53 protein-coding genes, 1 other RNA gene and 1 pseudogene (2 of these 55 only partly in view) are annotated in these 56420 nt (G+C 60.7%); 35 read left to right on the forward strand and 20 right to left on the reverse strand.

The window, feature by feature from the left end:
• Positions 1–497, reverse strand: the beginning of a protein-coding gene (locus CAF87_RS26825; protein WP_085733664.1) for a penicillin-binding protein activator. It extends 1315 nt beyond the left edge of the window; 497 of the gene's 1812 nt are visible here — the first part of the coding sequence; the start codon lies at positions 495–497; the stop codon falls past the left edge of the window.
• A 177-nt stretch (positions 498–674) separates the two neighbouring features.
• Between CAF87_RS26825 and rsmI the strand changes: the two genes are divergently transcribed.
• The 18 genes from rsmI to lpxC all read left to right on the forward strand — a co-directional run bounded on the left by rsmI (position 675) and on the right by lpxC (position 20228).
• Positions 675–1580: a 16S rRNA (cytidine(1402)-2'-O)-methyltransferase gene (rsmI, locus tag CAF87_RS26830; RefSeq protein ID WP_085733665.1), complete on the forward strand. Its 906-nt coding sequence runs from the start codon at positions 675–677 to the stop codon at positions 1578–1580.
• A gap of 73 nt (positions 1581–1653) precedes the next feature.
• An RNA gene (gene rnpB, locus CAF87_RS26835) (RNase P RNA component class A) lies at positions 1654–2007 on the forward strand.
• Positions 2008–2410: 403 nt separating this feature from the next.
• Positions 2411–2866 (forward strand): division/cell wall cluster transcriptional repressor MraZ, encoded by a 456-nt coding sequence (mraZ, locus tag CAF87_RS26840; RefSeq protein WP_003205355.1) that lies wholly within the window; start codon positions 2411–2413, stop codon positions 2864–2866.
• Positions 2863–3810 (forward strand): 16S rRNA (cytosine(1402)-N(4))-methyltransferase RsmH, encoded by a 948-nt coding sequence (gene rsmH / locus CAF87_RS26845; protein ID WP_085733666.1) that lies wholly within the window; start codon positions 2863–2865, stop codon positions 3808–3810. Before mraZ ends, rsmH begins: the two co-directional genes overlap by 4 nt.
• Positions 3807–4100, forward strand: a complete 294-nt coding sequence (ftsL, locus tag CAF87_RS26850; RefSeq protein ID WP_007956777.1) for a cell division protein FtsL — start codon at positions 3807–3809, stop codon at positions 4098–4100. The genes rsmH and ftsL overlap by 4 nt, the downstream gene beginning before the upstream one ends.
• Entirely contained in the window at positions 4100–5839 is a 1740-nt protein-coding gene (locus CAF87_RS26855) for a penicillin-binding protein 2 (protein ID WP_170929662.1), read from the forward strand. The genes ftsL and CAF87_RS26855 overlap by 1 nt, the downstream gene beginning before the upstream one ends.
• Positions 5839–7302 (forward strand): UDP-N-acetylmuramoyl-L-alanyl-D-glutamate--2,6-diaminopimelate ligase, encoded by a 1464-nt coding sequence (locus CAF87_RS26860; protein WP_085733668.1) that lies wholly within the window; start codon positions 5839–5841, stop codon positions 7300–7302. The genes CAF87_RS26855 and CAF87_RS26860 overlap by 1 nt, the downstream gene beginning before the upstream one ends.
• Positions 7295–8662 carry a UDP-N-acetylmuramoyl-tripeptide--D-alanyl-D-alanine ligase gene (murF, locus tag CAF87_RS26865; protein ID WP_085733669.1) on the forward strand — a complete coding sequence of 456 codons (1368 nt, stop codon included), beginning with the start codon at positions 7295–7297 and terminating at the stop codon, positions 8660–8662. Before CAF87_RS26860 ends, murF begins: the two co-directional genes overlap by 8 nt.
• The gene (gene mraY / locus CAF87_RS26870; protein WP_015096766.1) at positions 8662–9744 is read left to right on the forward strand and encodes a phospho-N-acetylmuramoyl-pentapeptide-transferase; all 1083 of its coding nucleotides are present in this window, start codon (positions 8662–8664) and stop codon (positions 9742–9744) included. The genes murF and mraY overlap by 1 nt, the downstream gene beginning before the upstream one ends.
• A gap of 5 nt (positions 9745–9749) precedes the next feature.
• Complete coding sequence (gene murD / locus CAF87_RS26875; protein ID WP_085733670.1) at positions 9750–11096, forward strand: UDP-N-acetylmuramoyl-L-alanine--D-glutamate ligase; 1347 nt, start codon at positions 9750–9752, stop codon at positions 11094–11096.
• Positions 11093–12310, forward strand: a complete 1218-nt coding sequence (gene ftsW, locus CAF87_RS26880; RefSeq protein WP_085733671.1) for a putative lipid II flippase FtsW — start codon at positions 11093–11095, stop codon at positions 12308–12310. The genes murD and ftsW overlap by 4 nt, the downstream gene beginning before the upstream one ends.
• On the forward strand, positions 12300–13370 hold the full coding sequence (gene murG / locus CAF87_RS26885) for an undecaprenyldiphospho-muramoylpentapeptide beta-N-acetylglucosaminyltransferase (RefSeq protein WP_085709352.1): 1071 nt from the start codon (positions 12300–12302) through the stop codon (positions 13368–13370). Before ftsW ends, murG begins: the two co-directional genes overlap by 11 nt.
• Entirely contained in the window at positions 13363–14823 is a 1461-nt protein-coding gene (gene murC, locus CAF87_RS26890; RefSeq protein WP_085733672.1) for a UDP-N-acetylmuramate--L-alanine ligase, read from the forward strand. Before murG ends, murC begins: the two co-directional genes overlap by 8 nt.
• Complete coding sequence (locus CAF87_RS26895; protein WP_007956758.1) at positions 14820–15794, forward strand: D-alanine--D-alanine ligase; 975 nt, start codon at positions 14820–14822, stop codon at positions 15792–15794. Before murC ends, CAF87_RS26895 begins: the two co-directional genes overlap by 4 nt.
• A gap of 4 nt (positions 15795–15798) precedes the next feature.
• Complete coding sequence (locus tag CAF87_RS26900) at positions 15799–16665, forward strand: cell division protein FtsQ/DivIB (RefSeq protein ID WP_085700832.1); 867 nt, start codon at positions 15799–15801, stop codon at positions 16663–16665.
• Positions 16666–16680: 15 nt separating this feature from the next.
• Positions 16681–17940: a cell division protein FtsA gene (gene ftsA / locus CAF87_RS26905; RefSeq protein ID WP_065261511.1), complete on the forward strand. Its 1260-nt coding sequence runs from the start codon at positions 16681–16683 to the stop codon at positions 17938–17940.
• A 67-nt stretch (positions 17941–18007) separates the two neighbouring features.
• The gene (gene ftsZ / locus CAF87_RS26910) at positions 18008–19204 is read left to right on the forward strand and encodes a cell division protein FtsZ (RefSeq protein ID WP_085709356.1); all 1197 of its coding nucleotides are present in this window, start codon (positions 18008–18010) and stop codon (positions 19202–19204) included.
• 112 nt (positions 19205–19316) lie between these two features.
• Positions 19317–20228 (forward strand): UDP-3-O-acyl-N-acetylglucosamine deacetylase, encoded by a 912-nt coding sequence (gene lpxC, locus CAF87_RS26915; RefSeq protein ID WP_065261513.1) that lies wholly within the window; start codon positions 19317–19319, stop codon positions 20226–20228.
• Positions 20229–20288: 60 nt separating this feature from the next.
• Here lpxC and CAF87_RS26920 read toward each other — a convergent pair whose 3' ends face one another.
• The 7 genes from CAF87_RS26920 to CAF87_RS26950 form a co-directional block, all read right to left on the reverse strand.
• On the reverse strand, positions 20289–21797 hold the full coding sequence (locus CAF87_RS26920; protein WP_085733673.1) for a sensor domain-containing diguanylate cyclase: 1509 nt from the start codon (positions 21795–21797) through the stop codon (positions 20289–20291).
• Positions 21798–21909: 112 nt separating this feature from the next.
• On the reverse strand, positions 21910–23226 hold the full coding sequence (locus CAF87_RS26925; protein WP_085733674.1) for an OprD family porin: 1317 nt from the start codon (positions 23224–23226) through the stop codon (positions 21910–21912).
• A gap of 194 nt (positions 23227–23420) precedes the next feature.
• On the reverse strand, positions 23421–23642 hold the full coding sequence (locus CAF87_RS26930; RefSeq protein ID WP_085733701.1) for a hypothetical protein: 222 nt from the start codon (positions 23640–23642) through the stop codon (positions 23421–23423).
• Between the two features lie 165 nt (positions 23643–23807).
• Positions 23808–25172: a heavy metal sensor histidine kinase gene (locus CAF87_RS26935; protein ID WP_085733675.1), complete on the reverse strand. Its 1365-nt coding sequence runs from the start codon at positions 25170–25172 to the stop codon at positions 23808–23810.
• The gene (locus tag CAF87_RS26940) at positions 25162–25839 is read right to left on the reverse strand and encodes a heavy metal response regulator transcription factor (RefSeq protein WP_053123617.1); all 678 of its coding nucleotides are present in this window, start codon (positions 25837–25839) and stop codon (positions 25162–25164) included. Before CAF87_RS26940 ends, CAF87_RS26935 begins: the two co-directional genes overlap by 11 nt.
• 8 nt (positions 25840–25847) lie before the next feature.
• Complete coding sequence (locus tag CAF87_RS26945) at positions 25848–28949, reverse strand: multidrug efflux RND transporter permease subunit (RefSeq protein ID WP_085733676.1); 3102 nt, start codon at positions 28947–28949, stop codon at positions 25848–25850.
• A complete protein-coding gene (locus tag CAF87_RS26950; RefSeq protein ID WP_085733677.1) occupies positions 28946–30106 on the reverse strand; it encodes an efflux RND transporter periplasmic adaptor subunit in 1161 nt (386 codons plus the stop codon). Before CAF87_RS26950 ends, CAF87_RS26945 begins: the two co-directional genes overlap by 4 nt.
• A 631-nt stretch (positions 30107–30737) precedes the next feature.
• Here CAF87_RS26950 and CAF87_RS26955 point away from each other — a divergent pair.
• The 4 genes and pseudogenes from CAF87_RS26955 (at position 30738) to CAF87_RS26965 (ending at position 33134) form a co-directional block, all read left to right on the forward strand.
• Complete coding sequence (locus CAF87_RS26955; protein ID WP_085733678.1) at positions 30738–31043, forward strand: hypothetical protein; 306 nt, start codon at positions 30738–30740, stop codon at positions 31041–31043.
• 111 nt (positions 31044–31154) lie between these two features.
• On the forward strand, positions 31155–31394 hold the full coding sequence (locus CAF87_RS26960; RefSeq protein WP_085733679.1) for a hypothetical protein: 240 nt from the start codon (positions 31155–31157) through the stop codon (positions 31392–31394).
• A gap of 150 nt (positions 31395–31544) precedes the next feature.
• Positions 31545–31826: pseudogene (locus tag CAF87_RS29825) on the forward strand (PAS domain-containing protein); the annotation flags it as partial.
• 243 nt (positions 31827–32069) lie between these two features.
• Positions 32070–33134 (forward strand): methyl-accepting chemotaxis protein, encoded by a 1065-nt coding sequence (locus CAF87_RS26965; RefSeq protein ID WP_371850999.1) that lies wholly within the window; start codon positions 32070–32072, stop codon positions 33132–33134.
• On the opposite strand, the gene CAF87_RS26970 is transcribed toward CAF87_RS26965, so the two are convergent.
• The 5 genes from CAF87_RS26970 to norR all read right to left on the reverse strand — a co-directional run bounded on the left by CAF87_RS26970 (position 33131) and on the right by norR (position 37412).
• Complete coding sequence (locus tag CAF87_RS26970; protein WP_085733681.1) at positions 33131–33880, reverse strand: YkgJ family cysteine cluster protein; 750 nt, start codon at positions 33878–33880, stop codon at positions 33131–33133. The two genes, CAF87_RS26965 and CAF87_RS26970, sit on opposite strands and share 4 nt — an antisense overlap.
• An 87-nt stretch (positions 33881–33967) precedes the next feature.
• The gene (locus tag CAF87_RS26975) at positions 33968–34285 is read right to left on the reverse strand and encodes a hypothetical protein (RefSeq protein ID WP_085733682.1); all 318 of its coding nucleotides are present in this window, start codon (positions 34283–34285) and stop codon (positions 33968–33970) included.
• A gap of 61 nt (positions 34286–34346) precedes the next feature.
• Positions 34347–34805: a GNAT family N-acetyltransferase gene (locus tag CAF87_RS26980; protein ID WP_085733702.1), complete on the reverse strand. Its 459-nt coding sequence runs from the start codon at positions 34803–34805 to the stop codon at positions 34347–34349.
• 27 nt (positions 34806–34832) lie between these two features.
• Positions 34833–35735, reverse strand: coding sequence for a chemotaxis protein CheV (locus tag CAF87_RS26985; RefSeq protein WP_085733683.1), 903 nt, complete (start codon positions 35733–35735; stop codon positions 34833–34835).
• A gap of 123 nt (positions 35736–35858) precedes the next feature.
• The gene (gene norR / locus CAF87_RS26990) at positions 35859–37412 is read right to left on the reverse strand and encodes a nitric oxide reductase transcriptional regulator NorR (protein WP_085733684.1); all 1554 of its coding nucleotides are present in this window, start codon (positions 37410–37412) and stop codon (positions 35859–35861) included.
• Between the two features lie 163 nt (positions 37413–37575).
• Here norR and hmpA point away from each other — a divergent pair, with 163 nt between their 5' ends.
• The 9 genes from hmpA (at position 37576) to CAF87_RS27040 (ending at position 46357) form a co-directional block, all read left to right on the forward strand.
• Positions 37576–38757 carry an NO-inducible flavohemoprotein gene (hmpA, locus tag CAF87_RS26995; protein ID WP_085733685.1) on the forward strand — a complete coding sequence of 394 codons (1182 nt, stop codon included), beginning with the start codon at positions 37576–37578 and terminating at the stop codon, positions 38755–38757.
• A 156-nt stretch (positions 38758–38913) separates the two neighbouring features.
• Positions 38914–39474 (forward strand): ester cyclase, encoded by a 561-nt coding sequence (locus CAF87_RS27000; protein WP_085733686.1) that lies wholly within the window; start codon positions 38914–38916, stop codon positions 39472–39474.
• 25 nt (positions 39475–39499) lie between these two features.
• Positions 39500–40009, forward strand: coding sequence for a disulfide bond formation protein B (locus CAF87_RS27005; protein ID WP_085709370.1), 510 nt, complete (start codon positions 39500–39502; stop codon positions 40007–40009).
• An 823-nt stretch (positions 40010–40832) separates the two neighbouring features.
• Positions 40833–41774, forward strand: coding sequence for a ubiquinol oxidase subunit II (gene cyoA, locus CAF87_RS27015; protein ID WP_065261342.1), 942 nt, complete (start codon positions 40833–40835; stop codon positions 41772–41774).
• A gap of 3 nt (positions 41775–41777) precedes the next feature.
• A complete protein-coding gene (gene cyoB, locus CAF87_RS27020; protein ID WP_085701769.1) occupies positions 41778–43808 on the forward strand; it encodes a cytochrome o ubiquinol oxidase subunit I in 2031 nt (676 codons plus the stop codon).
• A 3-nt stretch (positions 43809–43811) separates the two neighbouring features.
• Positions 43812–44438 (forward strand): cytochrome o ubiquinol oxidase subunit III, encoded by a 627-nt coding sequence (locus tag CAF87_RS27025; protein ID WP_007956720.1) that lies wholly within the window; start codon positions 43812–43814, stop codon positions 44436–44438.
• Positions 44438–44773 (forward strand): cytochrome o ubiquinol oxidase subunit IV, encoded by a 336-nt coding sequence (gene cyoD / locus CAF87_RS27030; protein WP_085733687.1) that lies wholly within the window; start codon positions 44438–44440, stop codon positions 44771–44773. Before CAF87_RS27025 ends, cyoD begins: the two co-directional genes overlap by 1 nt.
• A 10-nt stretch (positions 44774–44783) precedes the next feature.
• Entirely contained in the window at positions 44784–45671 is an 888-nt protein-coding gene (cyoE, locus tag CAF87_RS27035) for a heme o synthase (protein WP_039765651.1), read from the forward strand.
• 194 nt (positions 45672–45865) lie between these two features.
• Entirely contained in the window at positions 45866–46357 is a 492-nt protein-coding gene (locus CAF87_RS27040; protein ID WP_085709372.1) for a RidA family protein, read from the forward strand.
• A gap of 69 nt (positions 46358–46426) precedes the next feature.
• Here the strand turns inward: CAF87_RS27040 and CAF87_RS27045 are convergent, their stop codons facing one another.
• The 3 genes from CAF87_RS27045 to CAF87_RS27055 all read right to left on the reverse strand — a co-directional run bounded on the left by CAF87_RS27045 (position 46427) and on the right by CAF87_RS27055 (position 49485).
• Positions 46427–47131, reverse strand: coding sequence for a hypothetical protein (locus CAF87_RS27045; RefSeq protein ID WP_085709373.1), 705 nt, complete (start codon positions 47129–47131; stop codon positions 46427–46429).
• 120 nt (positions 47132–47251) lie between these two features.
• Entirely contained in the window at positions 47252–48772 is a 1521-nt protein-coding gene (locus CAF87_RS27050; RefSeq protein WP_085733688.1) for a HAMP domain-containing sensor histidine kinase, read from the reverse strand.
• On the reverse strand, positions 48769–49485 hold the full coding sequence (locus CAF87_RS27055; RefSeq protein WP_085733689.1) for a response regulator transcription factor: 717 nt from the start codon (positions 49483–49485) through the stop codon (positions 48769–48771). Before CAF87_RS27055 ends, CAF87_RS27050 begins: the two co-directional genes overlap by 4 nt.
• Positions 49486–49636: 151 nt before the next feature.
• Here CAF87_RS27055 and msrB point away from each other — a divergent pair, with 151 nt between their 5' ends.
• Genes msrB through msrA form a run of 3 tightly spaced genes read left to right on the forward strand, consistent with a single transcriptional unit; the run spans position 49637 to position 52727 of the window.
• The gene (gene msrB, locus CAF87_RS27060) at positions 49637–50155 is read left to right on the forward strand and encodes a peptide-methionine (R)-S-oxide reductase MsrB (protein ID WP_085733690.1); all 519 of its coding nucleotides are present in this window, start codon (positions 49637–49639) and stop codon (positions 50153–50155) included.
• A 43-nt stretch (positions 50156–50198) separates the two neighbouring features.
• Complete coding sequence (locus CAF87_RS27065) at positions 50199–52007, forward strand: cytochrome c biogenesis protein DipZ (RefSeq protein ID WP_085733691.1); 1809 nt, start codon at positions 50199–50201, stop codon at positions 52005–52007.
• A 15-nt stretch (positions 52008–52022) separates the two neighbouring features.
• The gene (msrA, locus tag CAF87_RS27070; protein ID WP_085733692.1) at positions 52023–52727 is read left to right on the forward strand and encodes a peptide-methionine (S)-S-oxide reductase MsrA; all 705 of its coding nucleotides are present in this window, start codon (positions 52023–52025) and stop codon (positions 52725–52727) included.
• Between the two features lie 18 nt (positions 52728–52745).
• Here msrA and CAF87_RS27075 read toward each other — a convergent pair whose 3' ends face one another.
• The 3 genes from CAF87_RS27075 to CAF87_RS27085 form a co-directional block, all read right to left on the reverse strand.
• A complete protein-coding gene (locus CAF87_RS27075) occupies positions 52746–53261 on the reverse strand; it encodes a DUF6622 family protein (protein WP_085733693.1) in 516 nt (171 codons plus the stop codon).
• Positions 53262–53324: 63 nt separating this feature from the next.
• Positions 53325–53729 carry a GNAT family N-acetyltransferase gene (locus CAF87_RS27080; protein WP_085733694.1) on the reverse strand — a complete coding sequence of 135 codons (405 nt, stop codon included), beginning with the start codon at positions 53727–53729 and terminating at the stop codon, positions 53325–53327.
• Between the two features lie 70 nt (positions 53730–53799).
• The gene (locus tag CAF87_RS27085) at positions 53800–54705 is read right to left on the reverse strand and encodes a LysR family transcriptional regulator (RefSeq protein ID WP_085733695.1); all 906 of its coding nucleotides are present in this window, start codon (positions 54703–54705) and stop codon (positions 53800–53802) included.
• A 102-nt stretch (positions 54706–54807) separates the two neighbouring features.
• On the opposite strand from CAF87_RS27085, the gene CAF87_RS27090 reads away from it, so the two are divergent.
• Positions 54808–55980 (forward strand): aspartate aminotransferase family protein, encoded by a 1173-nt coding sequence (locus CAF87_RS27090; RefSeq protein ID WP_085733696.1) that lies wholly within the window; start codon positions 54808–54810, stop codon positions 55978–55980.
• A 90-nt stretch (positions 55981–56070) separates the two neighbouring features.
• Here the strand turns inward: CAF87_RS27090 and CAF87_RS27095 are convergent, their stop codons facing one another.
• Positions 56071–56420: the final stretch of an alkaline phosphatase D family protein gene (locus CAF87_RS27095; RefSeq protein ID WP_085733697.1), read on the reverse strand. The gene runs 1582 nt beyond the window's last position; the window shows 350 of its 1932 coding nt (coding positions 1583–1932); its start codon lies beyond the right edge, outside the window — the gene reads right to left on this strand; its stop codon occupies positions 56071–56073.

The following is a 56420-nucleotide window of genomic DNA, read 5'->3' on the forward strand; positions in this document are numbered from 1 at the left end:
TCGCCTTCCAGCATCGGTGCGATGAAGATGCGCTCACGAGCGGCAGCCAGTGTCTGGCCGTCGGCTTCAAGGGCGCGGGCGTGAACAGTGCCGGCGCGAACCTGCAACGGAATCGACATTTCGCTCAAGCGCTGCAGGCTTGGATGATTCAGGGCTGCCAGCGCGGCTTTCGGCTGGTTGCGGGTCATGGCCAGTTCAGCGGCCAGGGTGCTGGCGAATGCCTGCTGACCCGGCTGGAGTTGCTCCATCGGCACCTGTTGCAGGATTTGCGCGGACTGTCCGGCATTGCCCTGGCGATAAGCCATGTCCGCCGCACTCAGGCGTAGCAGCGCAGCTTTGTCCGGCGATTTGGCCTGGGCAGCCTGTTCGAGCAGTTGCTCGATGCTGGCATCCGGAGTCCGTGGAAGTTCGCCAAGGCTGGAGGAAGGGGAGCTGGCGCAAGCCGCCAGCAAGGCAGCGAGGCAGAGGGCAGTGAACAGCCGCAGGCAAGCGATCATGTAAGTGTTCCTGATACTCGATCAAATTAGCGTCGAATTGTACCCAAGCGCTGGCCGGGGCGCGATGTTACTGGTGTGAAACCGTCAATTTAGCTGATGTAAATGTTGCGCGACCGCACAATGGTGCGACAAACCATGTCTGCCGCGACCGCATCGTCGGTCGCGCGACGCGCTACAATGGCGGCTTTTACCGATCATGAGGTGTGCGCTTTGACTGCTCCAGGTGCTTTGAATTCCGCTGCGGGCTCGCTTTATGTGGTGGCGACGCCCATCGGCAACCTGGATGACATCAGCGCCCGGGCGTTGAAGATTCTGCGAGAAGTGGCGCTGATTGCCGCCGAAGACACGCGCCACTCACAGCGACTGATGCAGCATTTCGGTATCAGCACGCCGCTTGCGGCCTGCCATGAGCACAACGAACGTGATGAGGGCAGTCGCTTCATCACTCGTCTGTTGGCTGGCGACAATGTGGCGCTGATTTCCGATGCCGGTACGCCGCTGATTTCAGATCCGGGTTATCACTTGGTGCGTCAGGCCCGTGCCGCCGGGATCAATGTGGTGCCGGTGCCGGGTGCCTGTGCATTGATCGCGGCGCTGTCGGCGGCCGGTCTGCCATCCGACCGTTTCATCTTTGAGGGTTTCCTGCCGGCCAAGGCTGTTGGTCGAAAGGCGCGCCTTGAAGCCATCAAGGAAGAACCGCGCACATTGATTTTCTACGAGGCGCCGCATCGTATCCTCGAGTGCCTGCAAGATATGGAGGCCGTGTTCGGTGCTGATCGCCCGGCATTGCTCGCCCGTGAAATCACCAAGACCTTTGAAACACTCAAGGGCCTGCCGCTGGCCGAGTTGCGTGCGTTCGTTGAGGCAGACAGCAATCAGCAACGTGGCGAATGTGTTGTGGTGGTGGCTGGCTACACTGCGCCGGAATCCGAAGACGCTGTCAGCAGCGAGGCAATGCGCGTCCTCAATCTGTTGCTCGAAGAGATGCCGCTCAAGCGTGCCGCGGCTCTGGCGGCGCAAATCACCGGTGAGCGCAAAAACGTGCTGTATCAGGTGGCGCTGGATCAGCAAAAAGGCACGTAACCCGTCGCGCAGACCGGTTTGCGGGCTATTAGCGCTTGTTCTTCGGGCGCTCTGCCGTTAACCTGCGCGGCGGAGAGTCGATCGGACAGTCGCTGCCCTCTATGAAAATTAGGGGGGGGAGGAAAGTCCGGGCTCCATAGGGCGAAGTGCCAGGTAATGCCTGGGAGGCGTGAGCCTACGGAAAGTGCCACAGAAAATAACCGCCTAAGCGCTTCGGCGCCGGTAAGGGTGAAAAGGTGCGGTAAGAGCGCACCGCACGTCTGGCAACAGTTCGTGGCTAGGTAAACCCCACTTGGAGCAAGACCAAATAGGGTCCCAAGGCGTGGCCCGCGCTGGGACCGGGTAGGTTGCTAAAGATGTCCAGTGATGGCCATCGTAGACGAATGACTGTTCAAGACAGAACCCGGCTTACAGATCGACTCTCCACCTTTTTCTTTTCCCTGCTTGAATTAAAGGCGACAGGGCTGTTTATTATCAGCAGGCCTGCTCTGGAAATCCGGCAGCGGCAACCGCAGTAATAGCCATTTCCCACCTTGCTTCAATCAACAGCAGAAGCGCTTTTGTAATACCGAAAAAATCTTACTCTTAACAAATTACTTTAACTTTCGAGCGCAGCTTTCAGTGCTGCATCAAGTTATTGGATAAAAGCATCCGCCGGATTCTCGTTGCTCCTCCTTTTATGCTCCTAAATCTCCGTTCTGTAAGGGTTTTCCTTTGATCCGCGCCTTGACGGTGTGGTGGGCGCATTCCTATAGTGTGCGCAAGTGGCGGAAAGTGGCATGAAGTGGGTTTTTTGAGCTCAAAACGATAAAAATTGGAGAAACGCAGACGTGTTTCGCGGAGCTAACGCTATCAGTCTCGACGCAAAGGGCCGTCTCGCCATGCCGAGCCGGTACCGTGACGAGCTCGTTTCGCGTAGTTCCGGCCAGTTGATCGTGACCATTGATGCCGTTGATCCGTGCCTGTGTGTCTACCCGCTCGATGAGTGGGAAATTATTGAAACCAAATTGCGCGCGCTTCCTTCGCTCCGCGAAGAGAACCGTCGTCTGCAACGTTTATTGATTGGTAACGCCGTCGACCTCGAACTCGACGGCAGTGGTCGTTTTCTGGTGCCGCCGCGCCTGCGCGAATACGCAAAGCTGGACAAGCGCGCGATGCTGGTCGGCCAACTGAACAAGTTCCAACTGTGGGACGAAGATGCCTGGAACGCGGTTTCTGCCGCTGACCTGGCTGCCATACAACAACCGGGCGCCATGCCTGACGAACTGCGTGATCTGATCCTGTGACTATTGATAGCGGCTTTAACCACATCACCGTACTGCTTGACGAAGCCGTCGAGGCTCTCGCCGTACGTCCTGATGGCTGCTATCTGGACGGCACGTTCGGGCGCGGCGGGCACAGTCGGTTGATCCTCAGCAAGCTCGGCCCGGATGGCCGGCTCATCGGATTCGACAAAGATCCACAAGCGATTGCCACCGGGCAAACGCTAGCGGCCGAAGACGGCCGCTTTGTCGTTGTGCAGCGCAGCTTTGCCGAGCTCGGCTCGGTGGTTGCCGAGCTCGGTCTGGCCGGCAAGGTCAGCGGCATTCTGCTCGACCTCGGCGTGTCCTCGCCGCAGCTCGATGACGCCGAGCGCGGCTTCAGCTTCCTCAACGATGGCCCGCTGGACATGCGCATGGATCCGTCCCGTGGCATCAGTGCGGCGGAGTTCGTCAACACTGCGCCGGTAGAAGAAATCGCCCGGGTGTTCAAGGAATATGGCGAAGAGCGTTTCTCCGGCCGCATGGCCCGTGCCGTGGCCGAGCGCCGCGACATCACTCCGTTCGAGCGCACCGCCGATCTGGCCGAAGTGCTGAAAGTCGCCAACCCGGCGTGGGAAAAGGGCAAGAACCCGGCCACCCGTGCATTCCAGGGCCTGCGCATTCACGTCAACAACGAACTGGGCGATCTGGAAGCGGGCCTTGAAGCCGCGCTCGAATGCCTGGAAGTGGGCGGCCGCCTGGTCGTGATCAGCTTCCACTCGCTGGAAGACCGTATCGTCAAATTGTTCATGCGCAAGCTGGTGAAAGGCGAAGCCGACAACCTGCCGCGCAACCTGCCGGTTCGCCACGTCGCGTTCGAACCGAAAATCAAGATCCATGGCAAAGCGCAGACGGCCTCCGACGCCGAACTCAAAGCCAACCCACGTTCCCGTAGCGCCGTCATGCGCGTCGCGGAGAAGCTGCGGTGAGCAAGCTTTTCGCCAAGCCACTGCCCGGCGGCAGCTTTTTCATGCTGCTGCTGTTCATCGGCGTACTCGTGTCGGCCATCGGCGTGTCCTATAGCGCCCACTGGAACCGGCAGTTGCTCAATACCCTTTACAACGAGCTCAGCGTGCGCGACAAGGCGCAGGCCGAGTGGGGGCGCCTGATTCTCGAGCAAAGCACCTGGACCGCCCACAGCCGGATCGAAGTGCTGGCCACCGAACAACTCAAGATGCACATCCCCGGCGCGGCTGACGTGAAGATGGTGGCGCCATGATGAAACTCGAAGGGGCTCTCTTCCCGTGGCGCTTCCGTCTGGTCGTCGGTCTGCTCGGCGTGATGGTGGCGGCGATCTGCTGGCGCATCATCGACCTCCAGGTTATCGACCGTGACTTCCTCAAAGGTCAGGGCGATGCGCGCAGCGTTCGTCATATTCCGATTCCCGCACACCGTGGTCTGATCACTGACCGCAATGGCGAGCCTCTGGCCGTGAGTACGCCGGTGACCACCCTGTGGGCCAACGCCAAGGAAATGCAACTGGCCAAGGAAAAGTGGCCGGCGCTCGCCGCTGCCCTGGGCCAGGATCCGAAAGCCCTGGCCGAGCGTCTTGAGGCCCAGGCGAATAAAGAATTCATTTATCTGGTGCGCGGGCTGACCCCCGAGCAGGGCCAGGCCGTGCTCGACCTGAAAGTGCCGGGCGTCTACGGCATCGAAGAGTTCCGCCGGTTCTATCCGGCCGGTGAAGTCACCGCGCACATGGTCGGGTTCACCGACATCGATGACCACGGTCGTGAAGGCGTCGAACTGGCCTACGACGAATGGCTGGCCGGCGTACCCGGCAAGCGGCAGGTCATCAAGGATCGGCGCGGACGGCTGATCAAGGATGTCCAGGTCACCAAGAACGCCAAGGCCGGCAAGCCCTTGGCGTTGTCCATTGACCTGCGTCTGCAATACCTGGCCAACCGCGAGCTGCGCAACGCGATCATCGAGAATGGCGCCAAGGCCGGCAGTCTGGTGATCATGGACGTGAAGACTGGCGAGATCCTCGCCATGGTCAATCAGCCGACCTACAACCCGAACAACCGTCGCAACCTGCAACCGGCGATGATGCGTAACCGCGCGATGATCGACGTGTTCGAACCGGGTTCGACCATGAAAGCGATCTCGATGAGCGCCGCGATCGAGACTGGGCGCTGGAAACCGAGCGACACCGTCGAGGTGTATCCGGGCTCCCTGCAGATCGGCAAGTACACCATCAAGGACGTATCGAAGACCGAAGGTCCGGTGCTCGACCTGACCGGGATTCTGATCAATTCCAGTAACGTCGGCATGAGCAAGGTCGCGTTCGATATCGGCGGTGAAACCATTTTCCGCCTCGCGCAGAAAGTCGGCCTCGGCCAGGACACCGGCCTCGGCTTCCCGGGCGAGCGTGTCGGCAACCTGCCGAATTACCGCGAGTGGCGCAAGGCTGAAACTGCAACGCTGTCCTACGGCTACGGTGTTTCGGTGACCGCGATCCAGCTGGTGCACGCGTTCTCGGCACTGGCCAACAACGGTCGTCTCGCACCGCTGACCCTGATCAAAACCGACAAGGCGCCGCAGACCACCCAGGTGCTGCCGGAAGCCGTGGCGAAAACCATGCAGGGCATGTTGCAACAAGTGATTGAAGCTCCGCGCGGGGTATTCCGTGCACAGGTTCCGGCCTATCACGTGGCTGGCAAGTCGGGTACGGCGCGCAAGACCTCGGTGGGCACCAAGGGCTATGCCGAAAACTCCTATCGCTCGTTGTTCGCCGGTTTCGGTCCGATGAGCGATCCGCGTTATGCCATCGTCGTGGTGATCGATGAACCGACCAAGGCCGGTTATTTCGGTGGTCTGGTTTCGGCACCGGTGTTCAGCCGTGTGATGTCCGGCACTCTGCGCCTGATGAACATCACCCCGGACAACCTGCCGAATACCCAGCAAGCCAATGCCACCCCGGCTGTTCCGCTGAAAGCCAATGGAGGGCGCGGCTGATGTCTCTTAGTCTGAACAAGATATTCCCCCACGCCGGCCACGATCTGTTGATCCGTGAACTGGCACTCGACAGCCGCAACGTGCGCGCGGGCGACCTGTTCCTCGCAGTGCCGGGTGGCAAGTTCGATGGTCGTGCCCACATTGCCGATGCACTGGCTCGTGGCGCCGCAGCGGTCGCTTATGAAGTGGAAGGCGCCACCGTGCTGCCGATCACTGATGTGCCGCTGATTCCGGTCAAAGGCTTGGCGGCGCAGCTGTCGGATATCGCCGGTCGTTTTTACGGTGAGCCGAGTCATCACCTGAACCTGGTGGGCGTGACCGGTACCAACGGCAAGACCAGCGTGACCCAATTGGTCGCACAGGCGCTGGACCTGCTCGGTCAGCATTGCGGCATCGTCGGCACCCTGGGTTCCGGTTTCTACGGCTCGCTGCAAAGTGGCCTGCACACCACGCCGAACCCGATCGCCATGCAAGCGACCCTGGGCGACCTGAAAAAAGCTGGCGCCAAAGCCGTGGCCATGGAAGTTTCGTCCCATGGTCTGGATCAGGGCCGGGTCACTGCACTGGCGTTCGACGTCGCGGTGATGACCAACCTGTCTCGCGATCATCTCGATTACCACGGCACCATGGAGGCCTATGCAGAAGCGAAGGCCAAGCTGTTTGCCTGGAATGACTTGAAGTGCCGCGTGGTCAATCTGGATGACGATTTCGGCCGGCAACTGGCCGCTGAAAAACGTGAGTCGCGTCTGATCACCTATAGCCTGCTCGACAGCAGCGCCTATCTGTATGTCCGTGAAGCGCAGTTCGACGACCATGGCGTGCGTGCCACGCTGGTGACGCCGCAGGGCGAACATCATCTGCGCAGCACGTTGCTGGGCCGTTTTAACCTGAGCAACGTCCTGGCTGCGGTCGGCGCCTTGCTCGGCCTGGACTACGCCCTCGACGAAATCCTCAAGGTGCTGCCAAAACTCGAAGGGCCGGCCGGACGCATGCAGCGTCTCGGCGGTGGCACCCAGCCGCTGGTGGTGGTCGATTACGCCCACACCCCGGATGCGCTGGAAAAAGTTCTGACCGCTTTGCGCCCGCACGTCAAAGGTCAACTGCTGTGCCTGTTCGGCTGCGGCGGTGATCGCGATCGCGGCAAGCGACCGCTAATGGCCGAAGTGGTCGAGCGTCTGGCCGATCGCGTGCTGGTGACCGATGACAATCCGCGTACTGAAGATCCAGCCGTCATTTTCGATGACATCCGCGCCGGCTTCACGGCTGTGGATAACGTCACATTCGTGGCCGGTCGCGGCCAGGCCATCGCACAACTGATCGCCAGCGCTTCGGCGGATGACGTGATCGTTCTGGCCGGCAAAGGTCACGAGGACTATCAGGAAATCAACGGCGAGCGCCACGCATTCTCTGATCTGGTCGAGGCCGATCATGCCCTGACCGCGTGGGAGGTGGCCCATGCTTAAGGCCCTGAAACTCAGCGAACTGACCAACGCACTCGACGCGCGGCTGATCAGCGCGGACGCCAGCTTCGACGGCGTGAGCATCGACAGCCGCGCCATCAGGGCCGGCCAACTGTTTATCGCCCTGACCGGCCCGCGTTTCGACGGTCATGACTATCTGAATGAAGTCGCCGCAAAAGGCGCCGTTGCTGCATTGGTCGAGCGCGAAGTCGCCGACAGCACGCTGCCGCAATTGTTGGTCAAGGACACCCGCCAGGCCCTCGGTCAACTGGGTGCACTGAACCGTGCCGCGTTCACCAGACCGGTCGCCGCTGTTACCGGCTCCAGCGGCAAGACCACAGTCAAGGAAATGCTCGCGAGCATCCTGCGCACGCGCGGTTCGGTACACGCGACCCGTGGCAACCTGAACAACGACCTCGGCGTACCGCTGACCCTGCTCGAACTCGCCCCGGAACACAGCGCGGCGGTGATTGAGCTGGGCGCCTCGCGTCTGGGTGAAATCGCCTACACCGTAGGGCTGACCAAGCCACACGTGGCGATCCTCAACAACGCCGGGACCGCCCATGTCGGCGAGTTTGGCGGGCCGGAGAAAATCGTCGAAGCCAAGGGTGAAATCATCGAAGGGCTGGCGGCTGATGGCATTGCCGTGCTGAATCTCGATGACAAGGCGTTCGGTATCTGGAAGACCCGCGCTGCCGGTCGCAAGGTGCTGACCTTTGCCCTGAGCAACTCGCAGGCGGATTTCCACGCCAGTGATCTGGCCACCGATGCCCGTGGCTGCCCGGCGTTCAACCTGCACAGTCCTGAAGGTGTGGAACGGGTTCAGTTGAACCTGCTCGGCACCCATAACGTTGCCAATGCCTTGGCCGCCGCTGCTGCCGCTCACGCCTTGGGCGTGTCGCTGTTCGGCATCGCCACCGGGCTTGGCGCAGTACAGCCGGTCAAGGGTCGCACCGTCGCGCAACTGGCGAAAAACGGCATGCGCGTGATCGATGACACTTACAACGCGAACCCCACCTCGATGTGCGCGGCCGTTGATATACTCGCCGGCTTTTCCGGCCGCACCGTCCTGGTGCTCGGGGATATCGGCGAGTTGGGCGACTGGGCGGAGCAGGGGCACCGCGACGTGGGCGAATACGCCCGGGGCAAGGTTTCCGCGCTTTACGCCGTCGGGCCGAACATGGTCCACGCCGTGAACGCATTCGGCCAAGAGGCGCATCACTTCGGCACACAGGCCGAACTGATCCAGGCCCTCGGTGCCGAGCAGGACAAAAACACCACTATTTTGATCAAGGGTTCGCGCAGCGCGGCGATGGAAAACATCGTTGCGGCCCTGTGCGGGTCCAGTCTGGAGAAACATTAATGCTGCTGCTGCTAGCGGAGTATCTGCAACAGTTCTACAAAGGCTTCGCGGTCTTCCAGTACCTGACCCTGCGCGGGATCCTCGGTGTGCTGACCGCGCTGGTCCTGTCGCTGTGCTACGGCCCGTGGATGATCCGCACCCTGCAGAACCGTCAGATCGGCCAATCGGTTCGTAACGATGGTCCGCAATCGCACCTGTCAAAATCCGGTACGCCGACCATGGGCGGCGCACTGATTCTGTCTTCGATCGGCGTCAGCACCCTGTTGTGGGCTGACCTGAGCAACCGTTACGTGTGGGTCGTGTTGCTGGTGACCCTGCTGTTCGGCGCCATCGGCTGGGTTGACGACTACCGCAAGGTGATCGAGAAGAACTCCCGCGGCCTGCCAAGCCGCTGGAAATATTTCTGGCAGTCGGTGTTCGGCCTCGGCGCGGCGATCTTCCTTTATATGACTGCCGCCACTCCGGTGGAAACCACCCTGATCCTGCCGATGCTCAAGGACTACAGCATTCCGCTGGGCGCCGGTTTCATCGTGCTGACCTACTTCGTGATCGTCGGCTCGAGCAACGCGGTCAACCTGACCGACGGCCTCGACGGTCTGGCGATCATGCCGACGGTGATGGTCGGCGGTGGCCTGGGCATCTTCTGCTACCTGTCGGGTAACGTGAAATTCGCTGAATACCTGTTGATCCCGTACGTACCGGGCGCGGGCGAGTTGATCGTGTTCTGCGGCGCGCTGATCGGCGCCGGTCTGGGCTTCCTGTGGTTCAACACCTACCCGGCACAAGTCTTCATGGGTGACGTCGGCGCACTGGCGCTGGGCGCAGCCCTGGGCACCATCGCGGTGATCGTCCGTCAGGAAATCGTCCTGTTCATCATGGGCGGCGTGTTCGTGATGGAAACCCTGTCAGTCGTCATTCAGGTTGCTTCCTTTAAGCTGACCGGTCGCCGTGTGTTCCGCATGGCGCCGATACACCACCACTTTGAACTCAAAGGCTGGCCCGAGCCGCGCGTGATCGTCCGTTTCTGGATCATCACCGTGATTCTCGTGCTGATCGGCCTTGCCACCCTGAAGCTGAGGTAGAACGAGTGTCTCTGATCGCTTCTGACCACTTCCGCATCGTTGTCGGCCTCGGCAAGAGCGGCATGTCCCTGGTTCGCTTCCTGGCGAACCGGGGCGTGGCGTTTGCCGTGGCCGACACGCGGGAAAATCCACCGGAACTGGCCACGCTCCAGCGTGACTATCCGCACGTGGAAGTGCGTTGTGGCGAGCTGGACGTCGAGTTCCTGTGCCGTGCCGACGAGCTCTACGTGAGCCCCGGCCTGGCGCTGGCGACCCCGGCCCTGCAAGCCGCCGCGGCCCGTGGCGTGAAGTTGTCCGGCGACATCGAGCTGTTCGCGCGTAACGCGAAGGCGCCGATTGTGGCCATCAGCGGTTCCAACGCGAAAAGCACTGTCACCACCCTGGTCGGCGAGATGGCGGCTGCGGCCGGCAAACGCGTGGCCGTGGGCGGTAACCTCGGTACGCCGGCGCTGGATCTGCTCAGCGATGACGTCGAGCTGTACGTGATGGAGCTGTCGAGCTTCCAGCTGGAAACCACCGATCAGCTCAACGCCGAAGTGGCGACCGTGCTCAACATCAGTGAAGACCACATGGATCGCTACAGCGGTCTGCCGGCCTATCACCTGGCCAAGCACCGGATCTTCCGTGGCGCCAGGCAGTTCGTGGTGAACCGGCAGGATGCGTTGACCCGGCCGCTGATGGGCGAGGGCCAGCCATGCTGGACCTTCGGCCTGACCACGCCCGATTTCAAGGCGTTCGGTCTGCGCGAAGAGAATGGCGAGAAATACCTGGCCTTCGAATTCCAGAACCTGATGCCGGTGCGTGAACTGAAGATTCGCGGTGCCCACAACCAGTCCAACGCCCTGGCGGCGCTGGCGCTCGGTCATGCGGTCGGTCTGCCGTTCGACGCCATGCTCGCGGCCCTGCGCAACTTCGCCGGCCTCGAGCATCGCTGCCAGTGGGTGCGAGACCTGGACGGCGTTGGCTACTACAACGATTCCAAAGCCACCAACGTTGGTGCCGCGCTGGCTGCCATCGAGGGCCTGGGCGCGGACATCAGCGGCAAGGTCGTGCTGATCGCCGGCGGCGACGGCAAGGGTGCGGAGTTCAAGGATCTGCGTGATCCGGCAGCGGCCCATTGCCGTGCCGTGATCCTGATGGGCCGCGATTCCGACAGGATCGGCGAGGCCATCGGCGATGCGGTGCCGCTGATCCGTGCCACCACACTGATCGACGCTGTCGAAAAATGCCGCACCGCTGCCCAACCGGGTGATGTGGTGCTGCTGTCGCCGGCCTGCGCCAGTTTCGACATGTTCAAGAATTACGAAGACCGTGGTCACCAGTTCGTCCGCGCCGTGGAGGATCTGGCATGAGCCTGCGAAACATCATCAAGCCGTATCCGTCGCCGATCATCACCGGGCGCGGGATCGACCTCGATTTCCCGATGCTCGCCGGTTGCCTGGCGCTGCTCGGCCTGGGCCTGATCATGATTGCTTCGGCATCCACCGAGGTGGGTGCAGTGCAGTCGGGCAGCGCTCTCTACTATATGACCCGTCACCTGATCTACGTGGTGCTGGGCCTGGGCGCGTGCATCGTCACCATGATGATTCCGATCGCCACCTGGCAACGCCTGGGCTGGATGATGCTGATCGGCGCGTTCGGCCTGCTGGTGATGGTGATCGTCCCGGGGATCGGCCGTGAGGTGAACGGTTCGATGCGCTGGATCGGTTTCAGCTTCTTCAACGTTCAGCCGTCCGAGATCGCCAAGGTGTTCGTGGTGATTTACCTCGCCGGTTATCTGGTGCGTCGTCAGAAGGAAGTGCGCGAAAGCTGGATGGGCTTCTTCAAGCCATTCATCGTGCTGCTGCCGATGGCGGGTCTGTTGCTGATGGAGCCGGACTTCGGTGCCACCGTCGTAATGATGGGCGCTGCGGCGGCGATGCTGTTTCTGGGCGGGGTCGGACTGTTCCGGTTCTCGCTGATGGTGGTGCTGGCGGTGGCGGCGGTGGTGTTGCTGATCCAGATGCAACCGTACCGGATGGCGCGTCTGACCAACTTCGCCGACCCGTGGGCCGACCAGTTCGGCGCAGGCTATCAATTGTCCCAGGCCTTGATCGCCTTCGGTCGCGGCGAGTGGCTGGGTGTCGGTCTGGGCAACAGCGTGCAGAAGCAGTTCTACCTGCCGGAAGCCCACACCGACTTCGTGTTCTCGGTACTGGCCGAAGAGCTGGGCGCTGTCGGCTCGCTGTGCACCGTGGCGCTGTTCGTGTTCGTGTGTATTCGCGGCATGTACATCGGTCTGTGGGCCGAGAAAGCCAAACAGTTTTTTGCCGCTTATGTTGCCTACGGCCTGTCGTTCCTGTGGATCGGTCAGTTCCTGATCAACATCGGCGTGAACGTCGGCCTGTTGCCGACCAAGGGCCTGACCTTGCCGTTCCTCAGCTATGGCGGCAGTTCCCTGGTGATCTGCTGCGCCTGCCTTGGCCTGTTGCTGAGGATCGAGTGGGAGAGCCGGACCCACCTGGGCAGTGAAGAGATGGAATTCCATGAGAGCGACTTCGCCGAGGAGCCGAGCCATGGGCGCTAACGTATTGATCATGGCCGGTGGTACCGGCGGCCACGTGTTCCCGGCACTGTCCTGTGCCCGTGAATTCCAGGCGCGCGGCTACACCGTGCACTGGCTCGGCACGCCACGGGGGATCGAGAACGACCTGGTGCCGGCTGCCGGCCTCGAATTGCATCGCATCAACGCCACCGGCCTGCGCGGCAAGGGCAAGCTGTCGCTGCTCAAGGCGCCGTTCATGTTGCTGAAGTCGGTGTGGCAGGCGCGGGCGATCATTCGCCGCCTGCGTCCGGTGTGCGTGGTCGGTTTTGGTGGTTATGTGACCGGCCCCGGCGGCATCGCCGCCAAACTGGCCGGTGTGCCGGTGATCGTTCACGAACAGAACGCCGTGGCCGGCACCGCCAATCGGTTGCTGGTGCCGTTCGCCGCCCGGGTGTGTGAAGCGTTCCCCGACACCTTTACCCTGTCGGACAGCCGCCGTACCACCGGCAACCCGGTGCGCAGCGAGCTGTTCCTCGAAACACCGCGTGCGGCACTGGCCGGACGCAAGGCGCGTTTGCTGATCCTGGGCGGAAGCCTGGGCGCAGAACCGTTGAACAAGTTGCTGCCTGAAGCCCTGTCGCAAGTCGCTGCCGATTTGCGTCCGGAAGTGTTTCATCAGGCCGGCAAAAATCACGATGAAGTGACTGCAGAGCGCTACCGCGCCGCCGGCGTGGACGCGCAGGTGCAGCCTTTCATCAAGGACATGGCTCAGGCCTATGGCTGGGCTGACATCGTGGTGTGCCGTGCAGGCGCATTGACCGTCAGCGAGCTGGCCGCCGCCGGTCTGCCGTCGATGCTGGTGCCTTTGCCCCACGCGATCGACGATCACCAGACCCGCAACGCCGATTATCTGGCCCGCGAAGGCGCTGCCTTCCTGATGCCGCAAAGAACGACTGGTGCCGCGGACCTTGCCGCGCGCCTGACAGAGGTCTTGATGCAACCGCAACGACTCGAAGAAATGGCCCGAGCGGCCCGCCGTCTGGCAAAACCCGAAGCCACCCGCAGCGTGGTCGATACCTGTCTGGAGGTGGCCCATGGTTGAGAATCAGAAAGCCATGCCGCAACCGGAGATGCGCCGCATCCGTCGCATCCACTTCGTCGGGATCGGCGGCGTGGGCATGTGCGGTATCGCTGAAGTGCTGCTGAACCTGGGTTACGCCGTGTCCGGCTCCGACCTCAAGGCTTCGCCGGTCACCGAGCGCCTGGAATCGTTCGGTGCGCAGATCTTCATCGGCCACCGTGCCGAGAACGCCGCAGCCGCCGACGTGCTGGTGGTATCGAGTGCCGTGAACACTTCCAACCCGGAAGTCGCGACCGCGCTGGAACGCCGTATTCCGGTGGTGCCGCGTGCCGAGATGCTCGCCGAGCTGATGCGCTACCGCCACGGCATCGCCGTCGCCGGTACCCATGGCAAAACCACCACCACCAGCCTGATCGCTTCGGTGTTCGCCGCCGGTGGCCTGGACCCGACGTTCGTCATCGGTGGTCGCCTGAACGCCGCGGGCACCAATGCCCAGCTCGGTACCAGCCGCTACCTGATCGCCGAGGCCGACGAGAGCGACGCCAGCTTCCTGCACCTGCAACCGCTGGTGGCCGTGGTCACCAACATCGACGCAGACCACATGGCGACCTACGACGGTGACTTCAACAAACTGAAGAAAACCTTCGTCGAGTTCCTGCACAACCTGCCGTTCTACGGTTTGGCGGTGATGTGCCTGGACGATCCGGTGGTGCGTGAAATCCTGCCGCAGGTGAAGCGTCCGACCGTGACCTACGGCTTCAGCGAAGACGCTGACGTGCGCGCCATTAATGTGCGCCAGCAGGGCATGCAGACCTTCTTCACTGTGCTGCGCCCTGATCGCGAGCCGCTGGATGTGTCCGTGAACATGCCGGGCAACCACAACGTGCTCAATTCCCTCGCGACCATCTGCATCGCTACCGACGAAGGCGTCAGCGATGAAGCCATCGTCCAGGGCCTGTCCGGGTTCCAGGGTGTCGGCCGACGCTTCCAGGTCTACGGCGAACTGCCGGTGGACGGCGGCAACGTGATGCTGGTCGACGACTACGGCCACCACCCGACCGAAGTCGCGGCGGTGATCAAGGCTGTGCGCGGTGGCTGGCCAGAGCGCCGTCTGGTGATGGTCTACCAGCCGCACCGCTACAGCCGCACCCGTGACCTGTACGACGATTTCGTCAATGTACTGGCCGACGCCAACGTGCTGCTGCTGATGGAAGTCTATCCGGCCGGCGAAGAGCCGATCCCGGGGGCCGACAGCCGCAAGCTGTGCAACAGCATCCGTCAGCGCGGTCAGCTGGACCCGATCTACATCGAGCGCGGTGTCGATCTGGCGCCGCTGGTCAAGCCGCTGCTGCGTGCCGGCGACATTCTGCTGTGCCAGGGCGCCGGTGACATCGGCGGCCTCGCACCGAAACTGTTGAAAAGCGAGTTGTTCGCCGGTGCCGTGGCGGCGCCGGTCGAGGGGAAGTTGAAATGACTGCTGCCTACGCCAATCTGTTCTCCACCATTGCCCCGAAAGACTTCGGCCGCGTTGCCGTGCTGTTCGGTGGCTTGAGTGCCGAGCGTGAAGTCTCGCTGAAGTCCGGCAACGCTGTGCTCACTGCGCTGCAAAGCGCCGGTGTGGACGCGTTCGGGATCGACGTCGGCGCAGACATTCTGCAGCGCTTGCTGAGCGAAAAAATCGACCGCGCGTTCATCATCCTCCACGGTCGTGGCGGTGAAGACGGCAGCATGCAAGGCCTGCTTGAAGTGGCCGGCATTCCATACACCGGCAGCGGCATCCTGGCTTCGGCGCTGGCGATGGACAAACTGCGCACCAAGCAGGTCTGGCACACGTTGGGGATTCCGACGCCGCGTCACGCCGTGCTGCGCAGCGAGGCCGATTGTATTTCGGCAGCGACGGAACTGGGCTTCCCTTTGATCGTCAAACCGGCGCATGAAGGTTCAAGTATCGGGATGGCCAAAGTGAGTTCTGCGTCCGAGTTGATCGACGCATGGAAAGCGGCCAGTACCTACGATTCGCAAGTGTTGGTCGAGCAATGGATCCACGGTCCCGAGTTCACCATCGCCACCCTGCGTGACCAGGTGTTGCCTCCTATCGCGCTGGGCACGCCACACACGTTCTACGACTACGACGCCAAGTACATCGCCAACGATACCCAGTATCGCATTCCGTGCGGGCTCGATGCCGCCAAGGAAAAGGAACTCATGGACCTCACGGCGCAAGCCTGCGAGGCGCTGGGTATCGCCGGTTGGGGCCGGGCGGACGTGATGCAGGACGCCGACGGCAAATTCTGGTTCCTGGAAGTCAACACCGCTCCCGGCATGACCGATCACAGCCTGGTACCGATGGCGGCGAAAGCGGCCGGTCTGGATTTCCAGCAACTGGTCCTGGCCATTCTGGCCGCCAGTGTCGATGCCGATGGCAAGAAAGAGGCGCGAGGTTAAGACCATGCAAGGCGCACATCTCAGACATCAGCCACCCGCACCCGGCCGCAAGCCGGTGCCGCGGGGTGCCAGCCGAATGGTGGCCAAAGAGCCGATGTCCGCGCGCCTGCCGAAAGCCAACTTCGGCTTCTTGAAAAGTCTGTTCTGGCCGGTGCTGCTGGTGGCCCTGGGGTTCGGTACTTACGAAGGCGCGCAGCGTTTGTTGCCGTACGCCGACCGGCCGATCACCAAGATCGCCGTGCAGGGCGACCTGAGTTACATCAGCCAGCAGGCGGTGCAGCAGCGGATCGCCCCGTACGTGGCGTCGAGCTTCTTCACCATCGACCTGGCGAGCATGCGCACCGAGCTTGAGCAGATGCCGTGGATCGCCCACGCCGAAGTACGTCGGGTGTGGCCGGATCAGGTGGTGATCCGCCTCGAAGAGCAACTGCCGGTGGCCCGCTGGGGCGACGAGTCGTTGCTCAACAACCAGGGCCAGGCGTTCACGCCCAAGGAACTGGCGAACTACGAACACCTGCCGCAGCTGTTCGGCCCGCAGCGGGCCCAGCAGCAAGTGATGCAGCAATACCAGGTACTGAGCCAGATGCTCCGGCCATTGGGCTTCTCGATTGCGCGGCTCGAGCTGCGTGAACGTGGCAGCTGGTTCCTGACCACCGGTGCCGGCAGTTCCGGTCCCGGGATCGAACTGCTGCTGGGACGCGGCAACCTGGTGGAAAGGATGCGCCGCTTCATTGCCATCTACGACAAGACGCTTAAAGACCAGATTACGAACATTGCGCGCATCGATCTGCGCTACGCCAACGGCCTCGCTGTTGGCTGGCGGGAACCAGTAGCGCCGACGACAGCCCAACCCGCTGTCGCAAAGAATTAAGAAGAGGCAGGACCCATGGCAAACGTGCAAAGCGGCAAAATGATCGTCGGTCTCGATATCGGCACCTCCAAGGTGGTGGCGCTGGTCGGCGAGGTTGCGGACGACGGCACGCTCGATATCGTCGGGATCGGCACCCATCCGTCCCGCGGCCTGAAAAAAGGCGTGGTGGTCAACATCGAGTCCACCGTGCAGTCGATCCAGCGCGCGATCGAGGAAGCCCAGTTGATGGCGGGCTGCCGCATTCACTCGGCATTCGTCGGCGTGGCGGGCAATCACATCCGCAGCCTGAACTCCCACGGCATCGTCGCGATCCGCGACCGCGAAGTCAGCTCCGCTGACCTGGAGCGCGTACTCGACGCCGCCCAGGCCGTGGCGATCCCGGCCGACCAGCGTGTGTTGCACACCCTGCCGCAGGATTACGTGATCGATAACCAGGAAGGCGTGCGCGAGCCGCTGGGCATGTCCGGCGTGCGTCTGGAAGCCAAGGTTCACGTGGTCACCTGCGCCGTCAACGCTGCACAGAACATTGAAAAATGCGTGCGTCGCTGCGGTCTGGAAATCGACGACATCATTCTTGAACAACTGGCCTCGGCCTACTCGGTCCTGACCGACGACGAAAAAGAGCTGGGCGTTTGCCTGGTCGACATCGGCGGCGGCACCACCGACATCGCGATCTTCACCGAAGGCGCCATCCGCCACACGGCGGTGATCCCGATCGCGGGCGACCAGGTGACCAACGACATCGCCATGGCGTTGCGCACTCCGACCCAGTACGCCGAAGAAATCAAGATCCGTTACGCCTGCGCCCTGGCCAAACTGGCCGGTGCCGGCGAGACCATCAAAGTGCCGAGCGTCGGCGATCGTCCGCCGCGCGAACTGTCCCGTCAGGCCCTGGCCGAAGTGGTCGAGCCGCGTTACGACGAACTGTTCACCCTGATCCAGGCTGAGCTGCGTCGCAGCGGCTACGAAGACCTGATCCCGGCCGGCATCGTGCTGACCGGCGGTACGTCGAAGATGGAAGGTGCCACCGAACTGGCCGAGGAAATCTTCCACATGCCGGTACGCCTCGGTGTGCCACACGGCGTGAAGGGCCTGGATGACGTGGTGCGCAATCCGATTTATTCCACTGGCGTGGGCTTGTTGATGTACGGCCTGCAGAAGCAGTCCGACGGGATCTCGTTCTCGGGCATCGGCAGCCGCGACAGCTACAGCAATGATGAGCCGCAGGCGCCGTTGCTGGACCGATTGAAGAAGTGGGTTCAAGGCAACTTCTAAAGCTTTACCGCAGCACCGCAACAAAATGCAGTAGGCGAAAAAACTAGAGAATGTAAGGAGAGGGAAAATGTTCGAACTCGTAGACAACATCCCCGCAAGCCCGGTAATCAAAGTTATCGGTGTTGGCGGTGGCGGCGGCAACGCTGTCAACCACATGGTCAAGAGCAACATCGAAGGCGTCGAGTTCATCTGCGCCAACACCGATGCTCAAGCGCTGAAAAACATCGGCGCGCGTACCATCCTGCAACTGGGCACCGGCGTGACCAAAGGCCTGGGCGCCGGCGCCAACCCGGAAGTCGGCCGTCAGGCTGCGCTGGAAGATCGCGAGCGCATCGCTGAAGTGCTGGCCGGCACCAACATGGTGTTCATCACCACCGGCATGGGCGGCGGTACCGGTACCGGTGCAGCGCCGATCATCGCCGAAGTGGCCAAGGAAATGGGCATCCTGACCGTTGCGGTCGTGACCCGTCCGTTCCCGTTCGAAGGCCGCAAGCGTATGCAGATCGCCGACGAAGGCATCCGCATGCTCTCCGAAAGCGTCGACTCGTTGATCACCATTCCCAACGAAAAGCTGCTGACCATCCTCGGTAAAGACGCAAGCCTCTTGTCGGCTTTCGCCAAGGCTGACGATGTACTGGCCGGTGCCGTTCGCGGTATCTCCGACATCATCAAGCGTCCGGGCATGATCAACGTCGACTTCGCCGACGTACGCACCGTGATGAGCGAAATGGGCATGGCGATGATGGGCACTGGCTGCGCCAGCGGTCCGAACCGTGCGCGTGAAGCCACCGAAGCGGCCATCCGCAACCCGTTGCTGGAAGACGTGAACCTGCAAGGTGCACGCGGCATCCTGGTGAACATCACCGCCGGTCCTGACCTGTCCCTGGGTGAGTACTCCGACGTTGGTTCGATCATCGAAGCCTTCGCTTCCGAGCACGCAATGGTCAAGGTCGGTACCGTTATCGATCCGGACATGCGCGACGAGCTGCACGTGACCGTCGTTGCCACCGGTCTGGGCGCAAAAATCGAGAAGCCAGTGAAGGTCATCGACAACACCGTTCACACCACCATGGCTTCCGCTCCGGTGCAACAACAGGCCCCTGCGCGTCAGGAACAACCTGCTGTGAACTACCGTGACCTGGACCGTCCGACCGTCATGCGCAACCAGGCTCAGGCCGGTGCTGCGACTGCCGCGAAGATGAATCCGCAAGATGACTTGGACTACCTGGACATCCCGGCTTTCCTGCGTCGTCAGGCTGATTGATGGAATGTATCAGGGCTATGAAGGTGATTGGTGTTCAGCAAAGGCTCGGTCTGCTATTATCGCCAGCCTTTGTTGATACCAGTTCGCAATTTGCGCTGAAGCGGCCCAAGCCATGATTAAACAACGCACACTGAAAAATATTATCCGTGCCACAGGTGTAGGCCTGCACTCCGGGGAGAAGGTCTACCTGACCCTCAAGCCTGCGCCTGTCGACACTGGCATTGTGTTTTGTCGCGCTGACCTCGACCCTGTGGTGCAGATTCCTGCCCGCGCGGAAAACGTCGGTGAAACCACTATGTCGACGACGCTGATCAATGGCGACGTCAAAGTGGACACGGTAGAGCACTTGCTCTCGGCCATGGCTGGCCTGGGCATCGATAACGCCTACGTCGAGCTCTCCGCGTCCGAAGTCCCGATCATGGACGGTAGCGCAGGACCTTTCGTATTCCTGATTCAATCGGCAGGCCTGGAAGAACAGGACGCCGCCAAGAAATTCATCCGCATCCTGCGTGAAGTGACAGTGGAAGATGGTGACAAGCGCGCCACTTTCGTCCCTTTCGACGGGTTCAAGGTGAGCTTCGAGATCGATTTCGATCACCCGGTTTTCCGGGACCGCACCCAAAGTGCAAGCGTGGATTTTTCCAGCACTTCGTTCGTAAAAGAAGTCAGCCGCGCCCGTACTTTCGGCTTCATGAGTGACATCGAGTACCTGCGCAAGCATAACCTCGCACTCGGCGGCAGCGTTGAAAACGCAATCGTGGTCGATGCCGATGGTGTGCTGAACGAAGACGGCCTTCGCTATGAAGACGAATTCGTGAAGCACAAGATCCTCGATGCAATTGGCGACCTGTACCTGCTGGGCAATAGCCTGATTGGTGAGTTCAAGGGCTTCAAGTCCGGCCACGCACTGAACAACCAGCTTCTGCGCAAACTGATTGAGCAGAAAGATGCCTGGGAAGTCGTGACGTTCGAAGACGCCAGCACTGCACCGATCTCTTACATGCGCCCGGTTGCGGCAGTGTAAGTAAAAAACCTCTCTAGTTTTTTGAAGGCCACCTTTGGGTGGCCTTTTTTATGCTTGTGTTCAGGACGCCAGCACCACCCGGTTACGGCCACTTTCCTTTGCCTGATACAGCGCCCGGTCCGCCGCGAACAACAGTTGTTCCAGACTGATTTCACTCGCCGCCGTCCAGGTGCTGATACCGATGCTCACCGTCATCGGCATTTCATCGCCCTCCATGCGTGGCAATTGCTCGACCGCGGCCCGCACATGCTCGGCTATCTGTTGCGCGCCGACACTGTCGGTCTCTGCCAGGATCACCGAGAACTCTTCTCCGCCATAACGCGCCACCAGATCCGCCGGGCGTCTCACATTGGCGGTAATGACCCTGGCCAGTTCTCGCAGCGCCTGATCTCCGGCCTGATGGCCATGCCGGTCGTTGAATGCCTTGAAGTGATCGGCGTCGATCATCAGCAACGACAGCGATTTGCCCGAGCGTTGGGCACGAAACCACTCGTGCCTCAGCGCCTGATCGAGCATCCGCCGGTTGGCGACGCCGGTCAGGGCGTCGGTGGCCGCCAGTTGCGCCAGTTCATGTTCGGCCCGTTGCCGCAAACGCAGCTCTCGGGCCAGCAGCCAGGTCAGCCACAGCAGGCCGAGGCAGAGCACCCCGGTGGCACCGCTGATCAGAATCGCCGTGCGCTTCCATGCCCCGAACACTTCCTCACTTGATAGCGCCACGATCACCCTTAGCGGCAGGTTGCCGACCTGGGAGTAGGTGTACAGCCGTTGTTGATAATCCATGCTCGAGATGCTGTTGAAACTGCCATTGCCGCTACGGTCGCGCAGGATTCTCACCACATTGGGCCGGTTGGCGAAGCTCTTGCCGATCGAATCGCTTTGCAGATAGGGCTTCTGGGCCAACAGGATGCCGTCGCTGTTGATGATGTTCAGCGTGCTGTCAACGCCGATGTCGAGGCTGTTGAACAACTGGTCGAAGTAATCGAGCTTCATTGACGCCACCGCTACGCCCAGGAATTCCCCGGTGTCCGAGGAAATGCGCCGGCTGAAACTGATGCGCCACTGGTTGGCGTCGTCGCAGTCGCAACGGGGCTTGAACGGGCGGCTGATGAACATGCCGGCGTCGCGGTTGAAGGCGTGGGCGAGGAAGTAATCGCGGTCGGCGAAATTGCCCGGTAGCGGTTCGACCCGCGAGGAGTCGGCGATGACCTCGCCATGCTTGTCGAGCAGCAGAATGTCGCCCTTGAAACGCGCCGTGGTGGAGCGGTCGAACAGCGCCAGGTGGCGGATCTGCGGCGACACGTTTTTCAGGTCGTCGCGCTGGGCGGCGGCAATCAGACCTTGCAGGGTCAGGTCGTACAGTTCGACGGTACGCAGCACGTCGGCGTCGATCAGTTGGGCGATGGTGGTGGCGCTGCGAGTCGCCGACTCCTGAGCATTGGCGTGCTCGCGAATCAGTAGAAAAGTCACGATGCACACAATCGCTAACACGCTCAGCAGACTGCCGAGAATCAGCAGCAGCTCAGGACGTCCGGTCTTTCCCGCAGCAGGTGGAGTACGGCTCGCGATCATGGTTGGGTTATCGGTTGAAGAGTCTTATAAGCGTAGTTGTACAAACGTCGCTGCCGCACAGGCAAGAAAAAGGCCAGCGCATAAGGCTGGCCTTTCAACTGTAGCGCCGATCTTAGAAGACGTTGATCGGGTAGTCGATGATCACTCGGTATTCATCTGTGTCGGTGTCCAGCGCGCCGTAACCGTTGCCGCCGCGGTTGGTGGCCCATTGCAGGCGCACCGCAAGATCTTTGGCCTGGCCGCTCTGCACCACGTACTTGAGGTCGATGTCGCGTTCCCAGTGCTTGGCGTTGCGACCTTCGGCGCTGTACCACGAGGCGTAGCCCTTGCTGTCCGGGTCGACTTTGGTCAGGTCCAGCGTACCGCGCGAGTAAGACACCGCCGAGGTCAGGCCCGGCAGGCCGACGCCTGCGAAGTCGTAGGCGTACTTGAGTTTCCACGAGCGCTCGTTCGGGCCGTTGAAATCCGAGTATTGCTGGGAGTTGTCGAGGTAGATGCTGTCGCCCTGGCTGATGTAGTCGAACGGCGTGTTGCCGTTGACCCGCTGGTACGCGGCGGTGACGCTGTGGCTGCCGATACCCACGGTGAAATGCAGGCTGTAGGTGTTGTTGTCGATGTTGCCCAGCAGCGCGTCGCCGGTGTCTTGGGTGTGATAGAAGTGCAGGCCCGGATTGAGGGTCACCAGATCATTCAGCGCCCAGGTGTAGTCCAGGTCGTAGTAGTACTGGTTCCAGATGTCCTTCAGCTCGGCGGCGTACAGGTTGCTGGTCAGGCCTTCGACGCCGCTCCAGGCCACGCCGGCCCAGTTCAGGTGCTGGCTTTTATCGCCCTCGGCGAGGGTGCCGTACGAGGTGCCGATGCGTTTGTGGCCGCTCTGGTTGTACGGTTTGGTGAAGCTGGCCTGGCCACCTTCGATCATCCACCCGTCGAAGCTGTGGTTGGTCAGGCTGACGCCACGGAAGGTCTGCGGCAGCATGCGGCTTTCGCCGCCAGCGATCACCGGGTTGGTGAGGAACAGGTCACCGGCCTTCAGTTCGGTATCGAACGCGCGCATTTTCAAGGTGCCGCCCGCGGTGGAGAACGAGCCCGGCGCTTTGCCGTTGCCGTCGCTGACCGGCAGGATGCTGGAGTTGTCCGTGCCGCCACCACCGTCGAGTTTCAGACCGAGCATGGCGTGGGCATCGATACCAAAGCCGACCGTGCCTTCGGTGTAGCCCGACTGGAATTTGCCGAGGAAACCCTGGCCCCACTCGATGTTGTCGTCCGCTTTCTGTAGGCGGTTGCGATTCATGTAGTAGTTGCGGGCGTTGAGGTTGAGGCTCGAGCCTTCGACAAAACCTTCCTTATCGGTTTCAGCGGCGTGGGCGGCAGGAGCAATCGTTGCGGCGATTGCAATGAACAGCGGGGTGAAGCGGACTGGGTAACGCACTTGCGGTAAAGCTCCTTGGGTCAACTGACACTTCAATGTCTTGAGGTGCGGGATGTTTCTAATGGTAAGAGACGAACCGGACCGCTTTCACACCACAACGAAAAAAGGCCACTGAAAATCAGTGGCCTGGAAGGACGACGGTTGAACGGGAAGAGCCAAACAACCGCGTCGAGGGAAACTGCGCTGTGCGTGACTCAGCTGTCTTTCTCGGTTGCCTGAGTCTGGGAAGTTGCGGCCTGAGGGGCTTGCGTGGCGTCTTGAGCCTTGGCCATCACTTCTGCCTGATGCTGTTCGAATGCGTGAGCGCGAGCGGCATTCTGCGCTACGAACGACTGCGATTCTTCAGCCATCGCCATCGGCGACAGGATCAATGAGGACAAAACGAAAGCGCTGGCAATACCCATACTGTTGGACATCTTGAAAACCTTCTTGCTTGGCAAGTGCTGTTTGGTGCGGGCAAAGATAAGGTTGCCGGGCACCGGGAAACAGCGTGATTTTCATAAATGACTGTTACAGCAAAAGCAAAGATCCGCAGGGGATGTTCATTCCCACGCAGAGCGTGGGAACGATATGCGGCGGGGTCAGACCGGCAAATGAATCCCGAAGGTATTCATCCCCCGGTCACTGTGCACAAACACATCACCACCATGCATCAGCGCAATCGCCTTGACGATCGCCAGCCCCAGACCGTGGTTGTTGCCACTGTTGCTGCGCGACGCATCGACCCGGTAGAAGCGTTCGAACAACCGTGGCAAATGCTCGCTGGCAATCGGCGAACCGGGGTTGGCCACGCCGATGCTGACCTGATGTTCCTCGACCGCGATCTGCACTTCGATCACCTGTCCCGGCGCGGTGTGCTGCACCGCATTGCTCAGCAGATTGATCAACGCCCGGCGCAGGTGGGCGATCTCGATCTGCACCTGCGCGTCGCCGCTGACCCGAACCTGGACCTGGGCGTCTTCGAGGATGAAATCGAGGTATTCAAGGGTGGTGGCCACTTCATCGGCGAGGGAGGTCGAGGTGAGTTTGGTGGCCTTGCTGCCCTGATCGGCGCTGGCCAGGAACAGCATGTCGTTGATGATCGAGCGCAGGCGTTCCAGCTCTTCGAGGTTGGATTGCAGCACTTCGAAATAATGCTCGGCAGAGCGCCCGCGAGTCAGTGCGACCTGGGTCTGACCGATCAGGTTGGTCAACGGCGAGCGCAGTTCATGGGCGACGTCGGCGTTGAAGGATTCCAGCCGCGAATAGGCTTGTTCAACCCGCTCCAGCGTCGAGTTGAACGAGTCGACGAACTGCTCGAGTTCCGGCGGCAATGGCGACAGGCGCAAGCGCCCGGCCCGCAACGGCGGCGCCAGACGTTGGGCTTCATGGGACAGTTTGATCAGCGGTTTGAGGCCGATTCGCGCCACCCAGTAACCCAATGCCGAGGCCAGCAGCACGCCGATCACCGCCAGACTGATCAGCGCGATCAGCAACTGATGCTGGGTCTGGTGAAGAGCCTCGGTGTCGATGCCGATCATGAAGCGTAGCGGCGGTCGCTGATCCTTGGCCGGCAGTTCGGTCAGCAGCACTTTCAGCGGGTAAGGATGGTTGGGCAGTTGCAGGTCGCGCATGCCCGGCGCACCTTGGGCGAACGTGCGGATCAAGGCATTCGGCTCGCCGAATTCGTACCCCGGATTGCCGCTGACCACCCAGAAATGGATGCGCTTGTCTTCTTCGCCGAGCAGCTTGAGCTTGGCGTTGATCTTTACCCAATGCTCGGGGGTGCCATAGCGGTTGAGCGCGGATTCGAGCACGCTGTAACGCGCATCCAGTTCCGCTTCCGGCAGCAGGCCTAGGCCCTTGTCCACTTGTTGATACAGCGCGCCGCCGATCAACAGGAAGACCAGCAGCGCCACCAGCGTGAACATCCCGCTCAGACGCAGCGCTATTGAGTTACTGGACACCGCGGCTCTCCAGCACATAACCCATGCCGCGGATCGTGTGCAGCAATTTCTCGTCGAACGGCCCGTCGAGCTTGGCCCGCAGGCGCTTGATCGCGACTTCGACCACGTTGGCGTCGCTGTCGAAATTGATGTCCCAGACCATTTCGGCAATCGCGGTTTTCGAGAGGATTTCGCCCTGACGCCGGGCCAGCACACTGAGCAGCGAAAACTCTTTCGCGGTCAGATCCAGCCGGGTGCCGGCGCGGGTGGCCTTGCGGCTGATCAGATCGATCCACAGGTCGGCGATGCTCACTTGCACCGGTTCATGGCCGCCACTGCGACGGGTCAACGCTTGCAGGCGCGCCACCAGTTCGAGGAAGGAAAACGGTTTGCCGAGGTAGTCGTCGGCGCCGTCGCGCAGGCCCCTGATCCGGTCTTCGACCCGTTCGCGGGCGGTGAGCATGATCACCGGCGTCTGCTTGCGCGCACGCAATGCGCGCAATACGCCGAAGCCATCGAGGCCCGGCAGCATCACGTCGAGGACGATCACCGCGTAGTCGCTTTCCAGCGCCAGGTGCAGGCCCTCGATGCCATCGCGGGCCAGATCCACGGTGTAACCCTGTTCCGTCAGGCCGCGGTGCAGATAGTCCGCGGTTTTCTCTTCGTCTTCGATAATCAGAACGCGCATGACCCGCCTCAGTCTGTCGTTGCCAGCGCCGCGACGGGCGATGGTTTGGGCTTGTGGAACAGCCGCTCAAGCCACAAGTATATGACCGGCGTGGTGAACAGCGTCAGCATCTGGCTGACCAGCAATCCGCCCACGACCGCGATCCCCAGTGGCTGGCGCAGTTCGGCGCCGGTGCCGTAGCCGAGCATCAGCGGCAGGGCGCCGAGCAGGGCGGCGAGCGTGGTCATGATGATCGGCCGGAACCGCGTCAGGCATGCTTCGAAAATCGCATCCTGGGGGGCCAGCCCACGATGGCGCTGGGCTTCGAGGGCGAAGTCGATCATCAGGATGCCGTTCTTCTTCACGATACCGATCAGCAGCACCAGCCCGATCAGCGCCATGATCGAAAAGTCCTGGCCGCAGATCCACAGCATGATCACCGCACCGAGACCCGCTGCCGGCAAGGTCGAGATGATCGTCAGCGGATGGACGAAGCTCTCATAAAGCACACCCAGAATGATGTACACCGCCACCAGCGCCGCGAGAATCAGCCACGGCTGGCTGGCCAGCGAGCTCTGGAATGCCTGCGCCGCGCCCTGGAAGTTGCCGCTGATCGCGGTCGGCATGCCGATCTCGGCCTTGGCCTGGTTGAGCAGGATCACCGCGTCGCCCAACGCCACGCCGGGCGCCAGGTTGAACGACAGGTTGGCGGCCGGGAACATGCCGTCGTGGGCAATCGACAGCGGGCCGATGGTCGGCGCGTCGAAGCGGGCCAGCGCCGACAGCGGCACCATTTCCCCGCTCAAGGGCGAGCGCAGGTAGAAATAGTTGAGGCTTTCGGCTTTGCCGCGCTGCGCGGTGTCCAGTTCCAGAATCACGTTGTACTGGTTGACCTGGGTCTGGAACTCATTGATCTGTCGTTGCCCGAACGCGTCGTACAGCGCCTCGTCGACATCGCTGGCCGTCAGGCCGAAACGCGCGGCGGCGCTGCGGTCGATGCTGATGTGGGTGATGCTGCCGCCCAGTTGCAGATCGTTGGAAATGTCGCGGAACGCCGGGATGCTGCGCAGCTTTTCGGTGAGCTTCTGGGTCCAGGTGGCGAGGGTCGGCCCGTCGTTGCTCTTGAGCACATATTGATACTGCGCACGGCTCGGACCGGAGCTGAGGTTGATGTCCTGGCCGGCGCGCAGGTACAGCACTATGCCGGGGACTTTCATCAGTTGCGGACGAATGCGGTCGATGAACTGGCTGGCTGAAACATCTCGGTCACCCCGAGGTTTCAGGGCGATCCAGAAGCGGCCGTTGGCGATGGTCTGGTTGCTGCCGGACACGCCGACCGAGTGGGAAAACGCCTGGACGGCAGGGTCGGCGGCGACGATTTCCGCCATCGCCAGGTGTTTTTTCACCATGTCGCTGTAGGAGATGTCCGCAGCGGCTTCCGTTGTACCGAGGACGAAACCGGTGTCCTGCACCGGGAAGAACCCTTTGGGGATAAAGATGTAACCGCCGATCGCCAGCGCAACCGAGATACCGAACACGCCGATCATCAGTTTCTGGTGGGCGAGGGCGCGGCGCAGGCCCTTCTCGTACCAGCCGAGCAGGCGTTCGCTGAAGCCCGGTTTGTCATGGGCTTGATGCACCGGTTTGCGCATGAACAGCGCGGCGAGGGTTGGCGCCAGGGTCAGCGACACAACCACGGAAATCATGATGGTCGAGGTGGCCGTCAGGGCGAACTCCTTGAACAAGCGCCCGACCACACCGCCCATGAACAGCAGCGGAATGAACGCCGCTACCAGCGAGAAGCTGATCGAGACCACGGTGAAACCGATCTCGCCCGCGCCCTTGATCGCGGCGTCGCGCATGCTGTCGCCGGCCTCCAGATGGCGGTGGATGTTTTCCACCACCACGATCGCATCGTCGACCACGAAGCCCACCGCCACCACGATGGCGACGAGGGTCAGGTTGTTCAGGCTGAAACCGAGCAGGTACATCAGGGCGAAACTGGCGGTCAGCGACACCCCGAGCACCGCCGACACAATCATCGTCGCCGACAACTGGCGCAGGAACAGCGCCATCACCGCTACCACCAGCAGAATCGCGATCAGCAAAGTGATTTCCACTTCATGCAGTGAAGCGCGGATGGTCTGGGTACGGTCGATCAGGGTTTTGACCTGCACCGAGGCCGGCAGCATGGCTTCGAGGCCGGGCAGGGCGGCCTGGATCCGGTCTACGGTTTCGACGATGTTGGCGCCGGGCTGGCGGGAGATCACCAGGTTCACCCCCGGTTGATCACCGGCCCACGCTTGCACGTAGGCATCTTCTGAACCGTTGACGACTTTGGCGACATCTTTCAGGTGAACCGGGGCGCCATCCTTGTAGGAAACGATGAGCTGGCTGTATTCCTCGGGGTGGAACAACTGGTCGTTGGTCGACAGCGTGGAAATGCTCGACTCGCCGTACAGCGCACCCTTGGCGAGGTTGAGGCTGGTCTGCTGGATCGCCAGACGAATATCGGCGAGGGTCAGGCCGATGGCCGCCAGTTTGTCCGCCGAAGCTTGAACGCGGATTGCCGGACGTTGCTGACCGGTGATGTTGATCTGGCCTACGCCGTCGATCTGACTGATCTGACGGGCCAGCAGGGTCTCCACCAGGTCACTGAGTTCGGTGCCGGGCATCTGCGTGGAGCTGACGCTGAGGATCAGCACCGGGCTATCGGCCGGGTTGACCTTCTTCCAGGTCGGCAGGGTCGGCATGTCTTTCGGCAATTTGCCGGCGGCTGTGTTGATCGCGGCCTGCACTTCCTGGGCGGCGGTGTCGATGCTCTTGTCGAGGGTGAATTGCAGGGTCAGCAGGCTTGAGCCGAGCGCACTGCTGGAGGTCATCTGGGTCATGCCGGGGATAGCGCTGAATTGCACCTCCAGCGGCGTGGCCACGGACGAGGCCATGGTGTCCGGACTGGCGCCGGGCAGTTGCGCGGAGACCTGGATCGTCGGAAATTCCGCTTCCGGCAATGGGGCAATCGGCAGGCGCGGGAAGGCAATCACCCCGACCAGCACCAGCGCGATGGTCAGCAGAATCGTCGCTACCGGGTGATCGATGCACCAGGTCGAAACGCCTTTGTGCTGCTTCATGGCTTGGGCTCCGCTTGCACCACCTGCGGCGGTTCGCTCATGACCTGCACGGTCGAACCGGGCTTGAGCCGCGACTGGCCGTCACTGACCAATACGTCGCCGGGTTTCACGCCCTTGATGATGTCCTGGCCGCTGCCCTGGTAAACCATTTGCACCTGAACGGTTTCAACCTTGTCGCCGTTGACCCGGTACACGAAGTGTTGATCCAGCCCGCGTTGTACGACGGTGGGCGGGACCACCAGCGCATCTTTGTCCAGTGCCGTCTGAATCTTTACCGTCACCAGCAGGCCGGGCCAGAGTTTCTGGTTGGGGTTGTCGAATTCGGCCTTGGCGCGGATGGTGCCGGTGTTGGCGTTGATCTGGTTGTCTATCAGGGTCAAGTGACCTTCGCCGAGCAGGTTGCCGGTTTCGCCGTCGGTGTCGGCGCCGATGTAGGCCTTGACCTGGGCACGCTGCGGATCGTTGATCAGGCCCTGCAGGGTCGGCAGCATTTGCTGGGGCAGGGAGAACTCGACAGCGATCGGGTCGATCTGGGTCACGGTGAACAGACCCTGGGTGTCGGTCATGCGCAGGAAGTTGCCTTCGTCGACCGTGCGAATGCCGACACGGCCGGTGACCGGAGAGCGAATCTGGGTGTAGGAAAGTTGTACTTGAGCCGCGTCAATCGAGGCCTGATTGCCCTGAGCGGTGGCCTTGAGCTGGTTGACCAGTGCCTGTTGCTGGTCGTAGGTCTGCTTCGATACGCCGTCGTCGACGCTCAGCAGTTTGTAGCGCTTGAGGTTGACCAGAGCGACTTGCAGTTGCGCCTGGCTTTCGCCCAGTTGTGCCCGGGCCTGGTCGAGGCTGGCGCGGATCGAGCGGTCGTCGATGGTGGCGAGCAGGTCGCCCTGTTTTACCAGCTGACCTTCCTTGACCAACAGCTTGGTGAGGATGCCGTCGATCTGTGGGCGCACCACGACGCTGTGCAGCGAGAGGACCGAGCCGATGCCGCTGGTGTAGCGGGGGACGTCTTTTTCGCTGACGGCGACGACCCGTACCGGGATGGCGGTGGGGGCGGCCAGTTTGGCCGGGGCGGGTTTTACCGCATACCACAGGCCGGCGGCTGCGAGGGCGATCAGCAGGGTGGCGAGCAGGGCCTTTTTCTTCTGGATTTGCATGCGTTGGGGCGCCAGGGGACGGAGGTTGGGCAGGTTGGTTCTTTATAAACTTGTTTGGGGGTCAGGAAGGTGACGGCTAGCTGACGGCGCTGTCAGTTTCGGCTTTGACTTGGCGGCCTTTGGGCCGACCAGGCTCTTGGGGTTTGGTGTGTATATCCGTTTTTTGGGTGTTGCGGCTGGCGGTTTTGCCCTTACGGCGAGTCCCTTTTGGCAAACGCCGGAATGCCGGCCCAGCCCAAAGGAACCAAAAGGTCTGGGCCCCTGCGTTCGGCACCTCGCCTAGGCTCGGTGTTCCTTCGTTCCGGGATTCATCCGGGGGCATCGCCTACGGTTTGCTTCGCTGCACCTCCTCTCGATGCATGCGGCTGCGCCGCACGGTCGCTGCGCTCCGACCCCCGGATAAATCCCTCCACTCAGCCTTCCGATGGGGCCGGCACGTCAAGAGCGGTACTCGAGCTAACGCTCATTGTGTTGAGTGGTGAGGAGCAGGGTGGTGGTGGTGGTGTGATCTCTGGATTTTTGTCTTTCCCGGCCCGCGCCATCTACGCTTCTAAAGATCCGCCCCCACCAGCGGATACACGGTGTACAGCCCTGACGCCATTGGGATGGGGCTTTCGGGAGGGTCTTTGCCATGAAGTTGAAAATCGTAATATCGGCTGCGCTTGTCTTGCTTTCGCTTTGTGTCTTTGCCGCGTCGCAGACGAGTTCCGGTGAGGTCCGGTTCAGCGGGCGGATTGTCGATTCCGGTTGTGAGGTGGGGCGTGTCGGGACGTTGGGTTCGAGGGAGTCGCGGCAGGTTGAGGTCAAGCCTGGCCTGACGCTTGATATCGATTCCTATCGCAATGCGTGCAGTCATGAGGCGTTGTCGTTGTCCGTCACGTATGAGGCGCTGAAGACTTCGAGCGACAAGGGCATTGTCACCATCAGTTATCTGTAAGCCGTTCGGCGTGCCGTGCAAATCTTCAGGTGCCGAGGCAGGGCGCGCGGGTATACTGCGCGCCTTCGCGGCTCACTGTTCGGGCCCGACTTTTTGCTTTGCGGAGCTTTTATGACTTCCCCGACCCAACCGCCAGTTGATGACGCTATCAGCGACGTCACGGCCGAGCATGCTGAAACCAACGAAACCAAAGCCAAGATCCCGGCTTTCAAGTTCCCGTTCAAGCCAGGTGACCTGGCGGCTGTCAAAGCGGCCAGGCAGCCGCAGTTCAAGGGCAAGGACGGTGATCGTCATGCCAAGATCCCGGGCGTGGCGCCGTCGGGCACTCGTCGTTCGATGGGCAAGCGCTGATTCACTTCCCTCCTGCAGCCATCGTCTGTGATTTTCGGTCACAGTGATGGCTAATTGCTCAGTTCCTGAGCCAGATCAACGTTTAACCGATGAGTGCGCTTAGAGTCAGCAGCCCTGCCGACTCTTTCCAATAAAACGAGCGCGCTTTCCATGAAGATCAATCTCCCGGTGACCGGGCGCAATGTCGATGTTGCGCCGGATGCGAACATTCTCTCGACCACCGATCTGACCAGCGCGATCACCTACGCCAACGACGACTTCATCAAGATCAGCGGTTACAGCCGCGATGAGCTGCTGGGCACGCCGCATAACCTGCTGCGTCATCCGGACATGCCCGCGCAGGCGTTTGCCCATATGTGGCAGACGCTCAAGCGCGGGCGGTCGTGGATGGGGCTGGTGAAGAATCGTTGCAAGAACGGTGATCACTATTGGGTCAGTGCCTATGTCACGCCGGTTACGCAGAATGGTGCGGCGGTGGAGTTTCAGTCGGTGCGCACGCGGCCGGATGCACGGCAGATTGCGGCGGCGGAGCGGGCGTATGCGCAGTTGCGCGAGGGGCGGGTGGCGCGGTGGCAGCGGCTGCCGGTGTTGGGTTTGCGGGCGAAGATCATGGCGTTGACCAGTTCGGTGCTGGCGGTGGTGCTGGGGATGGAAGCCTGGCTGCGGCCTGAATCCATGGGCATCGAAGCCGCTGCGCTGGTGGCTGGCAGTGGGGCGTGTGCGCTGGGCGTGGGTTGGTTACTGGGGCCCTTGGAGCGGCTGACCGAGCGTGCTCGGGTGATTGCTGATAACCCGTTGAGTCAGGGCATTTATACCGGGCGGCGGGATCAGTTCGGGCAGATCGAGTTTGCCTTGCAGATGCTTGAAGCGCAGGTCGGTGCGGTGGTCGGGCGGATCGGTGATGCGTCGCAACGGCTGGCCGGGCATGCGGCGCAGTTGGCCGATCATCTGCACAGCAGTCATACCAGTACGCTGGCGCAGCAGGCGGAAACCGATCAGGTGGCGGCGGCGATTCATCAGATGGCGGCCAGTGTGGCGGAGGTGGCCAGCCATGCGCAGCAAGCGTCGGTGGCGGCTGATATGGCGGGGACGGAAACCCGTGAGGGGCATCTGTTGGTCGGCGAGAGTCGCAGTGCGGTGTTGCGACTGGCGGAAGAGTTGGGCCGGGCGACAGAGGTGATTCATCAGCTCGAAGGCCACAGCAGCGAGATTTCCGGGGTGCTGGAGGTGATTCGCAGCATCGCCGAGCAGACCAATCTGTTGGCGCTCAACGCTGCGATCGAAGCCGCGCGGGCCGGGGATGCCGGGCGCGGATTTGCGGTGGTGGCCGATGAGGTGCGGGGGCTGGCCCAGCGCACGCAGCAGTCGACCAACGAGATTCAACGGATGATCAGCACCCTGCAGAACGGCGCGCGGGATGCGGTGCTGGTGATGCAGCAGAGCAGCGAACATGTGGATAACAGTGTCGAACAGGCGCAACGCGCGGCCCGGGCGCTGGACGGGATCAGCGGCCGGGTCGAGCAGATCACCGAGATGAGCCTGCAGATTGCCGCAGCGGTCGAGGAGCAAAGTGCGGTGAGCGAGGACATCAACCGCAACATCGTCAGTATTCGCACCGCGTGTGAGCTGACGGTGGATGAAGGGCGCCAGAGCCAGCTCAACTCACAGGATGTGGCGGGGCTGGCGGGGGATTTGCGTTCGCTGGCGCGGGAGTTCTGGGGGCGGCGGCAGGGATCTTAGGCCGCGCGCAGGGAAATGAACGTGTAAGTCTGCGGCGGTTCGGTCACCACCTGTGCCCCGGCCGCCAGCACTTGTCCGGCGACATCATCACCGGAGAGGTGAAACAGCCATTCACTGGAAACGTCGCTCAATGGTTGCGCGGTGACCTGATCGATCACCGAGGCAAACACGCCCATGTCCGGTAGATACGCGGTAAACCCGTCGCCCTTGAGTGCCGTGGTGCGGATACCAAGCGCCCCGCAAATCGCATCCTTGACCCGGATGTCATCGCGATCGGCCTGACGGGAGCGCTGGATCAGCGTGACCAGTTCCTGATCGACCAGCTCGCCACCGACGATCAGTTCAGGTCCCTGTTCCCACGATTCTGGTGGGCAGTCCTTGGCGGCAGGGTTCAGCGAAATGTGCGGATTGATTTCGGCGGGATAGATGCGACACACCAGCGGCCGGCGCTCGTAGATGCGGCACAGCTTGTCTTCGTCAAGATTCCGGCAGGGCCCGACGTTGTAGGCGGCGAAGGTGATGGCCACATGGGCGTCGGAGTTTCCGCTGCGTACCACCGCCGAACGACGCTGCGCATGCTCACGCTGCTGTTCCGGCAGGCCCAGGCCGTTGGCGAGAAACGCCTCCACCAGCACGATCACCTGACCGCCGTCAGCTGCCCACATACGGGTTTCGGCCAGTGTCAGGGGCACATGGTGATCGGTGCAGCATTTGCCGCAACCTACGCAGGAGAACGTCGTATTCATTGAACGGGCAATCTTCAATCAGGGTGTGAAACGGCGACGTAAAGCCGCCATGCTGGCCTGGATTAAAGCAAGTTGTGCGCCATTCACTCAGGGCTTGGCGGTCGGGCGGATCGAGTCCCATTCGGTGACGAACGCGGTTTTGGACTTTTTGTTGTACAGGCACAGCTCGGTGCCTTGCTGGCCCTTCATGTGTTTTTGCGGGTACGGGCCTTGCAGCAACAGTGCGGTATAGCCGACGCGGTCATCGAATTGCGCAGCGTTGCCGACCGGTTTGGCGTTTTTCAGGCCGCTGGCCTTGGTGCAACTGGCGAGCACGGTTTTGTCGTAGGCGGCCCAGGCATCGGGGCTGGAGGCGTGGGCAAGCGGGGCGATGAGGCAAAGTATGGAGAGGGCGAGGCGTTTCATGGTTCGGGCATCCTTGGTGGTTGATCGCCAGGGTATGAGTATGCCGCAGGATTTTAGTTTGTCAGTCCGGTACCAATTCCCGGCGGACCACATACATTCCAGACTTTTCATACAGCTGTCGCGCACGCAGGTTGTCTTCCAGCACTTTCAGATCGACAAAGCCCTCGCGCCGATCCTGAAAAACCTTGAACGCATGCAGCAGTAGCGCGCGACCCAGTCCGCGCCCCTGAGCCCGGGGATGCACCACCAGATTCTTGATGTAGGAACTGGTCCAGCATTGCGCCACACCGATGACGCCGTCGGCATCGCTGGCGATGAAACACAGCGCCGGATCGTATTCGGCGTCCGTTTCATATTGTTGCTGCCAGACGTCCAGCGCGGGCACCCGGCCGCCGCCTTCGCGGTAACCGAGCTGCATCAGTTGATGCGCTGCCGGTGCCAGTTCCGGACGATAGTTGCAGAGTTCGATGCCTTGCGGCCAGTCGATGGCCGGCACGTCCTGGCTCAGGTTGCGCCGCATCAGAAAACAGAACGTCTCGCTCAAGACTCAGTGTCCATGGGCGGCGACGTGTTTGGCCGCTTCGATCAGGCAGTGGGTCAGCTCGGGTGAGGAGAACTTGGTCAGCACCCCGTTGGCGCCGGCGAGGCGGGCCTTTTCGCTGTTCATCGCGCTGTCCAGCGAGGTGTGCAGCAGCACGTAGAGGTGGGCGAAGTCCGGGGTTTCGCGCAGGGTGCGGGTGAAGGCGTAGCCGTCCATCTCGGACATTTCGATGTCGGAAACGATCAGGTTGATCTGCTGCGCCGTGCCTTGCAGGTCCAGCAGGCAGTCGATGGCTTCCTTGGCGCTGCGGGCGGTGTGGCATTGCAGGCCGAGGTTGCGCAGGGTGTGCACCGATTGCTGCAACGCCACCTGACTGTCGTCGACCACCAGGATTCGCGCGTTGCCCAGCACTTCGGCGTCTTCCATGCTCAGCTCGGTCGGGGCCATGTCGATCTGCGCCGGGGCGATGCCGTGGATGACTTTTTCGATGTCCAGCACCTGCACCAGCGTGCCGTCCACCGAGGTCACGCCAGTGATGTAGGCGCGGGAACCGCCGGAACCGAACGGCGGCGGTTTGATGTCGGTGGTCAGGCAATGCACGATCTTGCTCACCGCCTGTACGTGTAGACCCTGCTTCGAACGGCTGACGTCAGTGACGATCAGGCAGCCGCCGTTCGGGTCTTCCAGCGGCCGCTCGCCGATGGCACGGCTCAGGTCGATCACCGACAGCGAAGCGCCGCGCAAAGTGGCGATGCCTTTGACGTGGGGGTGCGACTCCGGCAGCTTGGTCAGCGGCGGGCAGGGGATGATTTCACTGACCTTCAGCAGGTTGATCGCCATCAGCTTGCCGCTGCGCAAGGTAAACAGCAGAAGCGAAAGTGAATCTGCGCGGGCTTTGTTGGAAGACATAAAAACCTTCTGTGGAAAAGGTGAGCGACGATCACACGGATCGTCAGCAGGTATCGATGCCGGGTTATCGACGTGTAACCGGCAGGCTTTAGAGATTCTGGCGCCAATCCGACGACGAGGCGTTCATTTCATGCCCAGCCGCTTGGCCAGCCGCCCCAGATTTGCCCGGTCCAGTCCCAGTTCACGGGCGGCACTGGCCCAGTTGTCCTGATTGCGCTCGAGTGCTGCGCTGATCAACTGCCGCTGATACTGCTCGGTGGCGGTGCGCAGGTCGCCGCCGATCACTGGCTGGGTGACAACGGCTTCGGACGGCACCGGCGAGTTATCCACAACCTCGCGCGGCAGGTCGAGATCCGCTGCGCTCAGACTGAGAATCTTCGGCCGCACCTTGCAGTTGCCCAGTGCTTTCAGCGCGCTGCGCCCGATCAAGTGCTCCAGTTCCCGCACGTTGCCCGGCCAAGTGTAGGCCAGCAACGATTCCTGGGCGTCGCTGTTCAGGCGCAGGCTGTTGAGGCCCATGCGTGAGCGGTTCTGTTCGAGGAAAAAACCGCTGAGCAGCAATACATCGCGACCCCGTTCACGTAGCGCCGGTACTCGCAACGGGTAAACACTGAGGCGATGGTAGAAGTCGGCCCGGTAGCGACCGCTGCGTACTTCTTCGGCCAGGTCGCGGTTGGTCGCAGCGATCAGGCGCACATCGACCTGATGCTCCTTGTCCGACCCCAGGCGCTGCAACTGGCCGCTCTGCAACACGCGTAAAAGTTTGGCCTGAACCGTCAGCGACAACTCGCCGACTTCATCGAGAAACAGCGTGCCACCGTTCGCCAGTTCGAACTTGCCGCGCCGGTCGCTGGTGGCGCCGGTGAAGGCGCCGCGCACGTGGCCGAACAGTTCGCTTTCCACCAGCGTGTCCGGCAGGGCCGCGCAGTTGAGGCTGATGATCGGTTTGTCGGCACGCGGGGAGGCGGCGTGGATCGCCTGGGCCACCAGTTCCTTGCCGACCCCGGTTTCCCCGGTGATCAGCACGGTCAGGTCGCTGCCGCCGACCAGATTGATCTCTTCCACCAACCGTTTGTGGGCCTTGCTCTGGCCGATCATTTCGCGATTCTGCTGGCCGCTGGCCTGGCGATAGACCTCGGCGCGCTGATGTTCGTCTTCGGCGCGAGTGGCCAGACGTTCGATGCGTTCGGCGGCGTTGACCGTGGCCGAGGCGAGGCTGGCGAAGGCTTGCAGGGCATCGAGTTCGATGGGTTCGAAACGCTCCGGATCGAGGGCGTCAAGGGTGATCAGGCCCCAGAGTTTTTCATCGACGAACAGCGGGCAGCCGAGGCAGTCGTGAACTTCCAGATGGTCGTCGAGGCCATCGACCAGACCGTCATAAGGGTCGGGTAAATCGCTGTCGGCGGCGAAACGGGTTGGCCCTTCTCCGGCCAGCAGCACTTCAAAGCGCGGATGTTCGCTGACCTTGAAGCGTCGCCCAAGAGTGTCGGTGCTCAACCCGTCCACCGCCAGCGGCACCAGCCATTCACCGTCGAGACGCAACAATGCGGCTGCATCACAGGGCAACAAGGCGCGCATGGCTTCGAGCAGGCGCCGGTAGCGTTCGCCTTCAGGCAATTCGCGGGACAGGTCGGAAACCAGCGGGAGCAGAGCGGTGAGCAGTGGTTTGGCGGACATAGACTTGTAGTCAAAGAGACGCGTTGTAGTCGAAGCGACTATAGAGGTGCTTGTGTCGATCTGACTACATAAATTTCAACTTATTGATTTATATAGAAAAAATAGTTGGCACGATTGCTGGAATACATAAGGCACTTTTAGAAAAAGCTCAGGAGTCACCCTTATGCTTAGCGTCCAGGATCGTGCCATCGTCAAATCCACTGTGCCTCTGCTGGAAAGCGGCGGTGAAGCGCTGATCACCCATTTTTACCGGATGATGCTCTCCGAGTACCCGGAAGTCCGCCCACTGTTCAACCAGGCTCACCAGGCCAGCGGTGATCAGCCTCGTGCCCTGGCCAACGGCGTGTTGATGTACGCCCGCCACATCGATCAACTCGACCAGTTGGGCGATCTGGTGGCCAAGATCATCAACAAGCACGTGGCGTTGCAGATTCTGCCGGAACACTACCCGATCGTCGGCACCTGCCTGCTGCGCGCCATCTCCGAAGTGCTCGGCGAAGAAATCGCCACCCCGGAAGTGATGAGTGCCTGGGGCGCAGCCTATGGTCAGTTGGCCGATATCCTGATCGGCGCGGAAACCGCCATCTATGACCAGAAAGAACAAGCCGTCGGCGGCTGGCGCGGAGCGCGAGAGTTCATCGTCGCAGCCAAGGTCGAGGAGAGCGCGGAAATCATTTCCTTCTACTTCGAGCCTGCAGACAAAGGCCCGATCCTAGTGGCCGAGCCAGGTCAGTACATCGGCATGAAGCTGATCCTCGACGGCGAAGAAATCCGCCGCAATTACTCGCTGTCGGCCCTGGCCAACAAAGGTCAGTACCGCATCAGCGTCAAGCGTGAACCGGGCGGCCGCGCGTCCAATCACCTGCACGATCAACTGCATGTCGGTGCGAGCATCCAGTTATTCCCGCCTTCAGGCGAGTTCACCCTGACTGCCAGCGACAAACCGCTGGTGCTGATCAGCGGCGGCGTCGGCATCACCCCGACTCTGGCCATGCTGGAAGCAGCGCTGGAAACCGAGCGTCCGGTACATTTCATTCACTGCGCGCGCAACGGCAGCGTGCATGCGTTCCGTGACTGGATCGACGGGCTGGCCGAGCGTCATCCGCAACTCAAGCGTTTCTATTGCTACGCCGAAGACGATGGCGTAAGCCCGGTGGCGGACAAGGTCGGGTTGCTGAGCCAGGAGCAGTTGGGTGAGTGGCTGCCGGAACAGCGTGATGTGGACGCTTATTTCCTTGGGCCGAAAGGCTTCATGGGGGCGATCAAGCGTCACCTGAAGGCGCTGGGTGTACCGGAGAAGCAGAGCCGGTATGAGTTCTTCGGGCCGGCGGCGGCTCTGGAATAAGCCTGATGAGCGACCCGAGATTTTCGGGTCGCTTTTTTTGAGCGGTTCTGATTCTTAAAAAGTGTTTAAAGGTTAATCGTTTCTTAACCGGTTTATCGTTTATTCCCCGATGCTGATGATAGGCGCTCGTTCGTTTACATGATCAGGATCGCCCCCATGCCGCACTTCGCTTCCTCCCGCCGTTTCAGCCTGGCCACTTTGGGCCTGTCGATTGCCTTGCTGTCCAGTCCGTTTGCCTTTGCCGAATCCGCGTTGATCCAGCCGCAGACCCTGATCGTCGATCAGAGCCTGCCCCAGGCCCAGCGTGATGCAATGGAACTGGCGGCGCGGCGTTACGGCAGTTTCTGGAACAGTGGCGAAGAGGCGTTGGCCACGGCGGCCCTGTCGCCGCAGTTTGTCGACAAGACCCCGCCGGAAGGCCGGGTGCAAGGGCCGACCGGGCCGCTGCTGGCATCGAAGTTCTTTCGCACGGCGGTGCCGGACTTGAGTTGCGAGATCGAGCAAATGATCGTCGCCGGGGATCGCGTGGTGGTGCATCTGCACTTTCGCGGGCATTTCACTGGTACGTTCAAGGCTCTCAAAGGGCAGGGCCAGCGTGTAGACTTCCGGGCAACCGATATCTATCAGATCGACAACGGTCGCATTGCGGCCAATTGGCATATCGAAGACAACATCAGCCTGATGGCGCAACTGCAAGCGCAGCCGCCGGCCAGCTGAACCATGGACATGAAAGGGAAACGCGATGAGCGAGGAAACGATTCGATTGGGACGTGAACGGCGCTATCTGGTGTTGCTGGGCGTCATCTGCCTGGCGCTGATCGGTGGCGCGCTGTACATGCAGATCGTGCTGGGCGAGGCGCCATGCCCGCTGTGCATCCTGCAGCGTTATGCCTTGCTGTTGATCGCGCTGTTCGCGTTTATCGGCGCCGCCATGCGCACCCGCCGCAGCATCACCGTGTTCGAAGTGCTGGTGGTGATCTGCGCGATTGCCGGGGCCGGTGTCGCCGGGCATCACGTGTACACCCAGTTCTACCCGGCAGTGAGCTGTGGCATCGATGTGCTGCAGCCGATCGTCGATGACCTGCCGCTGGCGAAGATCTTCCCGCTGGGCTTTCAGGTAGACGGTTTCTGCTCGACGCCGTACCCGCCGATTCTTGGCCTGTCGCTGGCGCAATGGGCTCTGGTGGCCTTTGTGCTGGTGGTGATCCTGGTGCCGCTGCTGACCTCGCGCAACCGAAAAGCATTGCGCTGAGTCAACTTTTCGGCCTGTGCGCCGATAACACAAACGCCTCGATTTGCAGTGATGCAAATCGGGGCGTTTTGCATTTCAGGGTCTTTGTGAAAACGTCGTGACGAACGGCAAGGGACGGTGCGACAGGTGTGCGACATGTTGTCACACACGCCGTGTCGCAGTGTCTTTCGCAGGCCCGGATTGGAGTGTTGTTACAAAAAAGGATTGGTCTGTTTCAGGGTTTTTCGGCTTTGGGACGCTGGTGCCGGAGCAGGCAGTTTTAACAACCTGTGGCAATTGGCCAAAGCCCTTGGGTTATCGGGGTTTAAGCGCTTCACGGTGTCGGAAAAAGTCTTCGGAACTGTCTGATCCGAGCCAGGTACACCTACATTTTTTGGTGTTTTTGTTGAGAATCAATTTCGATAACATGCGGAACTTTTGCAAAAACGGTGATGGATTGTTGCTCTGAGCGATAAAAATTATTTCGGGATAAGACATGGTGTATAGGGCGCTACCTATCTACAATCGCCCGCACTGAATTCCCGGCACTGTTCAGCCTTTATAAGGAACTGAGCAGGAAGTCGGGTGTCGAGGGGCCGAAAGGCTTGCGAGACACCCAGGTGTCGGTGCCTTCCAACTTTCCGCACCAAATGGAATTGGTCTGTAACAAGGCCTTTGACCACGAATTCGAATAAGAACTGACCGCTGTCCCAGGATTTGTCGAGCGTCTGACGCGCGACGGGCGGCCCTTATTCAATCCAAAGAAAATGCCAACCCTTGGCAGGGTGAAGTGTTGGCGATCAAAACCCAACTGCATTGCGCAAGCTGCTTTAGAGGTCGTGAGATGAGTAAAAACAGGTACCCCAGATTACTAGGCCTAGTGCCGCTGCTCGGCACGTTGTTGCTGGGAGGCTGCAACATGACCTTGCTCAATCCAACGGGCCAGGTCGGCCTGGAACAGCGCAACCTGATCATCACCGCTACGCTGCTGATGCTGTTGGTCGTTGTGCCGGTCATCGTCATGACCTTCCTGTTCGCCTGGAAGTACCGCGCCTCCAACAAGAACGCCGTCTACACCCCGAAATGGTCGCACTCGACCAAGATCGAAGTGGCAGTCTGGACCATTCCGGTCCTGATCATCATTGCCCTGGGTTACATCACCTACAAGTCGACCCACTCGCTGGATCCGTATCGTCCGATCGAGTCCGACGTCAAGCCGGTGACCATCGAAGTGGTCGCGCTGGACTGGAAGTGGCTGTTCATCTACCCGGAACAAGGCATCGCCACGGTCAACAAGATCGTGTTCCCGGCGCACACGCCAGTTAACTTCCGGATCACTTCGGACGCGGTGATGAACTCGTTCTTCATCCCGGGCCTGGGCGGCCAGATCTACGCGATGGCGGGCATGACCACCAAGCTGCACCTGATCGCTGACCGCAACGCTGAAATGGACGGTATCTCCGCCAACTACAGCGGCGCTGGTTTCACCGGTATGAAATTCAAAGCGATCGCAACTTCTCAGGAAGATTTCGACGCCTGGGTAAGTGAAGTCAAAAAGGCACCTAAACAGCTTGAACAAGCTGAATACGCAGCCCTTGCCAAGCCAAGCCAGAACAATCCAGTCGAGCTCTACTCCTCGGTCACGCCGAACCTGTTCCAGACCATCGTCGACAAGTACGAAGGCATGAAACCGGGCAAGCCGCTGAAGCACGAGAAGAAAGAGAAAGAAGTGGCGGCAACGGATATGGACTCGAATTCGCATTCAGCTGCCGGGGCAGAGGAGTAAACGATGTTTGGTAAATTAAGTTGGGAAGCGATCCCTTTCCACGAGCCGATCGTGATGGTCACCATCTCGATGATCGCGCTCGGTGGTCTGGCGTTGTTCGCTGCAATCACCTACTTCAAGAAGTGGACTTACTTGTGGACCGAGTGGCTGACGTCGGTCGACCACAAGAAAATCGGCGTGATGTACATCATCGTTGCCATGGTCATGCTGCTGCGTGGCTTTGCCGACGCCATCATGATGCGTACCCAGCTGGCCATGGCCACCGAGGGTTCGCCTGGCTACCTGCCACCTGAACACTATGACCAGATCTTCACCGCTCACGGTGTGATCATGATCATCTTCATGGCGATGCCATTCTTCACCGGCCTGATGAACCTTGCAGTGCCGCTGCAGATCGGCGCCCGTGACGTTGCGTTCCCGTTCCTGAACTCCCTGAGCTTCTGGCTGCTGGTGTCCGGCGTCGTGCTGATCAACCTGTCCCTGGGCGTCGGCGAATTCGCCAAGACTGGCTGGGTAGCGTATCCACCGTTGTCGGGTCTGCAATACAGCCCTGGCGTGGGGATGGACTACTACATCTGGGCGCTACAGCTATCGGGTCTGGGTACAACGCTAACGGGGGTTAACTTCCTCGCGACCGTGCTGAAAATGCGTACCCCGGGCATGAAACTGATGGACATGCCGATCTTCACCTGGACCTGCACCTGGGCAAACGTTCTGATCGTGGCTTCGTTCCCGATCCTGACCGCTACCCTGGCACTGCTGACCCTTGACCGTTACATGGATTTCCACATTTTCACCAATGAACTTGGTGGCAATCCAATGATGTACGTCAACCTGTTCTGGGCATGGGGCCACCCTGAGGTTTACATCCTGATCCTGCCGGCCTTCGGCATCTTCTCGGAAGTGATCTCGGCCTTCACCGGCAAGAAACTGTTCGGCCACCACTCGATGATCTACGCTTCGGGCGCGATCTCGGTACTGGGCTTCATGGTTTGGCTGCACCACTTCTTCACCATGGGTTCGGGTGCCAGCGTCAACGCCTTCTTCGGTCTGGCGACGATGCTGATTTCCATCCCGACGGGTGTGAAACTGTTCAACTGGCTGTTCACCATCTACCAGGGCCGTCTGCGCTTCACCAGCCAGGTTCTGTGGACCCTGGGCTTCATGGTGACCTTCGCCATCGGCGGCATGACCGGCGTACTGCTGGCCATCCCGGGTGCTGACTTCGTTCTGCACAACAGCCTGTTCGTGATCGCGCACTTCCACAACGTGATCATCGGCGGCGCGGTATTCGGCTACATCGCAGGCTTCGGCTTCTACTTCCCGAAAGCGTTCGGCTTCAAGCTGCACGAAGGCTGGGGTAAAGCAGCGTTCTGGTTCTGGATCTCGGGCTTCTTCGTCGCGTTCATGCCGCTCTATGCACTGGGCTTCATGGGCATGACCCGTCGTCTGAACGCTACCACCAACCCTGAGTGGGTACCGTACCTGTACGTTGCCATGTTCGGTGCGATCCTGATCGCTGTGGGTATCGCTTGCCAGCTGATCCAGCTGTACGTCTCGGTACGTGACCGCAACAAGCCGGAAAACATGTGCGAACACGGTGACCCGTGGAATGCCCATACCCTGGAATGGTCGACCTCGTCGCCACCTCCGTTCTACAACTTCGCTGTGCTGCCTAAGGCTGACTGCATCGACCCGTTCACCGAAGCCAAGGAAAACGGTACTGCGTACCAGACTCCGGCCAAGTACGAGCCGATCCACATGCCGAACAACACCGCCACTGGCGTGGTGATGGGCGCACTGCTGACCGTATTCGGTTTCGCGATGATCTGGCACATCTGGTGGTTGGCGATCGCCAGCCTGGCCGGCACTGTCATCTACTTCGTGATCCACGCTGCACGTGACGACCAGGGCTACATGGTTCCGGTTGAAACGATCGAGCGCATCGAAGCCGAGCAGCACAAGCGTCTGGTAGCGGCCGGGAAGATCCCTGCTTCCGCGACCCGTGTTGAAACCAAGTTGGAACAGGCTTAAACAATGTCGAACTTAGTGACCAATGCTGGACACGCCCATGGCCATGACCATGGGCACGATGACCATCACCACGACTCGGGCGAGATGACCGTATACGGTTTCTGGCTCTACCTGATGACCGACTGCATTCTGTTTGCGTCGATCTTCGCGGTGTACGCGGTACTGGTAAACAACGTTGCCGGTGGCCCGTCGGGCCACGACATCTTCGAACTGCCATACGTGCTGGGCGAAACCGCTCTGCTGTTGTTCAGTTCGATCACCTACGGCTTCGCCATGCTGGCGTTGTACAAAGGTAAAAAGCAGCAGGTTCTGGGCTGGTTGTTCATGACCTTCCTGCTCGGCGCAGGCTTCATCGCCATGGAGATCAACGAGTTCCACCTGCTGATCTCCGAGGGCTTCGGTCCTAGCCGTTCGGGCTTCCTGTCGGCGTTCTTCACCCTGGTCGGTACCCACGGTCTGCACGTATCCGCGGGTCTGATCTGGATGGGCATCATGATGTACCAGGTCAACAAGCACGGCCTGACGGCGACCAACAAGACCCGTCTGAGCTGCCTGAGCCTGTTCTGGCACTTCCTGGACGTGGTGTGGATCTGCGTATTCACCGTTGTTTACCTGATGGGGACCCTGTAATGGCTAATGCACACTCCCATGACAGCCATGATGCTGGCCACGGCAGCTTAAAGTCGTACGCCATCGGCTTCATCCTGTCGGTGATCCTGACCGTCATCCCGTTCGGCCTGGTGATGTTCCCGACCCTGCCGAAGTCCACCACGCTGGCAATCGTCCTGCTGTTCGCAGTGATCCAGGTGATCGTTCACCTGTATTACTTCCTGCACCTGGACCGCTCCGTGGCTCAGCGTAACAACGTGATCGCGTTCGTCTTTACGGCCATCGTGATCCTGCTGCTGGTCGGCCTGTCGCTGTGGATCATGTTCAGCATCCACACGTTCATGATGGCGAAGTGAGGTAGACCCGATGTCGCTCAAGCACTTTATCCAAATCACCAAACCGGGGATCATTTTCGGTAACGTGCTTTCTGTGGCAGGCGGGTTCTTCCTGGCCTCGAAAGGGCATGTAGATCTGGCGGTGTTCCTGGCCGCCATGATCGGCACTTCCCTGGTCGTGGCCTCCGGTTGCGTGTTCAACAACTGCATCGACCGCGACATCGACCTGAAGATGGAACGCACCAAGAACCGGGTGCTGGTCCAGGGCCTGATCTCCCTGAAACTGGCTCTGGTCTATGCGACCGTCCTGGGTGTCGCCGGCGTTGCGTTGCTGTACAAGGTGGCCAACCCGTTGGCTGCCCTGTTCGCCGTGATCGGCTTCATCATCTACGTCGGCTTCTACAGCCTGTACCTCAAGCGCAAGTCGGTTCACGGCACGCTGGTGGGCAGTCTGTCGGGCGCCATGCCGCCGGTGATCGGTTACGTGGCCGTGACCAACAGCTTCGACATGGCCGCGCTGACCCTGCTGGTGATGTTCAGCCTGTGGCAGATGCCGCATTCCTACGCCATCGCGATCTTCCGCTTCAACGATTACCTGGCCGCATCGATTCCGGTGCTGCCAGTGAAGCGCGGAATTCAGGTGGCCAAGAAGCACATCCTGTTCTACATCCTGGCGTTCCTCGTGGCGACCCTGATGCTGACCTTCAGCGGCTACGCCGGCATGAGCTACCTCGCCGTTGCCGCGGCCATGGGCATGTACTGGTTGTACATGGCCTGGACCGGCTACAAGGCGGTGGATGACACGGTCTGGGCACGCAAGCTGTTCGTGTTTTCGATCTTCACCATCACCGCGTTGAGCGTCATGATGTCCCTGGACTTCAAGGTGCCGACCGAGCTGTTGCTGACGTACGCACCGTAAGGTTCGAACGTTGTACGAGAAACCCCGTTCATCGAGAGATGAGCGGGGTTTTTTGTTGTCCGCTGCAGGTGAATCCCTCAAAGCGGTTTTGGTTCATGCGTAAATGATTAACCAGAAATCGACAGGTTGCGGTCCCCAGGCAAAAGCCCTAGATTCGGATCCAACTACATGCATCGATCAAGAGGCTGGGCGAAATGACTGAGAGGATGACCTGCGACGAACGCTTCATTGCCCTGGCAAAAGAGCTTAATTACGACATCAATGGCGAGAACACGGTGGGCGGCAACTACGCGCCGCTGGTTCGTCATCACGATGAGCTGTACATCAGTGGCATGGTGCCGCGCACCGAGGGCAAGATTCAGTATCCCGGCCGGGTAGGGCTGGAGCTGACGCTTAAGGACGCGCAGGCCGCCGCGAGCATCAGCGCCATGCGTTGCCTGGCATTCATCGTCGATGCGGTCGGTTCGCTGGACAAGGTCAGGGCGCTTTTGCGGGTCACGGTCTATGTGAAGTCGACCCCGGACTTTGTCGACCTGAGCGAAGTGGCCAACGGCGCATCCGACGTTTTCAGTTATGTGCTGGGTGATGCCGGCCGCCATACCCGCACCACCGTCGGCGTCTATCAGTTGCCGAAAAACGCGGCCATCGAAGTCGACATGATCGCGGCGGTACATCCGTCGGCGTAATCGCTGAAAGCCGCGCAACAAAAAGCCCCGCCTGAGATTCAGAGCGGGGCTTTTTCGTCAGCGCTGCGCTTACTGGGCAGCGATGCTGTAACCATCGAACGCTGTCTGCTGTTGCAGGGCGGTGATGATGTTCTTGCGGTTGATCGCGTGTTCGGTGCCGGCGTTGTCGACGAAGGTCTCGCCTTCGATTTCTGCTTCTTCGCCTTCACCGACGAAGGTGAAACCGAGGAATTCCAGCGCCTCACGATCCACGCTCAGGCGCGAACGCGGCGTGCGCATTGGCAGGGTCACGCTGATGCCGTCCTTGCTGATACTGAACACCTCGACGTCTTTCTTGGCGCGCGCGGCTTTGCTCTTGCCGCCGCTCGGGTTGCTGATCGCCTGATGCGTCTGGTTCAGCACCTTCAGGGCCAGGCCATAGACGATTTCCTGGAACGCCGGATCGTCCTTGAAGCTGGACAGGATGCGGCTGATCGGGAATTTGCTGCTCAGGTCTTCAAGGGCCGCAATGTCGGCCGCTTCGGCATCTTTCAGACGCTTGAGCTGGCCCATCAGCTCGTAGGCCTGGTCGTCATCGAAGCGGTCGTGGGCCTGACGGATCGCGGCGCGCAGCTCACGGATCTGCTCGCTCTCGCGGGTCGACTGGAACGCGTCGAGCACCATCTCGCTGATGATCTTCGCTTGTGGAATGTGTTGTGAAAGATTGATGGAGTTTTCGTATTCCGCTTTGGACGACAGGGTGACTACGGATTCAGCGGTGTTGAAATCGGACATTGAAATTTCACTACTTTTTTAACTTGAGATGAGACGAGAAAGCTCGGGGGGCTTTTTCAGGCCGACTAATTTAGGGGAGCGGGACGTTGTTGTCACGGAGCAACGGCCCGGTGGAGTTGATTATTTGCCCGGCGTATTCAGGTTCATCGAACGCACGATCCACTGTTCCGCGTTCTGTTGATCCACTGGCAGCGAGAAGCGAAAGGTCGCGCCTCGTCCTGCGACATCGAGCAACTGGATTTCGCGACCGTGCAGTTGCAGGATCCGGTGCACGATTCGCAGGCCCAGTCCGCCGTCGCGCCGCGCGCCGCCGATATTGAAGGGACGCAGGAACAAACCTTCACGCAACTCGGCGGCGATGCCGGGGCCTGTGTCACTGACGGTGATTTCAACCAGGGCACCCTGGGGTTTCAGACCGAGTTCGATTTCGCCCCCCGGCGGCGTATGGCGCAAGGCGTTATCGAACAGGTTGGTCAGCACCCGTTCGATCAGCCCGAGGTCAGCGCAGACAGTTGGCAGGTTGGCGCTGAAACAGGCCTTGAGTTCGACGTTCCGGGCTTCGGCGCCCAGTTCGAATTTCTGGAAGATGTCCTGCACCAGGTCGGTCAGGGAAAATTGTTCCAGCACAGGCTGCACGAAACCATGTTCAAGGCGCACCAGTTCCAGCAACGATTGCGCGAGTCCGCCGACCTTGCGGCTCTGATCCAGGGCGATCCCCAGATAGCGGCGGCGTTCCTCCGGAGACAGGGTAGCGTCCTTGAGCGACAGCGTTTCCAGGTAACCATGCAGCGAGGCCAGCGGTGTGCGCAGGTCGTGGGAAATATTCGCCACCAGTTCCCGGCGCTCCTGATCCTGGCGGGTCAATGAGCGCCACTGTTCACCGAGGCGGTTTTGCATTTGCCGGAACGCTGCGTCGAGCACGGCGATTTCGTCCGGGTCAGCGGACTTGTCCACAGGCGTGGGCGGGGCTGGCAGTGATTGCGGTGCGCCGTCGATGTCGAATTGGCTCACGGTTTCGGTCAACCGACGCAATGGCCGGGTGATCAGGTTGAATGCCGTCAGACCGGCAATCAGGCACAGGAACGCCACGAGTCCGATGGACAGCAGCGCCGTGTTAAGCGCCGCACTGGTGGCGCCGCGCTCGGCGAATCGGTCGTGCGCTTCGCTGAGCAGGACCACGTAAAGGTAACCGGCCGCCTTGCCGTTGACCTGCAATGGCGCCGCGCTGAAGACCTTGCGCCCATCGACGCTGCGCGGGTCGTCGCCGAGGATCGGCAACGGTTGATCATTGAGCAGTCGATGAATCGGCACGAGATCGACAGTCTGCCGACGCAGGCGTCCTTCCGGTGCCGCGTTGCCGACGATCCGGCCTTCGGTGTCGAGCAGGTACACCTCGACACTCGGGTTGACCAGCATCAACTGGCTGAACAACTCGCGCACCGCGCCAGGCATCAGGCCGTTGCTGTCCATCAGCACCGTGTCATGGGCGATGTGCTGCGCCAGATCCCGGGACAGACCCTGCACCACCTCCAGCTCATGCATCTGGCTGGAGCGCACCTGCAACCACGCCGACGTGCCGCAGCACGCCAGCAGCAGTACGGCGAATACCAGGGACAGGCGCTGCGTCAGGGTCAGTTTCATGGTTGCTCTGCGCTCGTGCCGAATTTGTAACCACGACCCCACACCGTGAGAATGCGCACCGGTTGTGCCGGATCAACCTCGATTTTCGCCCGCAGGCGATTGATGTGGGTGTTGACCGTATGTTCATAACCTTCGTGACTGTAACCCCAGACTGCGTTGAGCAGATCCATGCGCGAGAACACCTTGCCCGGCTGACGGGCGAAGAAATACAGCAGATCGAATTCCCGGGGAGTGAGGTCCAGGCGCTGGCCATTGAGGGCCACGTCACGGGTGATCGGGTCGATGGTCAAACCATCCAGGCTCAGGCTGCCGGCGTCCATCTTCAGGTTGCGGGCCATGGCATCGACCCGGCGCAGCAGCGCTTTGACCCGGGCGACGAGTTCGAGCATCGAAAACGGTTTGGCGAGGTAATCGTCGGCGCCCAGTTCCAGGCCAAGGATGCGGTGCAGTTCGCTGGAGCGGGCGCTGGTGATGATGATCGGTGTGTAGCGGGCCATTGCCCGGGCGCGGCGGCAGATTTCCAAACCATCTACTCCCGGCAGCATGAGGTCAAGGATGAGCGCATCCCAGTGACCTTGCTGCAGCAGACGCATGCCTTCGTCACCGTCGGCGCTGTGTACCACTTCGAATTGCTCGTCCCGCAGGTGCAGGCAAATGAGGTCGGCAATGTGCAGGTCGTCCTCGACCACCAGGACGCGTTTGGTCTGTTCCATGAAGCTCAATCCTTCGGCGCGATGAACGCATTGTGCGGGTTTTCCTCGGCGCGAGTTATCACGAATTGTTTAACTTCCCGTGAGGATTTGGCGATCAACCCAAGCCTAGGCTGTGTTCCACGACAGGTATCTGGAATTTTGGGAGACGGCCATGTTTTCACGGCGACAGATTCTGGCAACGGGCGGCGGGCTGGGGCTTGCAGCCCTTCTGGCCGGTGTATTGCCAAAGTTATCCACTGGCTCTGTGCTGGTCGACGAGGCGTTGGCCGAAGAAGCGTTTGAAGTGACCCACAGCGACAGTGAGTGGCATGCGCTGCTGACAGACGAGCAATTCGACGTGCTGCGCAAAGAGGGTACGGAACGCGCCTACAGCAGCCCGCTGAACAACGAACATCGGACCGGCACGTTTGCCTGTGCCGGGTGCGATCTGGCGCTGTTCTCGTCCGAGACCAAATTCGACAGCCGTACCGGCTGGCCGAGTTTCTGGGCACCGCTGGAACACGCCGTGGCCACCCGCCAGGACCGTTCCTTCGGTATGACCCGGGAGGAAGTTCACTGCCGGCGTTGCGGCGGTCACCTCGGTCATGTGTTCGACGACGGGCCCAAGCCCACCGGTCTGCGTTACTGCATGAACGGTCTGGCCATGACCTTCAAACCCGTGGCGGCCTGAGTCGTGGTTCGCCGGCGATCTTCACTTACAACAGGACGACACTATGTGGCTCTTGGTTCTCGCTTATCTCGGTGGTGTGCTGACGATCGTCAGCCCGTGCATCCTGCCGGTTCTGCCTTTTGTCTTCGCTCGCACCGGGCAGCCGTTTATCAAAAGTGGCTTGCCGCTGTTGGCGGGGATGGCTCTGACCTTCGCGCTCGTCGCCTCGTTGGCGGCGGTGGGCGGCGGTTGGGTGGTACAAGTCAATCAGTACGGTCGCTGGCTCGCGTTGCTGTTCGTTGCACTGTTCGGGCTGACGCTGCTGTTGCCGCGTCTGGCCGAGCGTCTGACCCGGCCGCTGGTGTCCGCCGGCAGTCGCTTGTCGGAGGCCGCCGGCCAGGACAGTCGTCCGCGTCCGGGCGCTTCGTTTCTGATCGGCGTCGCCACGGGGCTGCTGTGGGCGCCTTGCGCCGGGCCAATCCTCGGGCTGATTCTGACCGGTGCCGCGCTGCAAGGTGCAAGCATCGCCACCACGCTGTTGTTGCTCGCCTATGCGGCGGGCGCCGCGACTTCGCTGGCTGCGGCTTTGCTGCTGGGCGGTAAGGTCTTCGCGGTGATGAAGCGTTCGATCGGGACTGGCGAGTGGATCCGGCGCGGACTCGGGGCCGCGATGCTGGCCGGTGTGGCCGCCATTGCGCTGGGCCTCGATACCGGGATTCTGGCGAGGTTTTCTACGGCATCCACCGGTGGGCTGGAACAGGCCTTGGTCGGCAAGCTCTCGGGCAAATCCCCTCAGGGCAACGGCACGATGATGGCGCAAATTTCCGCGGCGGATGACGCGGCAAACGGCAGCATGATGGCAGCCGGCGGCGCGATGAAAATGGCCGCCAAAGCACCCGGCTCGCTGCCGGTCGAAGGTCAGTTGCCGGCGCTTGATGGTGCGGTGCAGTGGCTCAACTCGGCGCCGCTGGACGCGCAGGCACTCAAAGGCAAAGTGGTGCTGGTGGATTTCTGGACTTACTCCTGCATCAACTGCCTTCGCACTCTTCCATACGTCAAAGCCTGGGCCGAGAAATATCGCGATCAGGGACTGGTGGTGATCGGTGTGCATGCGCCGGAATTCGCTTTCGAGCGTGATGTAGGCAACGTCACCAAAGCGATGAAAGAACTGGGCATCAATTACCCGGTGGCCATCGATAACGACTACAAGATCTGGCGTGCTTTCGACAATGAATACTGGCCGGCGCATTACTTTGCCGACGCACAAGGGCACATTCGATACCACCATTTTGGCGAAGGGGACTACGCCGAATCGGAACGGGTCATCCAGCAACTGTTGCGTGAGGCCGGAGCGAAAACCGTGGCTGATGGCCTGATCAACGCAGACGCCCAAGGCGTGCAACTCGCGCCGGATATGAACCAGGTGCTGTCACCGGAAACTTATGTCGGCTACCAGCGTGCAGAACATTTCGTACCGGAAACCAGCCTGGTGCCTGACAAGGTCGCGGCCTACAAGACACCTGCAAATCTTGCCCTGAATGACTGGAGCCTCGGCGGCCAATGGGCGGTCGGTGCCGAACGCGCCACGGCCAGTGCGCCGGCCAGTCGTATCGTTTATCGCTTCCATGCCCGCGACCTGCACCTGGTGCTGGGCCCAGGGGCGGACGGAAAACCGGTGCGCTTCAAAGTGATGATCGATGGTCAGGCGCCGGGCGATTCCCACGGTGTCGACGTGGCGCCTGACGGCAGCGGTCGCGTGACCGAACAACGCTTGTATCAATTGGTACGGCAAACCGCTGATGTGAAGGACCGCACCTTCAGCATCGAGTTTCTCGATCCGGGCGTGTCGGCTTACGCCTTTACCTTCGGCTGATCAGGAGTACAGAACATGAAAGCTCAAACTATCTGGCGTCGTCTGCTGCTGGGCGTCGCGACAGCTGGGGTTATCGCGCAGTGCTCGGCGTTTTCTTTCGGGGCCGAGGAGGGTGTGGTCATTCCGCCGCCGGCACTCGACGAAAACACCCAGGCACACACTGAAACCGCGGTGTTTGCCGGTGGCTGCTTCTGGGGAGTACAGGGTGTTTTCCAGCACGTCAAAGGTGTGCAGAAAGCCGTGTCGGGTTACGCCGGTGGCGCGGCGAATACGGCGGAGTACGAACGGGTCAGCGAAGGGGATACCGGCCATGCCGAATCGGTGCAAGTCACCTTCGACCCGACTCAGGTCAGTTACGGCAGCCTGTTGCAGATCTACTTCTCGGTGGCTCACAACCCGACCGAACTCAATCGCCAGGGGCCGGACAGCGGCACCCAATATCGCTCGGCGCTGTTCCCGGTCAATGCTGATCAGCAACGAGTGGCCCAGGCCTACATTGCGCAACTGGACGCCACCCATGTTTACAGCAAACCCATCGTCACCCGGCTGGAAACCTTCAACGGGTTTTACCCGGCGGAGGACTATCACCAGGACTTCCTGACCGAACACCCAAGCTATCCGTACATTGTGATCAACGACATGCCGAAAGTGGCGCAGTTGAAGCAGTTGTTTGCCCAGCGTTATCAGGAGAAACCGGTGCTGGTGAAAAACGGGTCGTGATCACCGGTTGTCCGATGGTTACTGTGCGGTCACTGGCAACTGTCGGGCGGTGAGGGTTCGCAGTGTCCTGTAGAGTTTTAGCGAGCGGGTACTGATCAGGCCGCACATGAAGCCCGACACGCTGGCCTTGAGTAGCAGCATGTCGGGGGACGCGGCAAGCTCCGGATTTACGGCATCCTGATATCCGAAGTAATAGTTTGCGAAAAAAAACATCAGGAACATGATCAGGATTTTCACGGTGCCAGGCATGATCAGCCCCGTCGCGGAGTCATCGAGTACCACACCCTTACGGGAAAAAAACAGCCAGGCCGAGAGACCACCCAGCAATAGCGCGCCGAACCAACTGCTTAAAAACAGGACCGGGTCGATCTTCAGATTCAGGGAGTACAGGGACCATGCCAGAAACGCCGGTGGTGTGATGAGCATCGAGAGACGGCTTTCACGGCGGGGAGAAAACGCCTTGATCCCGAAATAAACCACAAGCAGAAAAAACACGTAGGCCCGTATCGGGGTGTTTTGCAGAATCGTGAGCATCGTGCAGCATCCATGCTGAAAAAGAAGAAGATGGATAATAGCCGAGGTCGCATTCAGTACCCGTTATTTCAATCGCGGGCGTTCCATCGCAATCACTGAGGTTTCAAACCCCAGGCGGGTAAAAAATGCTTCGGCTCCCTGGCGCCCGGCGCGCAGTACCCAAGTGATATCGGGGTTGTCGCCCATCACATGATCTACCAACGCCCGGCCCACGCCATTGCGTTGGTAGTGCACATCAACGACCACCATCGACAGATAGCCGTTGGATAAACCGTCAGTAATGCCACGAGCGAAGCCAATGATCTGTTCACCCAATAGCGCAACAGCCGTTCGCTGCGAGTTTTGAATCAACTGCGCGAAATACTCCGGAGATCCGACTCGATGTGCCCAGCCGTGCTGCCCGAGAAACAACCGCACCGATTCCGTTTCGGCGGGTAGAAGATCGCGTACCGTCAGATCTATTTTCATTGGGTGATCGAGTCCTTGATGACCGGGTGATTGCGATTTGTCGCAGAAGCTTGATGGATGCCAAGCGTAGTCAGCTTTTCCCCCACGTCTGCATCGCAAACTCAACGAAGCGCCGAAGCTTCGGCAGTCGATAGCGATCCTGTGCATATAGAAGGTGCAATGGGCGGCTCGGCGGTTGGTAGTCGGGAATCACCGTGACCAGTTTGCCGTCGCGCAGATCCTGTTCCACCAGTGCATCCGGCAACATCACGATGCCCATGCCGGTACGGGCAGCCTGATGCAAACCGGCGGAGGTGTTCATCAGCATCGGCCCGCTGACGTCGATCATGATTTCACCCTCCGGCCCACTCAGGCGCCAGCGCTTTTCCACCGATTGCCAGTCATCGCCGGCGGGGTAGGCGAATGACAGGCAATCGTGCTGTTGCAGGTCTTCAGGCGTTAGAGGCATGCCGCGCCGGGCTACGTATTCCGGGGAGGCGCACACCGTTAGTGTGTAGTCGATCAGTGGTCGGGCGATCAGGTTCGACTGTTCGAAATGGCCGAGCCTGAACGCTACATCGAGACCACTTTCCATCAGATCCGGTCGGCGGTTGGTCAAGACCACATCCATTTTTACCTGCGGGTATTGCAGGGAAAACTCGCTCAGTGCGGGAGCCAGTCGTTCGACGCCAAAGGTGAGTGGCGCAGTAATGCGCAGGAGACCGCGCGGTTCATCCATGGTTTGTTCGGCGAGACGTTCGGAGTCTTTCACAAGCCCCAATACTTCCAGGCAACGCTGGTAATAGACCGTACCGAATTCGGTCAGGCGCTGACGCCGGGTGGTGCGTTGCAACAGTTGTACACCGAGTCGCTGTTCCAGTGCGCGAAGGTGATTGCCGACCATGGTCGTGGACATTTCGCACTGTAGGGCGGCCTTGGTCATGCTGCCGGCTTCCACGACTTTGACGTAGACGCTCATTGACTGGAATAAATCCATTATCAAGCCCTGCTTCTAAATGATTGAAGTTTTGCCGAGTTTATCCAGCTCTGGTGGCTAACCATACTGCAAACACACCGACCTTCACTGGAGTTTGAAGTCATGACCGCCGCCCTGATGAACACATACCAACCGCTGGCCCTGAGTTTCACCAGAGGTCTGGGCACCCGTCTGTGGGATCAGGCCGGTCGCGAGTACCTCGATGCCGTCGCGGGTGTTGCGGTGACCAATGTCGGGCATTCGCATCCGCGGATTGTTTCGGCGATCAGCGAGCAGGCTGGATTGCTGCTGCACACGTCCAACCTCTACAGCATCGACTGGCAGCAGCAACTGGCGCTGAAACTGACGCAGCTGTCGGGAATGGAGCGGGCGTTCTTCAACAACTCTGGCGCCGAGGCCAATGAAACGGCGTTGAAACTGGCGCGATTGCATGGCTGGCGCAAGGGGATTGAGCAGCCGCTGGTGGTGGTCATGGCCAATGCGTTTCATGGCCGTACCCTGGGAACCTTGTCGGCCAGTGATGGCCCGGCAGTGCGCCTGGGTTTCAACGATCTACCGGGTGATTTCGTTAAAGTGCCGTTTGGTGATCTTGAGGCACTGGAGCAGGTGCAGCGGCAGCACGGCGAGCGGATCGTGGCGATTCTGGTCGAGCCAATCCAGGGAGAAAGCGGCGTGCAAATGGCGCCGCCGGGTTACTTGAAAGCCTTGCGCGAACTCTGCAGCCGCCACGCCTGGCTGCTGATACTCGACGAAATCCAGACCGGTATCGGACGGACCGGGCGCTGGTTTGCGTTCCAGCACGAAGGCATCGTTCCCGACGTCATGACCCTTGCCAAGGGCTTGGGTAACGGTGTGCCGATTGGTGCCTGTCTGGCACGGGGCAGGGCGGCGGAACTGTTTACCCCGGGCAGCCACGGCAGCACATTTGGCGGCAATCCGCTGGCCTGTCGGGTTGGCTGCACCGTGCTCGACATCATCGAAGAACAAGGTCTGCTGGAGAACGCGCGGATTCAAGGGGAGCGCTTGCTCAGCCGCTTGCGTGCGGAGCTGGTGGGCAATCCGAATGTGATGGCGATTCGTGGGTTGGGGTTGATGATCGGCATCGAACTGAAACAGCCAATTCGCGACCTGACGCTGATTGCCGCGCGGGATCATGGGCTATTGATCAATGTCACTCGGGGCAAGACGATACGGCTGCTTCCACCGCTGACAATTGATGAGCGGGAGGTGGGGATGATTGTGAGGGGAGTGGGGCGGATGCTCGAGGCAAACTGACCACCACGATATCGTCTGAAATGGCTGCCGATTTTTTTCGGCAGCCATTTTTTCATCCGGGTAAATCTATCGTCGGATATTGTCGCAATCCTAATCAGGATAATCCGTCAGATCCGGCGCCAGCATCCGGGTCTTCGGCGCGCCGTTCGAGTTGTGCTGAATGATGTCCTGCGGCTGCCCTTGTTCATTGAAAAAAACCTGACCAATCCCTGCCGAATTCCACAGGCGTTCGCCTGTTTCGGCGTGCTCGGGAACATACGGCACGATGCGCATGCGCCGGCGTTTGGTCAGCCAGTTCAGCGGTGAGCGGGGTGAGTAGAGCCAGCGGTTCAGGCGGTCGAACCATTCCAGCAAGGTTTTCGGGAATTCGTTCTTGATACCGCTGCTGGTGATTTGCCAGATCCGTGGGCCGGCCTTGCGATGTCGGATAAGCACTTCGT

The sequence above is a fragment of the Pseudomonas sp. R38(2017) genome (genome assembly GCF_002112395.1).
Classification (GTDB): domain Bacteria; phylum Pseudomonadota; class Gammaproteobacteria; order Pseudomonadales; family Pseudomonadaceae; genus Aquipseudomonas.

What these genes read in the sequence shown, in the direction of transcription:
- rsmI (WP_085733665.1), top strand. Translation starts at nt 675, where the DNA reads ATGGCGGCTTTTACCGATCATGAGGTGTGCGCTTTGACTGCTCCAGGT.
- CAF87_RS26855 (WP_170929662.1), top strand. Translation starts at nt 4,100, where the DNA reads ATGAAACTCGAAGGGGCTCTCTTCCCGTGGCGCTTCCGTCTGGTCGTC.
- CAF87_RS26860 (WP_085733668.1), top strand. Translation starts at nt 5,839, where the DNA reads ATGTCTCTTAGTCTGAACAAGATATTCCCCCACGCCGGCCACGATCTG.
- murF (WP_085733669.1), top strand. Translation starts at nt 7,295, where the DNA reads ATGCTTAAGGCCCTGAAACTCAGCGAACTGACCAACGCACTCGACGCG.
- mraY (WP_015096766.1), top strand. Translation starts at nt 8,662, where the DNA reads ATGCTGCTGCTGCTAGCGGAGTATCTGCAACAGTTCTACAAAGGCTTC.
- ftsW (WP_085733671.1), top strand. Translation starts at nt 11,093, where the DNA reads ATGAGCCTGCGAAACATCATCAAGCCGTATCCGTCGCCGATCATCACC.
- murG (WP_085709352.1), top strand. Translation starts at nt 12,300, where the DNA reads ATGGGCGCTAACGTATTGATCATGGCCGGTGGTACCGGCGGCCACGTG.
- murC (WP_085733672.1), top strand. Translation starts at nt 13,363, where the DNA reads ATGGTTGAGAATCAGAAAGCCATGCCGCAACCGGAGATGCGCCGCATC.
- CAF87_RS26895 (WP_007956758.1), top strand. Translation starts at nt 14,820, where the DNA reads ATGACTGCTGCCTACGCCAATCTGTTCTCCACCATTGCCCCGAAAGAC.
- CAF87_RS26900 (WP_085700832.1), top strand. Translation starts at nt 15,799, where the DNA reads ATGCAAGGCGCACATCTCAGACATCAGCCACCCGCACCCGGCCGCAAG.
- ftsA (WP_065261511.1), top strand. Translation starts at nt 16,681, where the DNA reads ATGGCAAACGTGCAAAGCGGCAAAATGATCGTCGGTCTCGATATCGGC.
- ftsZ (WP_085709356.1), top strand. Translation starts at nt 18,008, where the DNA reads ATGTTCGAACTCGTAGACAACATCCCCGCAAGCCCGGTAATCAAAGTT.
- lpxC (WP_065261513.1), top strand. Translation starts at nt 19,317, where the DNA reads ATGATTAAACAACGCACACTGAAAAATATTATCCGTGCCACAGGTGTA.
- CAF87_RS26920 (WP_085733673.1), bottom strand. Translation starts at nt 21,797, where the DNA reads ATGATCGCGAGCCGTACTCCACCTGCTGCGGGAAAGACCGGACGTCCT.
- CAF87_RS26930 (WP_085733701.1), bottom strand. Translation starts at nt 23,642, where the DNA reads ATGTCCAACAGTATGGGTATTGCCAGCGCTTTCGTTTTGTCCTCATTG.
- CAF87_RS26940 (WP_053123617.1), bottom strand. Translation starts at nt 25,839, where the DNA reads ATGCGCGTTCTGATTATCGAAGACGAAGAGAAAACCGCGGACTATCTG.
- CAF87_RS26945 (WP_085733676.1), bottom strand. Translation starts at nt 28,949, where the DNA reads ATGAAGCAGCACAAAGGCGTTTCGACCTGGTGCATCGATCACCCGGTA.
- CAF87_RS26950 (WP_085733677.1), bottom strand. Translation starts at nt 30,106, where the DNA reads ATGCAAATCCAGAAGAAAAAGGCCCTGCTCGCCACCCTGCTGATCGCC.
- CAF87_RS26955 (WP_085733678.1), top strand. Translation starts at nt 30,738, where the DNA reads ATGAAGTTGAAAATCGTAATATCGGCTGCGCTTGTCTTGCTTTCGCTT.
- CAF87_RS26960 (WP_085733679.1), top strand. Translation starts at nt 31,155, where the DNA reads ATGACTTCCCCGACCCAACCGCCAGTTGATGACGCTATCAGCGACGTC.
- CAF87_RS26965 (WP_371850999.1), top strand. Translation starts at nt 32,070, where the DNA reads ATGGGCATCGAAGCCGCTGCGCTGGTGGCTGGCAGTGGGGCGTGTGCG.
- CAF87_RS26970 (WP_085733681.1), bottom strand. Translation starts at nt 33,880, where the DNA reads ATGAATACGACGTTCTCCTGCGTAGGTTGCGGCAAATGCTGCACCGAT.
- CAF87_RS26975 (WP_085733682.1), bottom strand. Translation starts at nt 34,285, where the DNA reads ATGAAACGCCTCGCCCTCTCCATACTTTGCCTCATCGCCCCGCTTGCC.
- CAF87_RS26980 (WP_085733702.1), bottom strand. Translation starts at nt 34,805, where the DNA reads ATGCGGCGCAACCTGAGCCAGGACGTGCCGGCCATCGACTGGCCGCAA.
- CAF87_RS26985 (WP_085733683.1), bottom strand. Translation starts at nt 35,735, where the DNA reads ATGTCTTCCAACAAAGCCCGCGCAGATTCACTTTCGCTTCTGCTGTTT.
- norR (WP_085733684.1), bottom strand. Translation starts at nt 37,412, where the DNA reads ATGTCCGCCAAACCACTGCTCACCGCTCTGCTCCCGCTGGTTTCCGAC.
- hmpA (WP_085733685.1), top strand. Translation starts at nt 37,576, where the DNA reads ATGCTTAGCGTCCAGGATCGTGCCATCGTCAAATCCACTGTGCCTCTG.
- CAF87_RS27000 (WP_085733686.1), top strand. Translation starts at nt 38,914, where the DNA reads ATGCCGCACTTCGCTTCCTCCCGCCGTTTCAGCCTGGCCACTTTGGGC.
- CAF87_RS27005 (WP_085709370.1), top strand. Translation starts at nt 39,500, where the DNA reads ATGAGCGAGGAAACGATTCGATTGGGACGTGAACGGCGCTATCTGGTG.
- cyoA (WP_065261342.1), top strand. Translation starts at nt 40,833, where the DNA reads ATGAGTAAAAACAGGTACCCCAGATTACTAGGCCTAGTGCCGCTGCTC.
- cyoB (WP_085701769.1), top strand. Translation starts at nt 41,778, where the DNA reads ATGTTTGGTAAATTAAGTTGGGAAGCGATCCCTTTCCACGAGCCGATC.
- CAF87_RS27025 (WP_007956720.1), top strand. Translation starts at nt 43,812, where the DNA reads ATGTCGAACTTAGTGACCAATGCTGGACACGCCCATGGCCATGACCAT.
- cyoD (WP_085733687.1), top strand. Translation starts at nt 44,438, where the DNA reads ATGGCTAATGCACACTCCCATGACAGCCATGATGCTGGCCACGGCAGC.
- cyoE (WP_039765651.1), top strand. Translation starts at nt 44,784, where the DNA reads ATGTCGCTCAAGCACTTTATCCAAATCACCAAACCGGGGATCATTTTC.
- CAF87_RS27040 (WP_085709372.1), top strand. Translation starts at nt 45,866, where the DNA reads ATGACTGAGAGGATGACCTGCGACGAACGCTTCATTGCCCTGGCAAAA.
- CAF87_RS27045 (WP_085709373.1), bottom strand. Translation starts at nt 47,131, where the DNA reads ATGTCCGATTTCAACACCGCTGAATCCGTAGTCACCCTGTCGTCCAAA.
- CAF87_RS27050 (WP_085733688.1), bottom strand. Translation starts at nt 48,772, where the DNA reads ATGAAACTGACCCTGACGCAGCGCCTGTCCCTGGTATTCGCCGTACTG.
- CAF87_RS27055 (WP_085733689.1), bottom strand. Translation starts at nt 49,485, where the DNA reads ATGGAACAGACCAAACGCGTCCTGGTGGTCGAGGACGACCTGCACATT.
- msrB (WP_085733690.1), top strand. Translation starts at nt 49,637, where the DNA reads ATGTTTTCACGGCGACAGATTCTGGCAACGGGCGGCGGGCTGGGGCTT.
- CAF87_RS27065 (WP_085733691.1), top strand. Translation starts at nt 50,199, where the DNA reads ATGTGGCTCTTGGTTCTCGCTTATCTCGGTGGTGTGCTGACGATCGTC.
- msrA (WP_085733692.1), top strand. Translation starts at nt 52,023, where the DNA reads ATGAAAGCTCAAACTATCTGGCGTCGTCTGCTGCTGGGCGTCGCGACA.
- CAF87_RS27075 (WP_085733693.1), bottom strand. Translation starts at nt 53,261, where the DNA reads ATGCTCACGATTCTGCAAAACACCCCGATACGGGCCTACGTGTTTTTT.
- CAF87_RS27080 (WP_085733694.1), bottom strand. Translation starts at nt 53,729, where the DNA reads ATGAAAATAGATCTGACGGTACGCGATCTTCTACCCGCCGAAACGGAA.
- CAF87_RS27085 (WP_085733695.1), bottom strand. Translation starts at nt 54,705, where the DNA reads ATGGATTTATTCCAGTCAATGAGCGTCTACGTCAAAGTCGTGGAAGCC.
- CAF87_RS27090 (WP_085733696.1), top strand. Translation starts at nt 54,808, where the DNA reads ATGACCGCCGCCCTGATGAACACATACCAACCGCTGGCCCTGAGTTTC.